A 42,195-nucleotide genomic window follows, 5' to 3' on the forward strand; every position below is an offset into this window, starting at 1 on the left:
AGCAGCATTGGGCCAGGCAAACACAAGAATCAGGACGATCAAGAGCGCGCGCATGGCCCCCTACCCTCCCTGCTCTCCGAGCAATCGCCGCGCCATGTCCAGCGCGGCAACAAAGCTCGTGAGCCGGGCCTTGCCAGTGCCCACCAGGTCATAGCCTGTGCCGTGGTCCGGCGAGGTGCGGATGATCGGCAGGCCGAGGGTCACGTTCACGCCGCCCCAGAAGTCGAGCATCTTGACCGGGATCAGCGCCTGGTCGTGGTAGAGGCACAGGGCGGCGTCGTAGCGGCGGCGGATGTCGGCGGGAAACAGGCTGTCGGCGGGCCAGGGGCCGGTGGCGTCGACGCCCAGGTCGCGCAGCGCCCGCACGGCGGGTTCGACGATCTCGATCTCCTCGCGCCCCAGCGAGCCGCTCTCGCCGGCGTGCGGATTGAGCGCAGCGACGGCGAGTCTCGGGGCTTCCACGCCGAAATCCCGACGCAGCGACTGGGCGGTGACCAGGCCGGCGTTGACGATCTTCTGCACCGATAGCTGGGTCGGCACGTTGGCCAGCGCCTCGTGCACGGTGACCAGGCTGACCCGCAAGTCGCCGGCGATCAGCATCATGACCGGACCGCGCGCGCCGTCGTAGCTGGCCGCCGCGGTGAGCTCGCCGAGGAATTCGGTGTGGCCGGGGAAGCGGAAGCCCGCCGCATAGAGCGGCGCTTTGGAGATCGGCGCAGTGACCAGGGCGCGGACGGCGTTAGACAGCGCCAGGCCCACAGCGGTCTCGATCCAACGGATGACGGCGGGGCCGGCGGCGGCCGACGGCTGCCCCGCCACCACCGGCGCGCGCAGCGGCAGATCGATGACCGGCAGATAGTCCGGGAACAGCTTCGAGACCGACTCAGATGCGGTCACACGGCGCACGATCGACGCGCCATGGGCCGAGGCCGAGGCCAGGGATTGGTAGTCGCCGACGACTACGAAGTCCGGTCCGGTGCGCCGCAGCTCACTCCACGCCTTCACGACGATCTCCGGGCCGATGCCCGCGGGATCTCCCAGTGTAAGGGCGATGGGTCCGTTCTTCACCGCGTCTCTATCGTCGCCGAATTCCGAAGGTCTCGCATGTAACGCCTGGAGATCATGCTTAGCTGCTGACCGAACAGACGATTCTCGATTTGCGCGCGATCAGCGTCTTCTACACCACTCGCCCGTTTTCCGCAGACCACGACCAGGTGCAACCCTGCATTGGTACGGATCGGCTGGGACAGTTGGCCGGTCGGCAGGGTCTGGGCCGCGTCGCGGAACTGCGGCGCGAGGTCGGCGACCTCGGCTTCCCCCAGATCACCGGCCACCACGCCTGGGACCTTGGCGGCCGCCGCCTCCAGATCGGCGCAACTGGTGGTCGCTGTGCGGACTCTCTCGAGCTTGACGCGAGCGGCTTCGAGATCGCCGGCGCTCGCCTGTGCGCCCAGGGCGACGGCGGCCTGCTTCATGTTGACAAGCGTGCCGCCGGAGCCAGCGCGCTTGTCGCGCAGGAAGACGAGGTAGACCCCGTCACGCACCGGGATCGGCTGCGACAATTGGCCAGGACGCATCTGGTCAAGCGCGGCCTGGACTTCTGGCGCGAGCTCGCCCTGCGAGACCCAGCCGGCGTCGCCGCCCGCCGCCGCCGACGGCGCCGCGGAGAACTGACGGGCCACGGCGGGGAAGGGCGCGCCCTTCTGAAGCTCAGAGACCAGTTGGGCGCCGCCGCTCATCGCAGCGTCCATGCCGCCGACGCGGGAAGCGTCGATGAGCACTTCGCTGATCTGGTACTGCGGCTTACTGGCGGCGGCGACGATGCGCTGCTGGGCGGCCTTGATCTGGTCGTCGCCGATGCGCAGGCGGGTGCCGTAGCGGCCGCGGATCCAGCGCTGCCAGCTCACCTGCGCGCGGAGTTGTCCGCGCAGCGTCTCGGCGCTGACGCCGCGGGCGGCCAAGGCGGCCAGGAATTGCTCCTTGCTGGTGTTGTTCTGCTTGGCCAGGTCGGCGAGCTCCAGCTCCAGCTCTTCGTCGGTGGCGATCAGGGAGATCTTCTGGTCGCGCTCGACGCGGCGAAGTTCCTGAAGCTGAAGATGCTGGTCGACCAGGGACACCAGCGCCTCCTGCTGGAGCTGGGGCAGGGATTCGGCCGTCGGCTGCACGCCGCTGGAGACGATCAGCAGGCGCATGCGCTGGCCTAGGTCGTAGGTCGAGATGATGTCGTCGTTGACCACAGCGGCCACCGACTCCGACAGCGCCGACGGCGCGGGCGCCTTCGCCGGCGCTGCGGCCTGGGCGACGACGACGCCGGGCGCGGCGCTGGCCAACAAGGCTGCAGCCAGGGTCCAGCCGCGCATCGCGCGACCGCCGACAATACGCACGCGCGTCATGGGTATGGAGAATCCTCGGGAGCGGCTGCGCGAGCCGGTGCGGTTAACGGGCATCTATAGGTCCGCCCAATGTGGCGAGCGTTAGGCGTATGCCGACCGAGTCTGAAGGTCCCAGTCGGCCGATGACGGTGTCTTCACGACGATAGATGACTTCGAAGCGCGTACAGTCGTCGCGGTAGACTATCCCGAGGTCACGAACCACCCACGCGTTTTGCACCAGGTCGCGGTTGCCGGACACCGACACCCCCCAATGCTTGGTCAGGAAGACTTCGCCGCCGAGATCGAGGTTCTCGCGCTTGGCGCCATTGATGTCTCGATCGTCGCGCAGATACCGGACATAGCCGTAGCCATACTTCGAACTCAGGTTCGCGCCGGCCTCGGCGCGGCGCACGTCGAGGGTGTCGCTGTCGAAACGGGCGCGGGCGAACAACGCCAGGCCCTGGATCGGTTGGGCGTCGCCGGCGACGATCCAATCCGATGACTTGGTTTGCAGGCCGGTGCGCGAGGAGAACACTTCGCTGTCCTCGTCGCGGAAACTGCGGCCGATCAGAAGACTGGCGCGACGTCCGTCGTCCCACAGCACCGAGGCGCGGGCGCCGGCGTTCAGCCGCACGCCGTCCTCATAGAGGTCGAAGCCCGGAAACTTGTTGGCGCGGAACAGGTTCGATTCGTCGAACTCGAAGGCCAGGCTGTCCTCGTCCAGGTCGATCGGCGCGCCCGCCGCCGTGCGGCCGACGATGATCCGGCGCGCGGACGGCGACAGGGCGATCTGGGCGATCGGCTCCAGCACCACTGTGGCGTCCGAGAGGCGGCGGAAGAACGGCCAGGTGATGTCGGCGCCGGCCACCGCCAGGCCGCGCGACACCGACGACGATGTCCTGACGCCGGACGGCAAGTCGCCCAGGCTGTAGCCGTCGAGGCGAACATTGGCGAACGGCTCGACCCGCAGGCCGCCCGTGCTGGTGAAGCTTGAGCGCCAGTCGGCCGCGGCGGTGACGCGACGACTGTCGACGCCGGCGGTGCGCGCGGGGAATGCGTCAAGCGGCGACTGCTCGCGGGTCAGCACCGCGGCCCCGCCGCTCAGCCGCAGCCTGCCGCCGGCGACTGGGCCTTCGGGTTCCCAACGCGCCTCGATCAGGGGCGCGACGGTGGGGAAGGTGCGTTCGTTGTCGCCAGGGCGCAGGCCCTGGATGCTCATCACCGCGCCCGACGCGTAGGAGCGTTCGTCCTGACGCACCGCGTAGACCTGGGAGATCAGCCGGCGATCGTCGGCGATGTAGGGGCCGCGGGTCTCGTAGACGTCGCCCACCTCGTACTTGTCGAAGATCAGGTCCTCGGACGCCCGCTCCGCAGTGAAGCCCCAGCGCCACTTCTCGTCGATGCGGAAGGCGCCGCGGGCGAGCACGTAGCTGCGCGAGGTCTCGTCGCCGAAGCGGTTGGCGGCGCCGTCGAAGTCCGCCTCGTGCGTGTAGCCGAACCGCGCGTCGACCTCGCCGGAGTAGAACCGCTTGCGGGCGCGCAGGTTGAGGAACGGATTGACCTTGGTGTTGATCTGCGGGCTGAGCGTCACGTCCGAATAGGGCGAGATGACCAGCAGATAGGGTTGCTCATACGACAGGCCGCGGCGGTCGGAGGCGCCGATGCGTGGCGCCAGGAACCCCGATTTGCGCTTGGCCTGAGGGTCCGCGTGCCAAAACACCGGCAGGAAAAGCACCGGTGCGCCGAACACCTTGATCACAGCGTTGCGGTAGTAGACGAGTTGCCGGCCCTTATCCTGGACCACCTTCTCGGCCTGAATCGACCAGGTCGGCGTGCGCGGCGAGCCGTCTTCGGCGCAGATCTCGCAGGGCGTGTAGATCGCGCGGTTCAGTTCCTGGATCTGATCGGAGCGGCGCACAGCCGTGGCCCCGGCCATCTTGATGTTCTGGCCCAGCCGCGCGGAGAATCCGATGGCGACGCCGGCGCGCATCTGATCGTCGAGCACAAGCTCGTCGGCGAACTCGCTGGTGCCGTCCGGATTGAGCACCTGGACGTTGCCCCGCGCGGTGATGGCGCTGCGGCCTTCCTCATAGAACAGCTCGTCGGCGCGCAGCGTGCGCCCGCCGTAGCGGACCTCGACGCCTCCGCGCGCGGTGACCGTCTTGGCCGCGCCGTCGCGCACCACCAGATCGGCCTCCATGTAGAGTTCGCCCGGCGCGAGGCCGTCGGCGGACGGCGCAGACGGGGCGACAGGGGTTTGCGCCTGGGCCGCGCCGGCGCACAGCACCGCGACGGCCGCGCCCGCGAGCAGGCCGCGCCTGGCCGAGGCTGACGGCGTACGCCGACCTGAACTCATATGCCGTGAATCCCCTCTCGGCGGTACGTGGCGGATGGATAGACCGCTCCGCGTACGATTCAACCGTCTTCGGTGTAGCAGAGCAGTGTGAACCCCGACAGCAGCGCCACGACCGGCGGCGCCCAGGCCGCCGCGAACAGCGGCAGGATGTCGGCTTTCGCCAGCGCACCCGAGAACTGATTGAAGAAGAACACCGCGAATCCTAACGCCACGCCGGCGCCCGCCAACCCCGCCAGGCCCCCCAGCCGTGACAGCCGCAGCGAGAAGGCGGCGGCCAGGATCAGCATGGCCGCCAGCAGCATCGGGCTGGCCAGCAGTTGCTGGAAGCGCAGCCGGTAGCCGCTCGCGCTGAAGCCGGCCTGCTCGGTCAGCTTGATGGCCTTGGGCAGCCGCCAGAATCCGATCGCTTCGGGCGAGGCGAACCGCTCCATCGCCGCCTCGGCGTCAAGGCTGGAGCGGATCGAAAGGCTGTCGGAGCGGACCGAGCTTTCCCCGGCGCCGGCCTCGCGCACGTCGGTCAGCTTCCAGAAGCCCGGCATCAGCCGCGCCTCGCCGGCCTCGAGCCGGCGCTTGAACTCCGGAATCCCGTTGGCGTTCTTCTGGTAGATGAACAGCGACACGCCACGCAGACGCACCATGCCGCCCACGGTGTCGCGGGACTTGGCGTGGATGACGATCTGGTTGCGCTCGTCGCCCTGGCGCAGCCACGCGGCCTTGGGGGCTCCGGCCGGCGTGTTGTCCAGCAGCTCGGCGCGAGTGGTCTCGAAGCGCGCGCTGAGCATGGCTGCTGCGGGGTTCAGCACGGCCACGGTGAGCACGCCCACCAGGAACGCTCCCGCCGCCGCCGGCAGGATGAAGCGCCAGGCCGAGATGCCGGCGGCGCGCATGGCGACCAGCTCGCTGCGCCGGTTGAGGCCCACGTAGGCGCTGATCCCGCCGAACAGGAATACGAACGGCAGCAGCATCAGGATCAGGGCGGGCGCGCGCAGCAGGGTGAGGATAAACAGCCGGCCGACGCCGACGTCCGCGCTGAGCCCCACCGAGCGCGACAGGTCGACAAATTGGACCAGCAGGATCACCGCTGAGACCACGGCCAGCGCCGCGCCGACGCCGGTCATCACCCGGCCGACCACATAGGATTCGAGCCTGCCCGCGCCGATCACGCCGAGGCTCCGGCAAGGGCCATGGGCGGCGAACGGCGGACGCCCGAGACGTGCTGGTGGAACACCCCGCGCAGGGCCAGCGCCGTAGCGATCAGCGGAATCGCATACTGCAGGATGTTCACCCAGGCGGAGGATTCGCTGGCCGCCTGGGCGATGAAGCCGAGGATGCGCATAGTCGCGGCGGCTCCCGCAGTGATGGCGATGCGGCGATTGTAGCCGAGCCGACTGAAGGTCCCGCCGATGATCGCCGACAGCGCCAGGGCAACCACGGCGATGTTGTAGAGCGGGCTCGCCAGTCGCGCATGACCCTCGGCCCACAGACGCTCGCGGTTGCGGCTCTCCCAGTCCTGCTGCAGGTCGGGGAACATCAGCTCGTGGAGGTACCGGTCTGACGGCTTGTAGTGGATGATGTCGTCGTTGTCGGCCAGCGGACCCAGGTCGAAGATGTACTCGTCGAAGGTCAGGAAATTCAGCACGCCGGCCTTGTTGAACTCCTGGTTGGAGCCCTTCTGCATCACCAGCACCGGACGCCCCCCGCGGGTGGCGACCCGGCCGCGGTCGGCGGTGTAGGTGGTCTCGCCGCCATCGGCCTTTGTCTGGTGGATGAACAGGTTGTGGATGGTCCCGTCGCCGTCGACGGTCTGGGCGTAGACGGCGAGGCCCGGCGCAGGCTCGGTGAATTCGCCCTCGCGCACCAGGGTGGCGGCGAGGTCGGTTCGCACCTCGAACAGCGTCTGACGCATCTCGCGCGCCGCCAGCGGCTGGATGAACAGGTTCAGCAGCAGCGCTAGGAACGCCACCGTGGCGCCCAGCTTGAGCGCGGGCGCGATCACCCGCCACCGGCTCATGCCGCCGGCGAAACAGACGACGATCTCCTGTTCGACGTGCAGCCGGTTCAGCGACACCAGCGAAGCCACGAACAGCGCGATCGGCAGGATCATGTTGATCAGCTGCGGCATGGCCAGCACGGTGATCTTGACGAACACCAGCGCGCTCTGGCGCTGGTTGACGATCAGATCCAGCGCCGACAGGCTCTGACTGAGCATGGCGACAGCCGTCAGCGCGGCCGTCGCCAGGAGGGTCGGGCCGAGAAGCTGGCGAAGCAGATAGCGGTCGATCAGACGCATGGATGAAATTAGGGGTGCGACGGGGATGATTTGGGCGCGCGCCCTCCGCCGACCTGTTCTAAATCATGCGTCGCCGCGCCAGACAACCGCCGGGCCAGCGGGTTCGCGACGCGACGCCGCGTCACGCGCGCCGCGGCCGCAAGCTTTGAGAGAGTGTGGATGGAAATTGAATTCGTCGCCGCCGACGCCGGCGCGCCTGACCGAACCGCTTCGGCGATCGTGGTATTCGAGGGCGGGACACTCGCCGGCGCCGCCGGCCGCGCCGACCAGGCGAGCGGCGGCCAGATCGGGCGCGCGCTGGCCGCCGGCCGCTTCATCGGCGCCAAGGGGCAGATCCTCGACCTGCTCGCGCCTGCGGGCCTGAACGTCCAGCGGCTGCTGCTGGTGGGCGCCGGCAAGGCCGAAACCTTCGACGACCTGGCTGTGGAACATGTCGCGGCTTCGGCGTTCAATGCGGTGAAGGGCTCGGGCCTCACCACGCTTCGTCTGGAACTGCCGGACCCGGCGGCGGCGCGCGCGGCGCGCGCCGGCTTCGCCGTACAGCTCGCGTCCTATCGGTTCGACCGCTATCGCACCACGGAGTCCGCCGACAAGAAACCTTCGGTGACCCATGCCCAGGTGGTCAGCGACGACGCAGCGGCAGCGCAAACGGCCTTCGAGCCGATGTCGGCGCTGGCGGACGCGATCGCGTTCAGCCGCGACCTGGTCTCCGAGCCGGCCAACATCCTCTACCCCGAAGAGTTCGCTAGGCGCGTCAAGGCGTTGGAGAGCCTGGGCCTGGAGGTCGAGATCCTTGGCGAGGCGCAGATGGCCGAGCTCGGTATGGGCTCGCTGCTGGGCGTGGGCCAGGGCAGCGTGCGCGAGAGCCAGCTCGCGGTGATCCGCTGGAACGGCGCCGCCGACAAGGACGCCCAGCCGGTGGCCTTCATTGGCAAGGGCGTGTGCTTCGACACCGGCGGCATTTCCATCAAGCCGGCCGACGGCATGGAGGACATGAAGTGGGACATGGGCGGCGCGGCCGCGGTGGCCGGCCTCATGCACGCCCTGGCCGGCCGCAAGGCGAAGGTCAACGCCGTAGGCCTGCTGGGCCTCGTCGAGAACATGCCGGATGGGAACGCCCAGCGACCTGGCGACGTGGTCACCTCGCTATCGGGACAGACCATCGAGGTGATCAACACCGACGCCGAAGGCCGGCTCGTGCTGGCCGACGTGCTCTGGTACTGCCAGGACCGCTTCAAACCGCGGTTCATGATCGACCTGGCGACCCTGACCGGGGCGATCATCATCGCGCTCGGCCACGATTACGCGGGCCTGTTCTGTAACAATGATGCGCTGGCCGCAGAGCTGCTCGGCGCGTCGGGCGCGGAAGGTGAGGGGCTTTGGCGCATGCCTCTGCCGGCGTCTTACGAAAAGCAGATCGACAGCATGATCGCCGACATGAAGAACGTCGGCGGTCGGCCCGCCGGCTCGATCACCGCGGCGTTGTTCCTGCAGAAGTTCGTTCGCAACTTGCCGTGGGCCCACCTCGACATCGCCTCGACCGCCTGGAAGAAGCCTTCCACCGTCCCGACCATTCCCGACGGGGCGAGCGGCTTCGGCGTGCGCCTGCTGAACCGGCTGGTCGCGGACCGCTACGAGGGCTGAGGCGCAGGCGCATGACCGAGGTCTGGTTCTATCACCTGGAACGGACCAGCCTCGATCAGGCCTTGCCGGAACTGCTGGAGAAGACCCTGGCGCGGGGCTGGCGCGCGGTGGTGCGGGCGCGAGAGCCGGCGCGGATCGACCACCTCGACGGCTGGCTGTGGAGCTACCGCGACGACAGCTTCCTGCCGCATGGGCCGGTGCAGGAACCGAACGCAGAACGCCAGCCGATCGCGCTCACCACCGGCTTCGACAACCCCAACGCCGCCGACGCCCTGTTCCTGATCGATGGCGCAGAGCCGGGAGAGCTTGCCGGCTACGTCCGCTGCGTGGTCCTGTTCGACGGGGTTGACGAGGCGGCGCTGGCGACGGCTCGCGCGCAATGGAGCCAGGTCAAGTCCATGGGGTTGAGCCTCTCCTACTGGAAGCAGCAGGGGCGGGGGTGGGAGAAGCAGGCATGAGACGAATCATCGTGGCAGGATGCACGGCGGGCCTGCTGGCCCTGGCGGGTTGCGCGGCGCCCTTGCCTGAGGCCCCGCCTGTCGCGCTGGCTCCGCCGCCGTCGCCTGCACCTGTGCGCGACGAATGCGGCGCTCAGGCTCTGCAGAGCCTGGTCGGCCGGCCGCGCACGGAGATACCGGTGCCAGTGCTGCCGGCGCTGCAGCGGGTGGCGTGCACGAGCTGTGCGGTGACCCACGACTATAATCCGCGCCGCCTCAACTTCTTCTTCGAGGCTGACAGCGGGCTGATCGCCGAGATCAAGTGCGGTTGAAGCGCCGACTTTAAGCCTCGCGCAGACCTTCCCGTAGGGATACGCCTCCCGGTTCGCGCGCTGTCATCGGCGTCGGAGGGGAGGCGACCGTCATGAGTTCACGCAGCGTCGTAGCCCTGCACGCCAGTCCGCGCGACGACATCGGCGACCTGGTGACGCGCAGGCCCCTGCCTGGCGCAGGCCTGGATCAGCTCGACCCGTTCCTGTTCCTCAACCACCACGGCCCCCAGACCTATCCTCCGGGCAACGCCGGCCTGCCGTTCGGGCCGCATCCGCACCGCGGGTTCGAGACCGTGACCCTGATCCTCGAGGGCGAGCTCGCCCACCACGACAGCGGCGGGCATGAAAGCGTGATCCGCGCCGGCGGCGTGCAATGGATGACCGCCGGGCGCGGCGTGGTCCACGCCGAACTGTCGCCGGCCGCGTTCAAGGCCAAGGGCGGCGCGCTGGAGATCCTGCAGCTATGGGTCAACCTGCCGGCGCGGCTGAAGATGACCACGCCGCGCTACATCGGCCTGCAGCGCGCGGCGATTCCGGTCGTCCAGCTGGATGAAGGACGCAGCCGTCTGCACCTGATCTCCGGGGCTCTGGAGGGGCGGCAGGGACCGATCAGCTCGCTGACCGGGGTGTTCATGTCGACGGTGGATCTGCGCGCCGGCGCGCGCACCTGGCTGCCCGCCCCGTCAGGGCGCACGGTGTTCCTCTATGTGGTGCGCGGGACGGTCAGCGTGGCCGGGGCGCCGGTCGCGGCCCACCACCTCGTCGAGCTTAGCGACGGCGACAGCGTCGAGGTGTCGGCGGAGGCCCCGGCGGTGCTGATGTTCGCCCACGCCGACCCGATCGGCGAGCCGGTGGTCTCCTATGGCCCGTTCGTCATGAACACCGAGGACGAGATCCGAGAGGCCATCGCCGACTATCAGGCCGGCCGCTTCGGCGACCTGCCAGGGTAGGCGGTCAGGCGTCGCTCTTCAACGCCTCGAAGGCTTCCTGGGCTTCGATCCATTCGTGTTCGGCGGCGTCGACCTGGGCCTGGGCCTGGGCGCGGCGGCGGCCGAGCTCGGCGGCTTTGGCCGGGTTGTCGGTGAACACAGCAGGATCGCTGAGCGCGGCGTCGATCTCCGCCAGCGCCTTGGCGGCGCGTCCGAGCGTGGCCTCGGCGGCTTCGGCGCGACGACGCGCCGTGCCGGTGGGGACCTTCGGCTTGCGGACCACGATGGGCGCGGCGGCAGGCGCCGCCTCGGCTGGCGCGGACTTCGTCTGCGAGTTGTTTCGCGCGGCGATGCGCGCTCGGTCCAGCACGAAGCGGGCGTAATCGTCCATGTCGCCGTCGAACGGCGCGATGGAGCCGTCGGCCGCAAGCCACAGCCGGTCGGCGACCAGCTCCATCAGCGAGCGGTCGTGGGTGATCAGAATCACCGCGCCCTCGTACTCGTTCAGCGCGTCAAGCAGGGCGCGGCGTGAATCGATGTCCAGGTGGTTGGTTGGCTCATCGAGGATCAGCAGGTGCGGGGCTTCCATCGCCACCAAGTTCAGCAACAGCCTGGCCCGCTCGCCGCCCGACAGGTTGGCGACGGTGGTCTCGACCTTCGACTGGCCGAGGCCGAATTGCGCCAGGCGCGAACGGCGCGCCGCCTCGCTGGCCTCGGGCAGGGCGCGGCGGATGATCTCCAACGGCGTGTCGCTGGGGTCCAGCGCCTCGATCTGATGCTGGTGGAACCAGCCGACGCGCATGCGCCGATCGCGGTGCATGTGGCCGGTTTCCGGCTTCAGCGCGCCGGCGACCATCTTGGCGAAGGTCGACTTGCCCGCGCCGTTGACGCCCAGCAGCCCGATGCGGTCGTCGACGTCGAGCCGCAGGTTCAGGTGCTTCAGGATCGGCGGGCCGCCATAGCCCACGTCGACGCCCTCCATGCGGATCAGCGGCGGCGCCAGCGGGCGCTCGGCGGAGGGCAGGGTGAAGGGCGCGGTGCGCTCCTCGATGGTCATAGTGACCGGCGGCAGCTTGGCCAGCATCTTCAGGCGCGACTGGGCCTGGGTCGCCTTTGACGCCTTGGCGCGGAAGCGGTCGACGAATGACTGCATGTGCGCGCGTTTCGCCTCGATCTTGCTGCGCATGGCGTCTGCCAGGCGAGCCTTCTCGGCGCGTTGGTTCTCGAAGGAGTCGTAACCGCCGGTGTAAATCTCCAGCTTGCCGTCGAAGAGGTGCAGGATGTGGTCGACGGAGTTGTTCAGCAGCTCCCGGTCGTGGCTGACGATGATGGCGGTGTGCGGGTACTTGCGCAGCCGCGCCTCCAGCCAGAGCGCGCCCTCCAGGTCGAGGTAGTTGGTCGGCTCGTCCAGCAGCAGCAGGTCGGGCTCGGCGAACAGGGCCGCGGCCAGCGCCACGCGCATCCGCCAGCCACCGGAGAATTCCGACATCGGCCGCGCCAGGTCGGCGTCGCTGAAGCCCAGACCGGAGAGGATCTCGGCGGCGCGGGACGGCGCGCGGTCGGCGTCGATCTCGATCAACTGGGCATAGACCTCGCCCAGATTCTCCGGCGAGGCGGTTTCGAGCTCGGCCATCAGGGCGGCGCGGCGCACGTCGGCGGCCAGCACCGTCTCCAGCAGCGGCACGGGCGTCGCCGGATGTTCCTGGTCGACCGCGCCGATGCGGGCGGCCTTGGGCAGGCTGATCTCGCCAGAGCCAAGCACCAGCTCGCCCTGGATCAGCTTGAACAGCGTGGTCTTGCCAACGCCGTTGCGGCCCACCAGGCCCACCTTGGCGTCCTTGGGCAGGTTGACGGAGGCGCCGTCGAAGAAGCGGCGGCCCCAGGCGTCGAACACGAGGTCTTGGATCTTGAGCATGGCGGAGTCTTCGGGCCGGATGACAGGCGAGGGCGTCGGCCCACGCATCAGGGGCGGCTTTGGACCGGTCCAGGCTCCACGGGCGTCATCCTCGGGCTTGTCCCGAGGATCCATGAGCGCCGCGCTGCAAGGTGTCCGCTGCGCCGCCGTGGGCGCCTGGGTCCTTCAGGTGTGCATGGATCCTCGGGACAAGCCCGAGGATGACGATCATTGGAGGCGCGCTGGAGCTTCCATCGGAAGCGCCGGGCCGGTCGTCGTCCGCTTATGCGAGCCGCTTCCTACCAGAAGCCGGCCCGCCTCGCCAGACACCCTCGCCAGCGCGGCTTGGCGCGGCTGCAAGGCGCGGCTATAAGCCCCGCCTCCCCGAACAGACGAAACCGTGAAGAGACCCATGACCGAACGCACCTTCTCGATCATCAAGCCGGACGCCACGGCCCGTAACCTCACCGGCAAGATCAATGCGGTGATCGAGGACGCCGGCCTGCGCATCGTCGCTCAGCGCCGGATCCGCATGACCCGGACCCAGGCCGAAAAGTTCTACGAGGTCCACAAGGAGCGCCCGTTCTACGGCGAACTGGTCGACTTCATGACCTCGGGTCCGGTGGTCGTGCAGGTGCTGGAAGGCGACGGCGCGGTCGCGAAATACCGTGAAGTCATGGGCGCGACGAACCCCGAGCAGGCCGCCGCGGGCACGATCCGCAAGCTGTTCGCGGTCAATGTGGGCGAGAACTCGGTGCACGGCTCCGACAGCGCCGACAACGCCAAGCTGGAGATCGCTCAGTTCTTCACCGACGCCGACATCGCCGGCTAACGACGGCGCTCCCTTCCCCCCTCAAAGGGGAAGGGAACTTCAGCCGGCGGCGAGCTGGCCGCAGACGAAGGCTTGTTCGCCGGCTTCCAGGAGGCCCGCGAGGACGTCGGCGGCGTCCTGAGGCGCGAGCACCAGCACCAGGCCGACGCCGCAGTTGAAGGTTCGGCGCATCTCGTGGGTGTCGACTCCGCCCGTGGCCTGCAGCCATTCGAACACCGGTGGCAAAGCCCACGCGTTCCAGTCGAACTGCGCGGCCAGGCCTTCGGCGATCACCCGTGGCGGGTTTTCGATCAGACCGCCGCCGGTGATATGCACCACCGCCTTGACCCGGCCGGCTTTGATCTGCGGCAGCATGCTCTTCACGTAGATGCGGGTGGGCGCCATCAGCGCGTCGGCGAGGCTCTGGCCGGGCGCGAAGGGAGCAGGCGCGTCCCAGCCCAGTCCGGACCGCTCGACGATGCGGCGGATCAGCGAATAGCCATTGGAGTGGGGTCCCGAACTCGCGACGCCGATCAGCAGGTCGCCGGCCTGCTGGTCGTCCATACGCGGCAGCACCGCGCCACGCTCCACCGCGCCCACCGAGAAGCCCGCGAGGTCGTAGTCGCCCTCGGCGTACATTCCGGGCATCTCGGCGGTTTCACCGCCGACTAGGGCGCAGCCGGCCTGGCGGCAGCCTTCGGCGATGCCGGCTACAACCCTCACGGCGGACTCCACGTCGAGCTTTCCCGTGGCGAAATAGTCTAGGAACAACAATGGCTCCGCACCCTGAGCCAGCAGATCGTTGACGCACATGGCGACCAGATCCACGCCGACGCCGTCCGGCCGATCGGCCTCGATGGCGATCTTCAGCTTTGTGCCGACGCCGTCGGTGGTGGTCACCAGCAAGGGGTCGATGAAGCCCGCCGCCTTGAGGTCGAACAGGGCGCCGAAACCGCCCAGCGCGGCGTCCGCGCCGGGCCGGCGGGTGGCCTTGGCCAAGGGCTTGATGCGCTCCACCAGCTCGGCGCCCGCGTCGATGTCGACGCCGGCCTGGGCGTAGGTGAGGCCGTTGGGCCGCTCAGTCATGATGCTCAAGCCTTGAAGAATTTGACGAACGCACGCAGCGCGGACTTGCAGACTCGGCCTCGCGCGGGGCTATAGCTAGCCGATGACGCCGATCACGACCACCGCCGACCTCGCGGCGTTTTGCGACAAGCTCAAGGGCCAGGAATTCGTCGCCGTGGACACAGAGTTCATGCGCGAGACGACCTACTGGCCCAAGCTGTGCCTGATCCAGGCAGCGACGCCGACGGACGAGGCGGTCATCGACCCCCTGGCCGAAGGCCTGGACCTGGAGCCGTTCCTGGAGATTCTGCGCAACGAGAGCATCCTCAAGGTGTTCCACGCCGCACGCCAGGACGTGGAGATCTTCTACAATCTGAAGGCCACGCCCAAGCCCCTGTTCGACACCCAGGTGGCGGGCATGGCGGCGGGCTTCGGTGAGCAGATCGCCTACGACGCCCTGGTGCGCCAACTGCTGAAGATCGAGCTCGACAAGAGCAGCCGCTTCACCGACTGGGCGCGCCGGCCGCTGTCGGAGGCGCAGCTCACCTACGCGCTGGCGGACGTGACCCACCTGGCCGCGCTCTATCCGATGCTGCGCGCGCGGCTGGAGAAGGAAGGCCGTTTCGCCTGGGTGGCCGACGAGATGGTCGGGCTGACGGACGCGTCCAACTATGACGTGGAGCCGGAGAACGCCTGGCGTCGGCTCAAGCCCCGCCGCACCACCGCCAAGTACCTGGCCGTCTATCGCGGCGTCGCCGCCTGGCGCGAGCGCATGGCCCAGCAGCGCGATCAACCGCGCGGGCGCATCCTCAAGGATGAGGCGATCGACGAGATCGCCACCCAGGCGCCCACGGATGCGGACGGCCTCGACCGCCTGCGTTCGGTGCCCAAGGGCTTTTCAGGCTCGCGCTTCGGACCCGACCTGCTGGCCGCGATCCGGACGGCGCTGAAGGATCCGGAGGGCTACGCCCCGGTGATCGAACGCAGCAAGACTCCGCCGTCGCCAGCGGCCGGCGCTGTGGTCGAATTGCTCAAGGTGCTGCTGAAGGCGCGAGCCGAGGACGCCGGCGTGGCGTCCAAGCTGATCGCCACGGTCTCGGACCTGGAGTTGATCGCCAACGACGACAACGCCGCGACACCGGCGCTCACCGGCTGGCGGCGTCAGGCGTTCGGCGAGGACGCGCTGAAGCTGAAGCGAGGCGAGCTCGCCCTGGTTCTGGATGGGACGCGGGTGCGTGTGGTCGAGGTTCGCCGCGCGCCTAAAGCCGGCTAGACCGTCGCAGCAGCCGCGGCAGCGTGGGCTTCCAGCGCGCGCGCCTTGCCGCGACGCGACAGCGAAGCGGCGAGAGCGAAGTAGAGTGCGGCCGTGCCCAGGATGAACGGCGCCAGCGCGGCCAGTCCTATGCCGAGCGACTGGTCGCCGAACTGCTTGGCGTGGTCGCTGACCAGGCCCACCAGCAGCGGGCCGCCGCTCAGGCCCAGCATGCTCTGCACGAACATCAGGATCGCCGAGGAGATCGCCCGTTGCGCCGGCGGCACGCTGTTCTGCACCACCGCGAAGATCGCCGGCTGGTAGGCCGAGTTCACGAAGAACGGCAGGCTCATACACACCATCGACAGCGGCCAGCCGGGTGTCCACAGGGCGAACAGGAAGAATGGCAGGCTGATCAGGAACGAGACACCTGGCACCAGACCGTAGATGCGCGGGTTGCGCGGTCCCCATTTGTCGACCATCCACCCGGCGAGGATGGTGCCTGCGACGCCCGCGACGCCGGTGGCGACGCTGTAATAGGCGGCGATCTGCGTCATCTCCATGCCCTTGGCGCGCATCAGGTAGGACGGCGCCCAGCCGACCACGGCGTTGCCGACGAACGACGAGCCAGCGGCGGCGAATGCGGCCAGCAACAGCGTTCGATCGCTGAAGAAGTACTTCAGCGCGGTCATCAGCGGCGGCGCCTTGGCGTGCTCGGTCTGGCCAGCGGCCAGCGGATCCATCGCGCCGCGCTTGGGCTCGCGGACCACAACCAGCAACAGGATCGCCAGCAGCACGCCTGGCAGGCCGACTGCGAAGAAGGCCATCCGCCAACCGTGGACGGCGGCCACGTATCCGCCGGCGGCCGATCCCAGGATGACGCCGAGCGGAATCCCCAGGATGTAGATGGCCAGCGCTTTGCCGCGCCGTTCGGGCGGGAAATAGTCGGAGATCAGCGAAAAGGACGGCGGTCCGCCGCCGGCCTCGCCGATCGCCACGCCAGTGCGAAACAGCGCCAGCTGCACGAAGTTTGTGGCCATGCCGCAGGCGGCGGTGAACAGGCTCCAGAGCGTGCACGCCGCCGCAATGATCCACACGCGACGCGCGCGATCCGCCAACCACGCCAACGGCACGCCCAGCGTCGTGTAGAAGACCGCGAAGGCGAAACCGCTCAGCAGGCCGATGGCGGTGTCCGAGAGTCCGAGCTCCAGGCGGATCGGTTCGGCCAGGATCGCCAGGATCTTACGATCCAAGTAGTTGAACGTGTAGATCAGCGTCAGGATCGCCACGACGACGTAGCTGTAGGCCAGGGCTTTGCGGCTCTGCGGCTGCGACACGCGGGTACTCCGTGGCGAATCCTGATCGCCGATCGAGGCTTAACCTAGCGGCTCATACGGCCGCCATGAAGGAATAGACGAAGGGCGGCGCCGCCTTCAGCCTAGCTGAGGCTTCAGACGCAGGATCTGCGCCAGGGTGGCGGCCCGCTTGGCGATCTGCTCGCCAAGCAGGATATCGGCCCAGCCGGGTTCGGCGGAGAGCACCAGGCGGTCGCCTTCGATGGTCAGGCGCGACTGCTCCAACAGCTTGGGATTGCGGCCCATCAGGTCGCTGGCCAGCCTGACGCCTGCGCCCAGCGCGCGGGCGCGCTGGCGACGTTCGGCGCTCAACACCCGACCGACGATCTCGGGATGCGGCGGCGTGCTGGCGGCGGTGTGGCGAGCGAAGGCGGCGCAGGCTAGGAAGGCGCGCTCCGGATGGCTGAGGCCAGCCAGCGGCGCGCGCAGCACCTGGTCGAACACCACGTCGGCGCGATGGTCGGGGTGCAGGCGTGCGCCCAGATCGGCGAGCCTGGCGGCGGCGCCCAGCATGACGGCGTCGCGACCGCCGAACAGCGGCTCCAGCGCCGCGAACGCCGGCCGCAGCCAGGCCTCGACCGGCGCGCCCAGGGCTGGCGTCAGGCCGCGCGCCGCGGTCAGCGCTTCGCAACCTTCCAGCAGGGGATCGCGGGTGCGTTCGGCCGGGCTCATGGTCTCGAACAGCAGGCCTTCCCGCAGGCCGTAGGCGGAGATCATCACGCGCTCGATCTGCAGTCGCTCGATCAGCGCCTCAAGCACCAGCGCCGAGTAGGGAAGGGTGTCGAAACGCTTCTTGGACATCCCCTCGATGCGCTCCAGCGAGCGCTGCGACTGGCGCGAGACGAAGCGGGCGACGTCGAGGGCGTCGGCGCGGCTCATCTCGTACTGGTGGGCGACACGCAACGGATAGTCGGCGATCACCATGTGCAGCAGGGCGAGGTTGCGCCAGGCGCCGCCGACGGCGTGGAACTCGCGGGTCACGAACCGATCGGCCACGGGCTTCAGCCGTTGATCGACGACCCGTCGCGCGGCGTCGATGTCCAGCGGCTTGGGCGCGCCCAGGGCGAATGGACCGAGCGCCAGGCTGACGCCGTCGCCGGGGCCCCCGGCGTTCAGGCGGACGAGTTCCAGGCTGGAGCCGCCCATGTCGCCGACCACGCCGGTGGCGTCGGGCTCGCCGGCGATGACGCCCAGGGCGGCGAACCGCGCTTCGTCCTCGCCGGACAGCAGGCGGATGGAGAGGCCCGTCTCCTCCTCGACGCGACGCAGGAAAGCCGGACCGTCTCGCGCCTCGCGCACCGCCGCGGTCGCCACAGCGAACACAGAGCCGGGCTCCCAGCCCTCCAGCACGGCGCGGAAGCGTCGGAGCGCCGCCAGGGCCGCCTCGACGCCGTCAGGCGATAGCTTGCCGGTGCGGGGAAGTTCGCGCCCCAAGCCGGCCAGCGACTTCTCGTTGAACACCGTCCAGACGGTGCGTCCCTCCAGGCGATAGATCACCAGGCGTACGGAATTGGAGCCGACATCGATCACCGCCGCCTGACGGCCCGTCGCGAGGCTGTCAGGCGCAGGGTTCTCGGGCTGGAGGCGTATCGCCGCCGCGCTATCCGCGCGTGGCCACATGATCGATCGCGCGCGGCATGTCCTTAACCTTCTGACCTCGTCCTGAGAGGCTCGGATTGGTCATGAAGTACTCGTGCGCCGAAAAGGCGCCCGGATGGTCCCAGGACGGATCCCGCGTATAGCGACCGGCGCCGTCGAGCGTCCAGCTCTGCGCTTCGTCTTTCAGGTTGGCGACCATGATCTGCTGCAGCACCTGCTGGTGCACGGTCGGGTTCTCGATGGGCGTCAGGCACTCGACGCGGCGGTCGAGATTGCGCGGCATCCAGTCGGCCGAGGAGATGTACACCTTGGTGTCCGCCGAAGGCATCGGCGCGCCGTTGGCGAAGGCGACGATGCGGGCGTGCTCCAGGAAGCGGCCGACAATGCTCTTCACCCGGATGTTGTCGGACAGACCCGGCACGCCCGGGCGCAGGCAGCAGACGCCGCGGATCACCAGGTCGATGCTGACGCCGGCCTGACTGGCGGCATAGAGGGCGTCGATGATCACCGGGTCGACCAGGGCGTTGAGCTTGGCCCAGATCGCCGCGGGCTTGCCGGCCCGCGCGTTCTCAGCCTCGCGCAGGATCAGGCTCAGCAGGTCCTGCTTCATGGTGATCGGCGAGAACGACAGCTTCTCCAGCCGTTCGGGGCGCGCGTAGCCGGTGATGAAGTTGAACAGCCGCGTGGAATCGCGGCTCAGCACCGGATCGGTGGTGAACAGCGACAGGTCGGTATAGATGCGCGCCGTCACCTGGTGATAGTTGCCGGTGCCGAAGTGGCAGTAGGTGCGCAAGCCCTCGCCCTCGCGGCGGACCACCACCGAGAGCTTGGCGTGGGTCTTGTACTCCACGAAGCCGAAGACCACGTGGACGCCGGCCCGTTCCAGGTCGCGGGCCCAGCGCATGTTGGCCTCTTCGTCGAAGCGCGCCTTGATCTCCACCAGGGCGGTGACGTTCTTGCCGGACTCCGCGGCCGCGATCAGGGCGGCGATGATCGGGCTGTCCTTCGATGTGCGATAGAGGGTCTGCTTGATCGCCAGCACATTGGGGTCGCTGGCCGCCTGGCGCAGGAATTGGACCACCACGTCAAAGCTCTCGAACGGGTGGTGGACCAGGATGTCCTTCTCGCGGATCGCGGCGAAGCAGTCGCCGGCGTGGTCGCGGATCCGTTCGGGGAAGCGCGCCTCGAACGGCTTGAAGGTCAGATCGGGGCGGTCCGCCGGGATCAGTTGCGACAGCTCGTCCAGGCCCAGCAGCCCGTCGATGAGGATCACGTCCTCGGGGTTGGCCTTCAGCGCGCCGCAGATGAAGTCGCGCAGCTCCTGCGGCATGGCGGTCTCGATCTCGACGCGCACCACCGAGCCCATGCGACGCTGTTTGATCAGCGCCTCGAACTCGCGGACCAGGTCTTCGGCCTCTTCCTCCATCTCCACGTCGCTGTCGCGGATCAGGCGGAACACACCCTGGGCCTCGACGTCGCAGCCGGGGAACAGATGGTCGAGGAACAGGGCGACCATGTTCTCGAGCGACAGGTAGCGGCGCTCCGTGGAGCCCGCCTGTGCGGGAATTTCCCAGAAGCGGGCGACCTGGGCGGGGATCGGCATCATCGCGTACAGCAGCCGTGAATCGGTGGCCCGCTTCAGCTTCAGCACCAGCGAGAACGCAAGGTTCGGGATGAACGGGAACGGGTGCGCCGGGTCGATCGCCAGCGGCGTGAGCACCGGAAACAGGCGTGTCAGGAACTGCTCTTCAAGCGCCGCCCGCTCGGCGGGGGTGACATCGTCTGGCGCGACCAAATGCAGGCCCTGGCTGCTCAGCTCGGTGCAGAGCTGGCCCCAGCGGATCTGCTGATCGGCCATCAGGTCGGCGGCGGCGGCGTTGATCTTCAGGAGTTGCTCGGCCGGCGCCAGGCCGTCCTGGCTGAGCACGCGCACGCCCTCGCGCACCTGCGCCTTCAGGCCGGCGACGCGGACCATGTAGAATTCGTCGAGGTTGTTGGCCGAGATCGCCAGGAACCTCAGCCGCTCCAGCAGGGGGTGGCGCGGATTGTGGCTCTCTTCCAGCACGCGCCGGTTGAACGACAACCACGACAGTTCGCGGTTGAAGAACCGCTCGGTGCTGTCAGCCAGCGTCTGGTCCCACCCGAGCTGGAGTCTCGCGCCCTCATTGGCGGGGCGAGGGGGAGTGGGCGCGGCATAGGTCATCGAAAAAGGCGCTCCGCCTGGAAGATCCGGACGCATTCTGGCCGGAGGAACTGCATTGGCCCTAAGTGTTCACGGAAAAAGGTCAAGATTCTGATTATCGCCCTCAAGCACCGATCTGGCGAGGGCGCGCGAAACGGGTCGTCCGGCCGCGTCGGCCGCTTCGTCAAGGCGCATGACGATTTCGCGGGCGTACGGGATCGACCGCTCCATCCGCCGCAGCAGATAGGGATAGACATCCTTGGTCGGGCGAATGCTCCGCTGACGGAAGAATTTTCTCAACACCGCCTCAAGGATCTCGTCGTCGGGTTCCTGGATCTCGGCCACCGGCAGCGCGTTGAGCCGGGAACGCAGGTCGGGGACCTCGGCCGGCCAGGCCGCTGGCGGCGTACGCGCGGTGAGCAACAGGCTGGCGCCCTCGCGCGCCGCCATGTTGATCAGGTGAAACAGGGCCTCGGCGGGCGCGCCGCGGTCGACGTCCTCGATCAGCGCGGGCCGGCCGGCCGCCGCCGCGAGATCGGGCGTCAGCCGCTCGAGCATCGCCGCACCGGTTTCGGCGGCCCAGACACGGGCGAGATGGGTCTTGCCGACGCCTTCAGGCCCGACCAGCACCAGACAACCGCCGTGCCAGTTCGGCCACGTGGCGAGCGTCGCCAGGGCCTGGGCGTTCGCCGCGCCAGCCTGGAAGTCGTCACGGTTATAGGCGGCGGGGCGCTCGAGGCTCAGCCGTAGCTGTCGCACCATGAGGCGGGTCCGAGGCTGAAAAGGAGACCGGTGGGATTCCAGCGTGTTGGTGCCGGATATTGCAGGCGAATAGAAGGCGCTGCGGCGCGCCTAGTCCACGACGCCGGTGGACGGCCGGTCGCGCGCCGCCATCAGCGACCAGCCTTCGGGCTTCAGCAACTCCAGCGGAGAGAACCTGACCTTGTAGTTCATCTTGGCGCTGCCGCGCACCCAGTAGCCCAGATAGACGTAGGGCAGGCTGGTCAGGCAGGCCTGAATGACGTGGTCGAGGATCACGAACGAGCCCAGGCTGCGGCGCGCCATGCCGGGATCATAGAAGCTGTAGACCAGCGACAGACCGTCGCTCATCAGGTCGACCAGGGCGCAGGCCACCAGATCGCCCGGCCCGCCGTCACGCGAACGCACGCGATACTCCATCAGGTGGGTGCGCACAGCGGTGTCTTCGACCATCGCCACGAAGTCCGGCCAGGTCATCTCGGCCATGCCGCCGTCGGCGTGGCGTGCGCCCAGATAGCGGCGCAGCAGGTCGAACTGCTCCATCGTCGCCTCGGCCTCGACCAGATGGCGTTCGAGGTCCTCGTTGCGCGCCAGGGTGCGGCGCTCGGAGCGCGAGAACACATAGTCGGAAGCCGGGATGCGCGCCGAGACGCACGACTGGCAGGACTCGCAGGCCGGCCGATAGGCGATGTTCTGAGAACGCCGGAAACCGACCTGGGTCAGGGAGTCGTTGACCACCGCGCCGTCCGACAGCGGCAGATGTGCGAACACTTTGCGCTCGAAGCGTCCAGGCAGGTACGGGCACGCGGAAGGCGCGGTCAGAAAGAACCTGAGCTGTCGGGTCGGGAAATGCTGCGTCACGGACTTGCGGTCGCTCTCAAACCACTGCGCACGAGCTTGATTAGGCGTCATGCCAAGCGCTCGCGCAAGCGGGTAACGTCACAGTCCGTGATCGGGCGGCAGGACGGGCGCTTCGCGTAACAAGACGATGGCGATGCGACGGTTGCCGGGCAGGGTCGGATCGTCCGGATACAGAGGCTCGGAGTTCGCCTTTCCCGAGACTTGGTACACGCGGTCCGAGTCGACGCCGGAGGCCTGCAGCACACGGCGCGAGGCGTCGGCGCGCGAGGCGGAAAGCTGCCAGTCGCCGTCGGGTCTGGCGCCGCCCGTGCTGGCTGATGTGTGACCGTAGATGCTGATCCTGTTGGGCAGCTGGTTGATCACCTTGGAGATCGCCCGCAGCAGCAGCTTGGCCCGGTCGTTGGGCTGGGCCGCGCCTTCGTTGAACATCGAGCGGCCTTCCTGATCGACCAACTGGATGCGCAGACCCTCGGGCGTCTGGTCGACGATCAGGTTCTTCGACAGTTCGGCCAGCTCCGGCATGTCCTGCAGCGCCTGGCGCAGCGACTGGGCGGCGGAGGCGAAAGCGGCCTGTTCCTGTTTCTGCAGCGCCTCTTGAGCCGCGTCGGCGCTGGAGGCCTCGCTCTTGGCGGCGTCGGTGCTTTTGCCGTCGTCAGGGTTCTGCGATTCGGGCGCCAGCTCCTCGATCACCGAGCGCGAACCGGAGCCCTTGGCCCCGTCGTCGCCGAGTGCGGTGCCACCGAGGATGCCGCCGGAGCCGGATGTGGTTTCGGAAACGCTGGCCGGCGCGAAGTAGTCTGCGATGCCGCGCTTTTGCTCGGGACTTGTGGTGTTGATCAGCCACATCAGCAGGAAGAAGGCCATCATCGCGGTCACGAAGTCGGCGTAGGCGACCTTCCACGCGCCGCCGTGGTGGCCGTGTCCGCCACCCTTCTTGATCTTCTTGATGACGATAGGCGCGTCGCCGACCGACATGGTTGACCCCGGTTAAGCCTGCTGATGGGCGACCCTGGTCGCGCGCCCGTTAAGATGGTGTTGCAAGGGCCTGTCTGGCTGCCCGAAAAAACACCTGTGGACGCTTAGTCGCGGCGTTCGGGATTGGACGCCATGTAGCCGCGATGGGCGCTCCAGAGCACCGCCAGGCCGATGGTGAACGGCGAGGTCAGCAGCGCAGTGGCGACTATGAGGTCCGAAAGCATGGGTCCGCTCGCGTTTGAATGGCGTGAGGCGACGCTAGAGCGCTGGCGATAAACAGATTCTTTACGACGATCGGGCGCGACGCCCGGTCGCATGCGCCGCACCCGTTCAGGCGCCGAGCAGACGGGCCGCGGTAGGGGCGAAATAGGTGATCACACCGGCGCATCCGGCGCGCTTGAACGCGCCCAGGCTTTCCAGGATCGCGCGCTCCTCGTCCAGCCAGCCGTTGCGGGCGGCGGCCATCAGCATCGCGTACTCGCCGGAGACCTGGAACGCGAAGGTCGGCATGGAAAACGCGTCCACGACCCGCTGAACGATGTCGAGATAGGGCATCCCCGGCTTGACCATCACCATGTCGGCGCCCTCGGCGATGTCGAGCGCCACTTCGCGCAGGGCCTCGTCGCTGTTGGCGGCGTCCATCTGGTAGGTCTTCTTGTCAGGCGGATTGTCCACCGAGCCGGTCCCGAGCTTCCCCGAGCCAATCGCCTCGCGGTAAGGGCCATAGAAGGCCGAGGCGAACTTGGCGGCGTAGGACATGATCATCACGTCCTGATGCCCCGCCGCCTCCAGCGCCTGACGCAGCGCGCCGCAGCGGCCGTCCATCATGTCGGAGGGCGCCAGGATGTCGCAGCCGGCCTCAGCCTGCATCAGCCCCTGGGCGACCAGTTGCTCGATCGTCGGGTCGTTGACGATACGGCCGCCTTCCAGCAGCCCGTCGTGGCCGTGGTCGGTGAACGGGTCCAGGGCCACGTCGCACATCACGCCGACCTCGGGGGCCGCGTCCTTCATCGCCTTGACCGCGCGCGCCACCAGGCCGTCCGGATCGAGCGCCAGGGAGCCCGCGGCGTCCTTGCCAGCCCCGTCGATGTGCGGGAACACCGCGATCGCCGGGATGCCCAGAGCGCGCGCCTGGCGGGCCGCGTCGGCGCATCCCTTGACCGACAGGCGCGACACGCCGGGCATGGAGCTGACCGGGACGTCGCCTTCGCCGTCATGGACGACCATCGACCAGATCAGGTCTGCAGGGGTCAGCACGCTCTCGCGCACCAGGCGACGGATCCAGTCGGCCTGGCGCAGGCGGCGCAGCCGAAGGGCGGGATAGGCGGCGAGCGGGCTCATGACTGCGCTGTGACCGATCGGACGGTCGCAGGCAAGCGGATCGTCGCCTGTTGCGATTATCGGCGAAAGACGTCTTCAGTCTCTCGCGACTCGCCAGCCCGACAGGACCGCGCGAGCTGCGAAAAGGCGGACGTTAGGGAACATGGATTTCACGCTCAACGAGGATCAGCGCGCCATTCAGGACGCCGCGCGCGATTTCGCTGCCGGCGAGATGGCGCCCCACGCCGCGCGCTGGGACGAGGAGAAGCACTTTCCGGTCGATGTGCTGCGCAGCGCCGCGGCTCTGGGTTTCGCCGGGCTCTACGTCAAGGAGGACGTCGGCGGTTCCGGCCTGACACGCCTCGACGCCTCGCTCGTGTTCGAGCAGCTGTCACAGGGCGACGTGGCGACAGCGGCCTTTCTGTCGATCCACAACATGGTCTCCTGGATGGTCGACCGGTTCGGCGCCGACGCGCTGCGCCAACGCTTCCTGCCCAGACTGACGACCATGGAGCTGGTCGGCAGCTACTGCCTGACGGAGCCCGGCGCCGGGTCCGACGCCGCGTCGCTTTCGACCAGCGCCCGGCGCGATGGCGACGACTATGTGCTGAACGGCGCCAAGGCGTTCATCTCCGGCGGCGGGGTCTCGGACGTCTATCTGGTGATGGCGCGCACGGGCGGCGCGGGCGCAAGCGGCGTCTCGGCCTTCCTGGTGGAGAACGGCACGCCGGGCCTGACGTTCGGGGCCCAGGAACGCAAAATGGGCTGGAACGCCCAGCCCACCGCCCAGGTGAACTTCGACGATGTCCGCGTGCCGGCCGCCAACATGGTCGGCGGGGAGGGCGAGGGGTTTCGCATTGCCATGGCCGGGCTGGACGGCGGACGGGTGAACATCGCCTCCTGCTCGCTGGGCGGCGCCCAGGCCGCGCTCGACCTGTCGATCGCCCAGCTCAACACGCGCAAACAGTTCGGCCGCGCGCTGAAGGAATTCCAGGCGCTGCAGTTCCGGCTGGCCGACATGGCCACCGAGCTCGAGGCCGCGCGCCTGATGGTGCGTCGCGCCGCCGCCGCCATGGACGCCCGCGATCCGGCCGCCACCCAGTATTGCGCCATGGCCAAGCGCTTCGCCACCGACGCCGGCTTCGAGGTCGCCAATCAAGCGCTGCAATTGCACGGCGGATACGGCTATCTGCGTGACCTGCCGCTGGAACGCATCGTGCGCGATCTTCGGGTGCACCAGATCCTAGAGGGGACCAACGAGATTATGCGGGTGATCATTTCGCGCGAGCTGCTGCGTCAATGAGCGAACCCGAAGTGCTGGTGCGTGTCGAAGGGCGCGTCGGCCGACTGACCTTGAACCGCCCGCAGGCGCTGCACGCGCTGACGCTGACCATGTGCCAGGCGATGACCGACGCGCTGCTGGCGTGGCGTTCGGATCCTGCTGTCTCTCTGGTGCTTCTGGACCACTCCGGCGAGCGCGGCTTCTGCGCCGGCGGGGACATCCGCATGCTGGCCGAAAGCGGGGCCGGGAACGGCCGCGCGGCGCGGGCCTTCTTTTTCACCGAATACCGGCTCGATCACCTGCTGTTCGAGTACGAGAAGCCGGTCGTGGCGATCCTCGACGGGGTGACGATGGGCGGCGGCGTCGGCCTGTCGCTGCCGGCGCGCTACCGGGTGGCCACGGAACGTACGAACTTCGCCATGCCGGAAACCGGCATCGGCCTGTTCCCGGACGTCGGCGGCGGCTGGCACCTGCCGCACATGCCCGACCAGATGGGCTTGTGGCTGGCGCTCACCGGATCGCGGGTCAAGGCGGCCGATTGCGAACTGCTGGGCATCGCCACCCACTTCGTCGACAGCGACCGGATCGCCGAGTTGAAGGCCGCGATCATCGCCGACCCGGATGCGATCGAGACGACCCTGAAGCGGTTTCAAGGTGACGCCGGGTCGCCGCCGCTGGCGGAACACCAGGATCAGATCGCCAGGATCTTCACCGGCGACAGCGTCGAGGGCATCGTGGCGGCTCTGGAGGCCGACGGTTCGGACTGGGCCAAGGCGCAGTCCGCCGCGCTGGCGTCGAAATCGCCGCAGACCTTGAAGGTCACCCTGCGCCAGATGGCCGAGGGCGCGCGTGCGCCGTCGTTCGCCGACAACATGCGCATGGAGTATCGGATCGCCGCGCGGGTCGTGCAGCGCCACGACTTCATCGAAGGCGTGCGCGCGGTGATCGTCGACAAGGACAATAAACCGCGATGGGAGCCGACAAGCTTGGCCGGCGTTACGCCTGCCATGCTCGACGCGATCTTCGCGCCGTTGCCGCCGGACGAGGAATGGTCCCCGCTGGCGTGAGGCCGACGCGGCGCCGGCCATGGCGCCCGCCGATTTGGGGAGGTGTTCATGGCGCGTGATCTGCTTTTGGCGGCTGTCGCCGTCCTGGCCTTGACGGCGGGGGCGGCGAACGCCCAGAACGCCGCGGCCCCGCCCGCCTACGTCGCCGCGGCAGTCGCCGACAAGTCTCGCCCCGCGACCGATTCGGCCCGAGACGCCGATCGACGGCCGATGGACATGCTGGCGTTCGCCGAGGTTGCGCCTGGCCAGACGGTCGGCGACTTGCTGCCCGGCGGCGGCTATTTCACGCGGATCTTCGCCAAGACGGTCGGCAGCGCCGGCAAGGTCTATGCGATCATCACGCCAGCCCAGGCCGAGGCCGCGACACCGCCCGCAATCCGAGCGGTCGCCGCCGACCCCGCCTACGGCAACATCGAAGTCGTGACGACGCCATTCGAGACCCTGGTGTTGCCGACCAAGGCAGACGTGATCTGGACCTCGCAGAATTACCATGACCTGCACGGGACGCGTCCGGGGCGTCCGCCCACTGACGTCGCCAAGGTCAACAAGGCGGTGTTCGACGCTTTGAAGCCCGGCGGTCTGTTCATCGTCCTGGACCACGCGGCCAGCCCTGGCGCGCCGCTCGAGGTCGTCGACACCCTGCACCGGATCGATCCGCAGGTGGTCAAAAGCGAGGTGATCGCCGCAGGATTCACCTTCGACGGCGAGAGCCCGATGCTGCGCAACTCCGCCGACGATCACACCCTGCCGGTGTTCGACCCGAAGATACGCGGCCACACCGATCAGTTCGTCTACCGGTTCCGCAAGCCGAAATAGCCCGTGCGCCAGCGCCTGCGCGGCCTCACGCCGCGCGGGCGCAAGGCGTGGTATTGTGGACAACGGCCATGGGTGGTGCGAAAAGCCCGCGGACGAAAATGCGCCTCTTTTTGTGGGGCCGTCGCGCAACGCCTGCCGGCTTGCGCACGGACGGGGTTCAAGGCTGATGGATTACACTCAGGCGTTCGAGCAAGCGCTGGACCGGATACGCGGCGAGGGCCGCTATCGGGTGTTCGCCGACCTGAAGCGTCATCGCGGTTCCTATCCGCGCGCCACCTGGACGCGCGGCGACGGCTCGGTGCGCGACGTGGTGGTGTGGTGCTCGAATGATTACCTGGGCCAGGGCGAGAACCCTGTGGTCACCGAGGCGATGAAGCGCGCCATCGACGAGGCGGGCGCGGGTTCGGGCGGAACACGCAACATCTCCGGCACGACGCACTACCACGTGGAACTGGAGGCCGAGCTCGCCGACCTGCACGGCAAGCAGGCCGCGCTGCTGTTCACCTCGGGCTACGTGTCGAACGACGCGTCGCTGTCGACGCTGTACCGGATCCTGCCCGGGCTGGAGGTGTTCTCCGACGCCAACAACCACAACTCGATGATCTCGGGCATCCGCAACGGCGGCGGTCCGCGCCACGTGTTTCGGCACAATGACCTGGAGCACCTCGAAGACCTGTTGGCCGCGGCGCCCGAGGGCGCGCCGAAGCTGATCGCCTTCGAGAGCGTCTATTCGATGGACGGCGACATCGCGCCGATGGCGGCGATCGTGGCCCTGGCCAAGAAGTACGGCGCCATGACCTATCTGGACGAGGTCCACGCCGTCGGCATGTACGGGCCGCGCGGCGCCGGCGTCGCCGAGCGCGACGGGGTGATGGACCAGATCGACATCGTCGAGGGCACGCTGGCCAAGGCGTTCGGCGTCATGGGCGGCTACATCGCCGCCGACGCGGTGATCGTCGACGCGATCCGATCGTATGCGCACGGGTTCATCTTCACGACCTCGCTTCCGCCGGCCCTGGCCGCCGGCGCGCTGGCCTCGATCCGTTGGCTGAAGGCGCATGACGAGGTGCGTGTGGCCCATCAGGCGCGCGCGGCTCAGCTCAAGGCGCGTCTCGCCAAGGTCGGCCTGCCGGTGATGGCCTCGCAAAGCCATATCGTGCCGGTGCTGGTGGGCGACGCCATCCACACCAAGGTGATCTCCGACATCCTGCTCGAGGATCACGGGATTTATGTGCAGCCGATCAACTACCCGACGGTGCCGCGCGGAACCGAACGGCTGCGCTTCACGCCGTCGCCGGCGCACACCGAGGCGATGATCGAAGATCTCGCCTGCGCGCTCGAAGCGCTCTGGGTCCGCTGCAACATCGCTCGCGTCGGCGGCGTCGCGGCCTAGGCGCCGCGCCGACGCACGCCGCGTCCCAGGCCGATCTGCTTGGCGAACTCGCTGCGCCGCGCTGCGTAAGCCGGCGCGACCATCGGATAATCGGGCGCGAGGCCCCAGCGCCGGCGATAGTCGTCCGGGCTCATGTCGAATCGCGAGCGCAGATAGCGCTTCAGCATCTTCAGCTTCTTGCCGTCCTCCAGGCAGACGATGAATTCGTGCTGGACGGACTTGCTGATCGGAACCGCGGGCTTCGGCCGTTCCTCTGGGATCGGCGCTTCGGTCTGGCCCAGGCCCTGCAAAGCCTGGTGGACAGTGCGGATCAGTGGAGCGACGCCGTCAGGCGCCACCTGGTTGCGGGTGACGTAGGCGGCGACCACATCGGCGGCCAGCCGCATGAACGACTCGTCCGAAATCGTCTCCGGACCGGATGTCATGCTCATAGGCTCACCTCACCAAAAACGCGGCGCAAACGGACGGGTGGGCGTCGTCGATCACCTCCACCCCCGGCGGAAGCGACAACGATCATGATGCGGCATTGTTCCCGCGACCGTTGGATCGCGGCGCGCTTAAGGGTAAAGAGCGCGCGAACCTCAGCCGAAAGGTCCGCCCGTGACCCTGCACGTCAAAGCCCAATCCTCGGAACAACCCTCGAACGACGCCTTCTTCTCGCAAGGGGTCGCCCAGTCCGACCCGGCCGTGGCCCAGGTTCTGGCCGGCGAACTGCAGCGCCAGCAGGAGCAGATCGAACTGATCGCTTCGGAGAACATCGTCTCGCGCGCGGTGCTCGATGCGCAGGGCTCGGTGCTCACCAACAAGTACGCCGAAGGCTATCCGGGCAAGCGCTACTACGGCGGCTGCGAGATCGTCGACATCGTCGAGACCCTGGCCATCGATCGGGCCAAGCAACTGTTCGGCTGTGAGTACGCCAACGTCCAGCCGCACTCCGGCAGTCAGGCGAATCAGGCGGTGTTCATGGCGACCATGTCGCCGGGCGACACCTTCATGGGCATGAATCTGGACCACGGCGGACACCTGACGCATGGCAAGAGCGTCAACCAGTCGGGCAAGTGGTTCCGGCCGGTGGCCTATGGGGTGCGTCCGCAGGATCACCTGATCGACTACGACCAGGCCGAAGAGACCGCCATGGCCGAACGGCCGAAGGTGATCATCGCCGGCGCCACGGCCTATTCGCGTGAGTTCGACTTCGCCCGGTTCCGCCAGATCGCAGACAAGTGCGGCGCCATCCTGATGGCCGACGTCGCCCACTATGCGGGCCTGATCGTCGCGGGCGAATATCCGAACCCGTTCCCGCACGCGCACATCGTCACCACCACGACGCACAAGACCCTGCGCGGGCCGCGCGGCGCGATGATCCTGACCAACGACAAGAAGCTGGCCCGGAAGATCGATTCGGCCGTGTTCCCCGGCCTGCAAGGCGGACCGCTGATGCACGCCATCGCCGGCAAGGCCGTCGCCTTCGGCGAGGCGCTGCGGCCCGAGTTCAAGGCCTACGCCCAGGCGGTGAAGGCCAACGCCAAGGCCCTGGCCGAGAGCCTGCAGCGCGCCGGGTTCAAGATCGTCTCCAACGGCACCGACAGCCACCTGATGCTTGTCGACCTGACGCCGAAGGGGGTCAGCGGCGCCGACGCGGAGGTGGCCCTGGAGCGCGCGGGCATCACCACCAACAAGAACAACATCCCCAACGACCCGCTGCCGCCTATGCAGACCTCCGGCCTACGGGTCGGCACGCCGGCCGGCACCACGCGCGGTTTCGGCCCGGAGGAATTCCGCCAAGTCGGCCAGTGGATCGGCGAGGTCCTGGACGGAGTCGCGGCCGGCGGCGACAACGCCGCGGTCGAGGCTCGGGTGCACGGCGAGGTTGTGGCGGTCACCAAACGCTTCCCCATCTATGGCTAATAGGGGAAGGTACTCCTAATAGGGGACTGTGGACGCGGAGGGGCCACATCATGCGATGCCCATTCTGCGGACACGCCGAGAGCCAGGTGAAGGACAGCCGTCCGTCGGAAGACGGCGCCTCGATCCGCCGTCGTCGCCTGTGCCCGGAGTGCGGCGGCCGGTTCACCACCTTCGAGCGCGTGCAACTGCGCGAGCTGACGATCGTCAAGCGCAGCGGTCGCCGCACGCCGTTCGATCGCGAGAAGCTGGTCCGCTCGATCTCTATCGCCACGCGCAAGCGTCCCGTCGATCCCGAACGCGTGGAGCGGATGGTCAACGCCATCACCCGCCAGCTTGAGAGCCAGGGCGAAACCGAGCTGCCGTCCAGCGTCGTCGGCGAACTGGTGATGAAATCGCTCAAGGCGCTCGATGACGTCGCCTACGTCCGCTACGCCAGCGTCTATCGCGATTTCCGCGAGACCGAGGATTTCGCGCGGTTCCTCGGTCAAGAAGGGCTCAACGATGGCCCCGAGGATGAGCGCTAGATCGCCGGACGGCCAACAAAGGGTCGTTGAGCGTTGAACCAATCCGTAAGCCACATCACTTTGAAGCTTGCGACGTCGCTGGACGGGCGCATCGCCACGGCGTCTGGCGAGAGTCGCTGGATAACCGGCGCCCAGGCCCGCGAAGTCGTCCACCAGCTGCGCAGCGAGCACGACGCGGTTCTGGTCGGCGTCGAGACGGCGCTGGCCGACGATCCCGACCTGACCGTGCGCCTGGCCGGATGGAGCGGCCGCGCGCCCGCCCGCGTGGTGCTCGACAGCCGCCAGCGATTGCCCGATGGCTGCCGGCTGGTGTCCACGGCGCGTCAGATCCGCACCTACGTGGTCTCCACCACGCCGCCGCAGCCGAGGCTGGTCGCGGCGGGCGTCCGAGTGCTGCAGGTCGATGCGCTGGGCGAGGAACGGCCTGATCTCCATGCTGTAGCAGCGGCGCTGGGCGGCGAGGGACTGAAGCGCTTGTTTGTCGAAGGCGGCGGGCAGGTGGCCGCCAGCTTCCTGCGCTGCGGGCTTGTCGACGCGCTGGAGTGGTTCCGCGCCCCGATGACCCTAGGCGGAGAGGGCCGGCCGGCGGTCGGCGCGCTGGCGCTGACGTCGCTGGCCGATGCGCCGCGCTTTCGCAGGGTTGACGCCGTCGCCCTGGGCGACGACCTGTGGGAACGTTACGAGAGGATCTGAATGTTCACCGGCATCGTCACCGACGTGGGACGCGTGCGCGCCGTGCGCGACACCGACCGCGACCGTAGGTTCGAGATCGAAACCGCCTTCGAGGTGGCCGGCATCGACATCGGCGCCTCGATCAGTCACGCCGGATGCTGCCTGACGGTGGTCGACAAAGGCGACACCTGGTTCGCCGTCGAGGTGTCCGGAGAGACGCTGAGCGCAAGCACCCTGGGAGACTGGACGGAGGGCCGCCCGGTCAATCTGGAACGTGCGGCCAAGGTCGGCGACGAGCTGGGCGGCCACATCGTCTCAGGCCATGTGGACGGCGTGGGCGAGGTGTTGTCGGTGATCGCCGAGGGCGGATCGCGACGCGTGCGCATCCGCGTTCCACGGCCGTTGCACCGCTATATCGCGTCGAAAGGCTCGATCGCCGTCGAAGGCGTGTCGCTGACCGTCAACGAGGTCGAGGACGATGTCTTTGGCGTCAACCTGATTCCGCATACCTGGGAAGTGACGACGCTCGACGCGCTTGCGCCGGGCGTGCGGGTGAACCTCGAGATCGACATGTTGGCCCGCTATCTCGCCCGCTGGCGCGAAACGGCCTAAAGCGTCGCTCGCGCGCGAAGGACCCGAAAGCATGATCGAAGAAAAAATCCGCATCCTCATCGTCGAGGCGCGCTTCTATTCCGACCTGGCCGACGAGCTGCTTAAATCGGCGGTCGATGTGATCACCGCCCATGACGCCGAGTATGAAGTGATCAGCGTGCCGGGCGCACTCGAGATCCCGGGCGCGATCGCCATCGCCGAGGAGGGCGGTCACCGTCCGGCCGGCTTCGCCTACGACGGCTATGTGGCCTTGGGCACGGTAATCCGCGGCGAGACCTATCACTTCGAGATCGTCTCCAACGAATCGGCCCGCGGGTTGATGGAGCTGGCGACCGGCCGGCGCCTGGCGATCGGCAACGGCATCCTGACCGTCGAGGACGAGGCGCAGGCCTGGGCCAGGGCACGCGCCAGCGAGGGCGACAAGGGCGGCGGCGCAGCGCGCGCGGCCCTGGAGATGGTCGCCCTGAAGCGCCGCCTGCTCGGCCAGACCCGATGAACGGCCTGCCGCGACAGGCCCGCTCCGTCGCCAGGCTCGCCGCGGTCCAGGCGCTCTATCAGATGGAGGCCGCCGGCGCGGGCGCCGAGACGGTGATCCGCGAATTCTCCGAGCATCGCTTCGACCGCGACATCGAAGGCGAGGCCATGGCCGGGGCTGACGAAGGATTCTTCGCCGAGCTGGTGCGCGGTGTCGTCGAGAGTCAGTCGGCGGTGGACTCCTCCATCGTCAAACGGCTGGCGCAGAACTGGCGGCTGGAGCGGCTGGACGCCACGGTGCGCGCGATCCTGCGGGCCGGCGCCTTCGAGCTGGCGCATCGTCTGGACGTTCCCACCGAGGTGGTGATCGACGAGTACGTCGAACTGGCCAAGTCGTTCTTCGAGGGCTCCGAGCCTGGGTTCGTCAATGGCGCCCTGGACGCGGTGGCGCAGGATGTCCGCCGCTAGCGAGCGTCCCGACGCGGAATTCGGCGAGATCGCGCGCCTGTTCCGCCCGCTGACCCGCGGCGCGCCCGAGGCCTTCGAGCTGCTCGACGACGCCGCAGCTATTCCCTCGCGCATCGGCTTCGACCTGGTGATCACCAAGGACGCTGTGGTCGAAGGCGTCCACACGCCGGTGGGCGAGGACCCGGCGCTGATCGCGCGCAAGCTGCTGCGCGCCAACCTGTCGGACCTGGCGGCGAAGGCGGCCGAGCCGTTCGGCTACTTCCTCGCGATCGCCTGGCCGAAAGACTACGCAGCGCAGGGGCGAGCGCGCTTCGCCGCGGGCCTGGACCTGGACGGCGCGGCCTTCGATCTGAAGCTGCTGGGCGGCGACACGGTGTCGAGCGCGGGGCCGCTCACCGCCAGCGTGACCATGCTGGGCTGGGTCGCGAACGGGACCATGGTGCGCCGCGCTGGCGCGAAAGCCGGCGACCAGGTGCTGGTGAGCGGCACGATTGGCGACGGTTGGCTGGGGCTGGCTGCGGCGCGGGGCGAGATCGCCGACCCTGACGGTTACCTGGTCGGGCGCTACAGGTTGCCGCAACCGCGCCTGGATCTGCGCCCGCTGTTGCTGGCCCGCGCCAGCGCAGCGGCCGACGTTTCCGACGGGCTGGTGGCTGACGCCGGCCACATCGCCACGGCCAGCGGGCTTGGCGTGCGCCTGGACCTCGATCGCATCCCGCTGTCGCCGCAGGCCGCGTCGTGGCTAGCCGCCCAGCCTGACCGCGCGCGCGGACTGATCGAGCTGGCGACGGGCGGCGACGACTACGAGGTCGTTTGTACGGCCGCACCCCACCAGGCCGAAGGAATGGGCCTGACCCAGATCGGCGAGATGATCGCAGGCACGGGCGTGACGACCTTCGTCGATGGACGGCCGGTTGACGCCGGTCCCGGCGGCTGGCGGCACGGCTGAGTGCGCTGGCGCAAGGTTGCGGAAACCATATGCGGTTTAGCTCCGCAGGATGTTCAGACGCACGCTCCTCGCCGCCGCGCTCGCCTGCGCCACGTCGCCCGCTCTCGCGAGCGAGAAGAAGGAAGCCAAGGTCGAGGTCGGCCAGTACGTCGACCTGTCGCCCGTGGCCCTGCCGATCGTGGTGCGGGGCCAACTGGTCAACTACGTCTTCGTCTATGTGAGGATCAACCTGACCACCGGGGCCAATTCGGTGAAGCTGCGCGAGAAGGAACCGTACTTTCGCGACGCCCTGGTGCGCGCCGGCCATCGCACGCCGTTCACCAAGGCCGACGACTACATGGTGGTCGACGTAGGCCGGCTGACATCGACGCTGCAACGCGAGGCCGTAGCCATCGCCGGGCCCGGCATGGTGCGATCGGTGGTGGTCACGTCGCAGGCGCCGAAGCGACGCACCGGCGTGCCGACGCCGCGCGCGGCGCCCGGACAGTCATGAAAACTGCAATTCCTATGGGGCGTTGCGCCTGCAAGCCAACTTTGGCAGGGTCTGCGCCGTATTGGGATCGGGCCTGACAAAGGCCTGGACTGGGAGTGAATTGAGGGGCCGTCTAAAGCCGGTAGCCGCGTAGAACGGCGATTGGCCCCTCCGTGGAAACGCTAAAGGGGCGCTTTAAACATGAGTCTAACGCTTACGCTGGTGATCGTCGCCGGCTTCCTGGCGGTGCTTTACGGCATCCTCCAGACCGCGAGTTTGTTGCGGGCATCACCCGGCAACGCGCGCATGCAGGAGATCGCGGCGGCCATCCAGGAAGGCGCGCAGGCCTATCTGCGGCGCCAATACACCGCCATCGCCATCGTCGGCGTCGTGGTGCTGATCGCGGTCGCCATCCTGATCGGCCCGTTGGCCGCCGTGGGCTTCGCGATCGGCGCGATCCTGTCGGGTGCGGCGGGCTTCGCTGGGATGCTGATCTCGGTGCGGGCCAATGTGCGCACCGCCCAGGCCGCCAGCGAAAGCCTTGAGCGCGGCCTGTCGCTCGCGTTCCGTTCGGGCGCGGTGACCGGCATGCTGGTGGCGGGCTTCGCCCTAATCGGTGTCGCCGGCTACTACGGCGTGTTGACCGGCCCGCTCGGCCTGGAGAACACCAGCCGTGACGTGGTCGACAGCCTGGTGGCGCTGGGCTTCGGCGCATCGCTGATCTCGATCTTCGCCCGTCTGGGCGGCGGCATCTTCACCAAGGGTGCCGACGTCGGCGGCGACATGGTCGGCAAGGTCGAGGCGGGCATTCCCGAAGACGACCCGCGCAACGCGGCCACCATCGCCGACAACGTGGGCGACAACGTCGGCGACTGCGCCGGCATGGCCGCCGACCTGTTCGAGACCTACGCGGTGACCACGGTCGCCACCATGGTGCTGGCCGCGATCTTCTTCCGCGGCCTGCCGGAAGTCGGCAACATGATGCTGCTGCCGCTGGCGATTTGCGGCGTTTGCATCATCACCTCGATCATCGGCACTTTCTTCGTACGCCTGGGCAAGTCCAAGAACATCATGGGCGCGCTCTATCAGGGCCTGATCGTCACCGGCGTGCTGTCGGTCGCGGCGCTCTATTTCGTCATCACCAAGCTGGTCACCGCGCCGATGACGGTGAACGGCGTCAGCTTCGACGCCATGAGCCTGTTCTGGTGCGGCGTCACCGGTCTGATCGTCACCGCGGCGATCGTGGTGATCACCGAGTACTACACCGGCACAGGGTTCCGGCCTGTGAAGTCGGTCGCCAAGGCCTCTGTGTCGGGGCACGGCACCAACGTCATCCAGGGCCTGGCGATGTCGCTGGAGTCCACCGCTCTGCCGGCGCTGACGATCATCGTCGGCATCATCGTCACCTATAACCTCGCGGGCCTGTTCGGCATCGCCATCGCCACTACCGCCATGCTGTCGCTGGCCGGCTTTATCGTCGCTCTCGACGCCTTTGGCCCGGTCACCGACAACGCCGGCGGCATCGCCGAGATGGCCGGCCTGCCGGCCGACGTTCGCGTCGCCACCGACGCGCTCGACGCGGTTGGCAACACCACCAAGGCGGTCACCAAGGGTTACGCGATCGGTTCGGCGGGCCTGGGCGCCCTGGTGCTGTTCGCGGCCTACACCGAGGATCTGAAGTACTTCTCCACGACGACGGACGTGAACTCGTTCTTCTACGGCCTGGGCCACGTCGCCTTCGACCTGTCGAACCCCTACGTGGTGGTCGGCCTGCTGTTCGGCGGCCTGTTGCCCTTCCTGTTCGGCGGCATGTCGATGACCGCCGTGGGCCGCGCCGCCGAAAGCGTCGTGGAAGAGGTGCGTCGCCAGTTCCGCGAGAACCCGGGCATCATGACGGGCGAGGTGAAGCCCGAGTACGGCCGCGCCGTGGACATCCTCACCAAGGCCGCGATCAAGGAGATGATCGTCCCCTCGCTGCTGCCGGTGTTCTCGCCGATCGTGCTGTTCTTCGTGATCACCGCCATCGCCGGCAAGGTGAACGGCTTCGCCTCCCTGGGCGCGATGCTCATGGGCGTGATCGTCACCGGCCTGTTCGTCGCCATCTCGATGACCTCGGGCGGCGGCGCCTGGGACAACGCCAAGAAGCTGATCGAAGAGGGGCACTACGGCGGCAAGGGATCCGAAGCCCACAAGGCGGCGGTGACCGGCGACACGGTCGGCGATCCCTATAAGGACACCGCGGGCCCCGCGGTGAACCCGATGATCAAGATCACCAACATCGTCGCCCTGCTGCTGCTGGCGATGCTGGCGCACGGCGTCATCGGCTGATCCGGCCGCCGCAAGGCCGAACACACAAGCGCCCCGCGGAGCGATCCGCGGGGCGTCTTTCGTTTCGTCTGGGTGGCGGTGCGTTTAGCGGTTGTCGCCAGGGCGGGTGCCCGGGACGCCGTCGTCGTCGTCGCGCGGCAGCATGCCGCCGGCGCCTACGTTGCCCAGCAACTGCTCCAGGATGGTCATCTCGCGGCCGCGGGTCGGCGTCTCGCGGCCGTTGAAGGCGATGACCTTGCCGTCCTTCAGAGTGAAATTGTCGACCGCCTCCACCGCCTCGCTGTCTTTGTTGAAGGTGATGGCGGTGATGTTGCGGGCGGTGACCTGCGGGCGGCGGAACGCGACCCGAGCCTTGGTCTGATTGATGTAGTACCAGACGTTCGGATCGAAGGTGGACTGGATCGATGGCGACCCCAGCTTGGTGCGCACGGTGGATTTGGTGTCGGTCCCGGCCTTCACGTCCTTCGGATTGGCGTCGATCGCCTGGAAGCCGGAATAGCTGGTGATCGGCGCGCACGCCGTCGCAGCAAGCAGGCTGGCGGCGAGCACGGCGTAGGCGGCGCGTCGAAACATCGGACAGGGGACCCGGTTCATTTACTGTGAGACTTTGACCTATCGCCCGCCGCCGCTTAGTTCAATGCCGCCTTAGCCCTGGGCTCGGGCGAAAACGAGGCTCAAACCGCCGCATGCTCCTGGAACGCTTCTTCCGGCCTAGGTCGGCGACCGCCGCCGGCCGTGCGCTGTACGCCGCCGCCGTGGCGCGTTCGCGCAATCCCGCGCTCTATGGGGCCCTGGCCGCACCCGACACCGTCGAGGGCCGGTTCGAGATCTACACCCTGCACGTGGTGCTGCTGCTGGATCGCCTCCGCGGGCAGGGGGCCGCGGCCTCCGACGTCTCCCAGGCGCTGTTCGACACCTATGTGAAGGCGCTGGACCATGCTTTGCGCGAGATGGGAGTCGGCGACCTGTCGGTGGGCAAGAAGATGCGCCGGCTGGGCGAAGCCTTCTACGGTCGGGTGAAGTCATACGCCGCGGCGTTCGAGATCCTGCCGGATGTAGAGCCGTTGCGCGCACTGCTCGTCCGCACCGTCTACGCCGAGGCCGAGGATGCGCCGGTGGATGCGCTGATCGCCCACGTGCTCGCCGAGCGCGATGCGCTGCTCGCGCGGCCGACCGAATCGCTGATCGCCGGCGATGCTGGCTGGGCCGCCCCGTGACCGCCGCCTGGTCGGGGATGATGCGCCTGGGCGAGCTGTCGCAGGGTCCGCGCACCGTGGTCCTCGAACCCGACGCCGAGCAGCGTGCGCAGATCGCCCGCCAGATCGACGTGGTCAGCCTGCCAGCCCTGCGCGTCGAGCTGGAGGTCCGCCCCTGGCTGGACGGCGCCGAGATCATCGGCCGCTTCCAGGCGCAGGTGGAGCAGACCTGCGGGGTCACCCTGGAGGATTTCGAACAGCCGCTGTCTGGGGCCTTCGAGGTCCAGGTGGTGCCAGCCGGCAGCCCGCACGCGCCGGACGAGGATTCCGAGATGGAGCTGGACCTCGAGGCGCCGGATCCGCCGGACGTCCTGGCCGGCGACGCCATCGACCTGGCGGCCTATGTGTTCGAGCACCTCGCGCTGGAGGTGGATCCGTTTCCGCGAAAGCCGGGCGTGAACTTCGAGTTCGACGCCGGACCGGAAGACGACTCGCCCTTCGCTGTGCTCAAACGGCTGCAGGATCCAAAGGGATAGGCCTATCTATTTGGAAAATCATGGTTCGCGGGCGAGCTTGCATCGAGCCGGTCGCATTGTATCGTCCCGCAGGACAGGCGGCGAGGTCGCTGAGGGGGGATTTTGGGCGACGTCTTGAGCCAATCCCTGGTGATATCGGTCGACGCCATGGGCGGAGACCACGGTCCGCCGGTGACGGCGCCGGCAGTGGCCCGCGCGGCCACTTCGATGGGCCCCCATGTCCGCTTCCTGCTGCACGGAGACGAAGCGCGGCTGAAGGCCGAGCTTGCTCGGCTGCCTACATTGGCCGCCCGTTGCGAAGTGCGTCACGCCGACCGCGTCATCGCCATGGACGAGAAGCCTGCCCAGGCCCTGCGCCGCGGCAAAGGCACCTCGATGTGGAACGCCGTCGAGGCAGTGAAAACAGGCGAGGCCACGGCCGCGGTCTCTGCCGGCAACACCGGCGCGCTGATGGCGATCTCAAAGCTGATCCTGCGGATGAGCGCCGACCTCGACCGCCCGCCGCTGGTCGTCGGCTGGCCCAGCGTGCGTGGGGTGACCACCTTCTTGGACGTGGGCGCCAACGTCGACTGCGACGCCGAGCGGCTGGTGGAGTTCGCGATCCTAGGCGAGGCCTACCACCGCGCTGCGCACGGCGTGGCGCGCCCGACCATCGGCCTGCTGAACGTCGGCTCCGAGGAGATGAAGGGCCACGGCGAGGTCCGCGAGGCCCATCGCATCCTGCGCGAGGGCCGGCTGGACATGAACTACCACGGCTTCGTGGAGGGCGACGACCTGACCCGCGGCGTGGTCGATGTGATCGTCACTGACGGGTTCACCGGCAACGTGGCCTTGAAGACCGCCGAGGGCGCGGCGCGGTTCATCAAGGACGAGCTGCGCGCGGCGCTGACCTCGGGCGTCATGGCGAGTGCGGGCGCGTTCCTGGCGCAGGGCGCCCTGCGCAGACTGAGCGAGCGGCTCAATCCGCCGCCGGCCGCGCCGCTGCTGGGCCTCAACGGCATCGTCGTGAAGTGCCACGGCGGCGCGAGCGAGCGCGACTTCGCCCTGGCGCTGCGGGTCGCAGCCGATCTGGCGCAAAGCGACTTCGCGGCCGAGATCGAAAGGAATATGGGAAAGCTCCCGGCCGCCATGGCTGAGTCCCATCCTGCGCCCGGCGATGGAGCCAGTACTTGAACACTGTAACGCGTAGCGTGGTCACCGGCGTGGGTGGCTATCTTCCCGATGAGGTGGTCACCAACGACGACCTCGCCAAGTTCGTCGACACCACCGACGACTGGATCGTCGAGCGCACTGGCATCCACGCCCGCCATCGCGCGGCGCCAGAGCAGGCGGTCTCCGACCTGGCGCTGGTGGCGGCCCAGCGGGCCCTGGCGGCGGCGGGGCGCACCGCTGCGGAGGTCGACCTGATTGTCGTCGGCACCACCACGCCCGATCTGACCTTTCCCGCCACCGCCACCATCGTGCAGCGCAAACTGGGCGCGCCGATCGGCGTCGCCTTCGATGTGCAGGCGGTATGCTCGGGCTTCGTCTATGCGCTCTCGGTGGCCGACGGCTTCGTGGCGCGGGGCCGCAGTCGCTGCGCCCTGGTGATTGGGGCCGAGACCATGACCCGGCTGATGGACTGGACGGACCGCGGCACCTGCGTGTTGTTCGGCGATGGCGCCGGCGCGGTGGTGCTGGAGCCCGGCGAAGGCAAGGGCGACACCAACGATCGAGGCCTGCTGGGATTTGCCTTGCGCGCTGACGGGACCAAGCAGGATCTGCTCTACGTCGACGGCGGCGTGTCGACGAGCGGCGACATCGGCAAGCTGCGAATGCAGGGCAACCAGGTGTTCCGCCACGCGGTGGTGAATATCTCCGAGGCCGTGCTGGCCGCCGCCGCCGACGCTGGCGTGGATGTTGCCGACGTCGACTGGTTCATCCCCCACCAGGCGAACCAGCGGATCCTGGAGGGTGTGGCCAAGCGCCTGGGCATCGATCCCGCCAAGGTGGTGTCCACAGTGGCCACCCACGCCAACACCTCGGCCGCCTCGATTCCGCTGGCCATGGACCAGGCGATCGCCGACGGCCGGATCAAGCCAGGACAACTCTTGCTGCTCGAGGCGATGGGCGGTGGGCTGACCTGGGGCGCGTGCGTGGTCCGCCTTTAGGCGACCGGCCAATGCGCAGCTAGAAGTCTTTGACCTGATGCGACATTCACGTCAGAAAGAGGCGGACGAGAGTCCGGGGCAGGGGCGAGAATGAAGGGCGCGACAGTAACGCGGGCCGACCTGTGCGAGGCGGTCCATGAAGAAGTGGGCCTTACCCGCCAGGATTGCGGTGAACTGGTCGAGCGGGTGCTCGAACTGATGACCCAGGCCCTGGAAAAGGGCGAACAGGTCAAGCTTTCCGGATTCGGCGTATTCCAGGTCCGCGCCAAGCGCGCGCGCATGGGCCGCAATCCCAAGACCGGCGAGCCGGCGGCGATCGAACCCCGGCGCGTGATCGGCTTCCGCGCCTCCCAGGTCATGAAGGCGCGGGTCGACCGCGCCCTGTTGCGGTGAGGGCGCTCTAGCGCGTGGCCAAGGGCCCGGACGCCTTTCGGACGATATCCGAGGCTGCCGAAGAGCTGAACGTGCCCCAGCACGTGCTGCGATTCTGGGAGACCAAGTTCTCATTCATCCGCCCGATGAAGCGGGCCGGCGGCCGACGCTTCTACCGGCCGCAGGACGTCGCCATCCTGCGCGGCGTGCGCCGTCTGCTCTATGAGGACGGCTACACCATCAAGGGCGTGCAGCGGCTGCACCGCGAGGAGGGGCTGAAGCGCCTCGCCGCCGCCGGGCAGGGTGAGGCCGCGCCCTTGGCGTCTGCTGAAATGATTCTCGACCTTGAGGCCACGCCTGGCGAGGCGTTGGACGCCGGCTCGCGCGCACGCCTGAGCGAGGCGCTGGGGGCGCTGGAAGCGGCGCAGGCCAGGCTCGACGCCCTGCTGCGGCGCTGAGGCTGAGGACGCCCGCCCGTTTTAGCATTGCCGCGTTTTGCGCCCCTGCCTATAAGGGCCGGCCTCGCACAGAGGTGTCGGAGCG

General features: G+C 68.3%; 41 protein-coding genes. 25 read left to right on the forward strand and 16 right to left on the reverse strand.

The features are described from left to right. Window positions 1-60 precede the first annotated feature (60 nt). Genes pdxA through lptF form a run of 5 tightly spaced genes read right to left on the reverse strand, consistent with a single transcriptional unit; the run spans window position 61 to window position 7,018 of the window. Window positions 61-1,068: a 4-hydroxythreonine-4-phosphate dehydrogenase PdxA gene (pdxA, locus tag Q8R27_RS00155; RefSeq protein ID WP_305697104.1), complete on the reverse strand. Its 1,008-nt coding sequence runs from the start codon at window positions 1,066-1,068 to the stop codon at window positions 61-63. Then, a complete protein-coding gene (locus tag Q8R27_RS00160; protein WP_305697105.1) occupies window positions 1,065-2,393 on the reverse strand; it encodes a peptidylprolyl isomerase in 1,329 nt (442 codons plus the stop codon). Before Q8R27_RS00160 ends, pdxA begins: the two co-directional genes overlap by 4 nt. A gap of 43 nt (window positions 2,394-2,436) precedes the next feature. Next, on the reverse strand, window positions 2,437-4,728 hold the full coding sequence (locus Q8R27_RS00165; protein ID WP_305697106.1) for an LPS-assembly protein LptD: 2,292 nt from the start codon (window positions 4,726-4,728) through the stop codon (window positions 2,437-2,439). Between the two features lie 59 nt (window positions 4,729-4,787). Then, complete coding sequence (gene lptG / locus Q8R27_RS00170; RefSeq protein WP_305697107.1) at window positions 4,788-5,891, reverse strand: LPS export ABC transporter permease LptG; 1,104 nt, start codon at window positions 5,889-5,891, stop codon at window positions 4,788-4,790. Continuing rightward, entirely contained in the window at window positions 5,888-7,018 is a 1,131-nt protein-coding gene (gene lptF / locus Q8R27_RS00175) for an LPS export ABC transporter permease LptF (RefSeq protein ID WP_305697108.1), read from the reverse strand. Before lptF ends, lptG begins: the two co-directional genes overlap by 4 nt. Window positions 7,019-7,177: 159 nt before the next feature. Between lptF and Q8R27_RS00180 the strand changes: the two genes are divergently transcribed. The 4 genes from Q8R27_RS00180 to Q8R27_RS00195 all read left to right on the forward strand — a co-directional run bounded on the left by Q8R27_RS00180 (window position 7,178) and on the right by Q8R27_RS00195 (window position 10,381). Continuing rightward, window positions 7,178-8,662 (forward strand): leucyl aminopeptidase, encoded by a 1,485-nt coding sequence (locus Q8R27_RS00180; protein ID WP_305697109.1) that lies wholly within the window; start codon window positions 7,178-7,180, stop codon window positions 8,660-8,662. 11 nt (window positions 8,663-8,673) lie between these two features. Beyond that, entirely contained in the window at window positions 8,674-9,120 is a 447-nt protein-coding gene (locus tag Q8R27_RS00185; RefSeq protein ID WP_305697110.1) for a DNA polymerase III subunit chi, read from the forward strand. Continuing rightward, window positions 9,117-9,431: an I78 family peptidase inhibitor gene (locus Q8R27_RS00190; protein WP_305697111.1), complete on the forward strand. Its 315-nt coding sequence runs from the start codon at window positions 9,117-9,119 to the stop codon at window positions 9,429-9,431. The genes Q8R27_RS00185 and Q8R27_RS00190 overlap by 4 nt, the downstream gene beginning before the upstream one ends. 92 nt (window positions 9,432-9,523) lie before the next feature. Continuing rightward, window positions 9,524-10,381, forward strand: coding sequence for a pirin family protein (locus tag Q8R27_RS00195; protein ID WP_305697112.1), 858 nt, complete (start codon window positions 9,524-9,526; stop codon window positions 10,379-10,381). Between the two features lie 4 nt (window positions 10,382-10,385). On the opposite strand, the gene Q8R27_RS00200 is transcribed toward Q8R27_RS00195, so the two are convergent. Beyond that, window positions 10,386-12,275, reverse strand: coding sequence for an ABC-F family ATP-binding cassette domain-containing protein (locus Q8R27_RS00200; RefSeq protein WP_305697113.1), 1,890 nt, complete (start codon window positions 12,273-12,275; stop codon window positions 10,386-10,388). Window positions 12,276-12,666: 391 nt separating this feature from the next. On the opposite strand from Q8R27_RS00200, the gene ndk reads away from it, so the two are divergent. After that, window positions 12,667-13,086: a nucleoside-diphosphate kinase gene (ndk, locus tag Q8R27_RS00205; protein ID WP_305595385.1), complete on the forward strand. Its 420-nt coding sequence runs from the start codon at window positions 12,667-12,669 to the stop codon at window positions 13,084-13,086. A gap of 39 nt (window positions 13,087-13,125) precedes the next feature. Here the strand turns inward: ndk and purM are convergent, their stop codons facing one another. Beyond that, window positions 13,126-14,151: a phosphoribosylformylglycinamidine cyclo-ligase gene (gene purM, locus Q8R27_RS00210; RefSeq protein ID WP_305697114.1), complete on the reverse strand. Its 1,026-nt coding sequence runs from the start codon at window positions 14,149-14,151 to the stop codon at window positions 13,126-13,128. An 82-nt stretch (window positions 14,152-14,233) separates the two neighbouring features. Here purM and rnd point away from each other — a divergent pair, with 82 nt between their 5' ends. Beyond that, window positions 14,234-15,403, forward strand: coding sequence for a ribonuclease D (rnd, locus tag Q8R27_RS00215; RefSeq protein WP_305697115.1), 1,170 nt, complete (start codon window positions 14,234-14,236; stop codon window positions 15,401-15,403). On the opposite strand, the gene Q8R27_RS00220 is transcribed toward rnd, so the two are convergent. From Q8R27_RS00220 to hemB, 7 genes are all read right to left on the reverse strand, one after another. Beyond that, window positions 15,400-16,719, reverse strand: a complete 1,320-nt coding sequence (locus Q8R27_RS00220) for an MFS transporter (protein ID WP_305697116.1) — start codon at window positions 16,717-16,719, stop codon at window positions 15,400-15,402. The genes rnd and Q8R27_RS00220 overlap by 4 nt on opposite strands. A 96-nt stretch (window positions 16,720-16,815) precedes the next feature. Next, window positions 16,816-18,357, reverse strand: coding sequence for a Ppx/GppA phosphatase family protein (locus Q8R27_RS00225; RefSeq protein WP_305697117.1), 1,542 nt, complete (start codon window positions 18,355-18,357; stop codon window positions 16,816-16,818). Beyond that, window positions 18,338-20,539, reverse strand: a complete 2,202-nt coding sequence (locus Q8R27_RS00230) for an RNA degradosome polyphosphate kinase (RefSeq protein ID WP_305697118.1) — start codon at window positions 20,537-20,539, stop codon at window positions 18,338-18,340. The genes Q8R27_RS00225 and Q8R27_RS00230 overlap by 20 nt, the downstream gene beginning before the upstream one ends. Window positions 20,540-20,608: 69 nt before the next feature. Then, the gene (locus Q8R27_RS00235) at window positions 20,609-21,280 is read right to left on the reverse strand and encodes an AAA family ATPase (RefSeq protein WP_305697119.1); all 672 of its coding nucleotides are present in this window, start codon (window positions 21,278-21,280) and stop codon (window positions 20,609-20,611) included. Between the two features lie 90 nt (window positions 21,281-21,370). Then, window positions 21,371-22,138 (reverse strand): arginyltransferase, encoded by a 768-nt coding sequence (locus Q8R27_RS00240; protein WP_305697120.1) that lies wholly within the window; start codon window positions 22,136-22,138, stop codon window positions 21,371-21,373. Window positions 22,139-22,216: 78 nt separating this feature from the next. After that, window positions 22,217-23,113, reverse strand: a complete 897-nt coding sequence (locus tag Q8R27_RS00245) for a flagellar motor protein MotB (protein WP_305697121.1) — start codon at window positions 23,111-23,113, stop codon at window positions 22,217-22,219. 330 nt (window positions 23,114-23,443) lie between these two features. Next, window positions 23,444-24,454 carry a porphobilinogen synthase gene (hemB, locus tag Q8R27_RS00250; RefSeq protein WP_305697122.1) on the reverse strand — a complete coding sequence of 337 codons (1,011 nt, stop codon included), beginning with the start codon at window positions 24,452-24,454 and terminating at the stop codon, window positions 23,444-23,446. A 142-nt stretch (window positions 24,455-24,596) separates the two neighbouring features. On the opposite strand from hemB, the gene Q8R27_RS00255 reads away from it, so the two are divergent. The 4 genes from Q8R27_RS00255 (at window position 24,597) to hemA (ending at window position 28,991) form a co-directional block, all read left to right on the forward strand. Further along, a complete protein-coding gene (locus Q8R27_RS00255; protein WP_305697123.1) occupies window positions 24,597-25,736 on the forward strand; it encodes an isobutyryl-CoA dehydrogenase in 1,140 nt (379 codons plus the stop codon). Then, a complete protein-coding gene (locus tag Q8R27_RS00260) occupies window positions 25,733-26,782 on the forward strand; it encodes an enoyl-CoA hydratase/isomerase family protein (protein WP_305697124.1) in 1,050 nt (349 codons plus the stop codon). The genes Q8R27_RS00255 and Q8R27_RS00260 overlap by 4 nt, the downstream gene beginning before the upstream one ends. A gap of 48 nt (window positions 26,783-26,830) precedes the next feature. After that, complete coding sequence (locus Q8R27_RS00265; protein ID WP_305697125.1) at window positions 26,831-27,598, forward strand: class I SAM-dependent methyltransferase; 768 nt, start codon at window positions 26,831-26,833, stop codon at window positions 27,596-27,598. A gap of 166 nt (window positions 27,599-27,764) precedes the next feature. Beyond that, window positions 27,765-28,991: a 5-aminolevulinate synthase gene (gene hemA / locus Q8R27_RS00270; protein ID WP_305697126.1), complete on the forward strand. Its 1,227-nt coding sequence runs from the start codon at window positions 27,765-27,767 to the stop codon at window positions 28,989-28,991. On the opposite strand, the gene Q8R27_RS00275 is transcribed toward hemA, so the two are convergent. Then, window positions 28,988-29,422 (reverse strand): MucR family transcriptional regulator, encoded by a 435-nt coding sequence (locus tag Q8R27_RS00275; RefSeq protein WP_305697127.1) that lies wholly within the window; start codon window positions 29,420-29,422, stop codon window positions 28,988-28,990. The two genes, hemA and Q8R27_RS00275, sit on opposite strands and share 4 nt — an antisense overlap. 169 nt (window positions 29,423-29,591) lie before the next feature. On the opposite strand from Q8R27_RS00275, the gene glyA reads away from it, so the two are divergent. The 9 genes from glyA (at window position 29,592) to Q8R27_RS00320 (ending at window position 37,398) form a co-directional block, all read left to right on the forward strand. Further along, entirely contained in the window at window positions 29,592-30,899 is a 1,308-nt protein-coding gene (glyA, locus tag Q8R27_RS00280; RefSeq protein WP_371134624.1) for a serine hydroxymethyltransferase, read from the forward strand. Window positions 30,900-30,949: 50 nt separating this feature from the next. Next, on the forward strand, window positions 30,950-31,423 hold the full coding sequence (gene nrdR / locus Q8R27_RS00285) for a transcriptional regulator NrdR (RefSeq protein WP_305697128.1): 474 nt from the start codon (window positions 30,950-30,952) through the stop codon (window positions 31,421-31,423). Window positions 31,424-31,456: 33 nt separating this feature from the next. Next, window positions 31,457-32,116, forward strand: coding sequence for a RibD family protein (locus Q8R27_RS00290; protein ID WP_305697129.1), 660 nt, complete (start codon window positions 31,457-31,459; stop codon window positions 32,114-32,116). After that, complete coding sequence (locus Q8R27_RS00295) at window positions 32,117-32,707, forward strand: riboflavin synthase (RefSeq protein ID WP_305697130.1); 591 nt, start codon at window positions 32,117-32,119, stop codon at window positions 32,705-32,707. Between the two features lie 31 nt (window positions 32,708-32,738). Further along, on the forward strand, window positions 32,739-33,203 hold the full coding sequence (gene ribH, locus Q8R27_RS00300; RefSeq protein WP_305597102.1) for a 6,7-dimethyl-8-ribityllumazine synthase: 465 nt from the start codon (window positions 32,739-32,741) through the stop codon (window positions 33,201-33,203). Next, window positions 33,200-33,649, forward strand: coding sequence for a transcription antitermination factor NusB (nusB, locus tag Q8R27_RS00305; RefSeq protein ID WP_305697131.1), 450 nt, complete (start codon window positions 33,200-33,202; stop codon window positions 33,647-33,649). The genes ribH and nusB overlap by 4 nt, the downstream gene beginning before the upstream one ends. Beyond that, window positions 33,609-34,598, forward strand: a complete 990-nt coding sequence (gene thiL / locus Q8R27_RS00310) for a thiamine-phosphate kinase (RefSeq protein WP_371134625.1) — start codon at window positions 33,609-33,611, stop codon at window positions 34,596-34,598. The genes nusB and thiL overlap by 41 nt, the downstream gene beginning before the upstream one ends. A gap of 49 nt (window positions 34,599-34,647) precedes the next feature. Further along, window positions 34,648-35,091, forward strand: a complete 444-nt coding sequence (locus Q8R27_RS00315) for a hypothetical protein (RefSeq protein WP_305697133.1) — start codon at window positions 34,648-34,650, stop codon at window positions 35,089-35,091. Window positions 35,092-35,271: 180 nt separating this feature from the next. Next, the gene (locus Q8R27_RS00320; RefSeq protein WP_305697134.1) at window positions 35,272-37,398 is read left to right on the forward strand and encodes a sodium-translocating pyrophosphatase; all 2,127 of its coding nucleotides are present in this window, start codon (window positions 35,272-35,274) and stop codon (window positions 37,396-37,398) included. A gap of 84 nt (window positions 37,399-37,482) precedes the next feature. Here the strand turns inward: Q8R27_RS00320 and Q8R27_RS00325 are convergent, their stop codons facing one another. Beyond that, window positions 37,483-37,971 carry an outer membrane protein assembly factor BamE gene (locus Q8R27_RS00325; RefSeq protein ID WP_305697135.1) on the reverse strand — a complete coding sequence of 163 codons (489 nt, stop codon included), beginning with the start codon at window positions 37,969-37,971 and terminating at the stop codon, window positions 37,483-37,485. A 113-nt stretch (window positions 37,972-38,084) separates the two neighbouring features. Between Q8R27_RS00325 and Q8R27_RS00330 the strand changes: the two genes are divergently transcribed. The 6 genes from Q8R27_RS00330 to Q8R27_RS00355 all read left to right on the forward strand — a co-directional run bounded on the left by Q8R27_RS00330 (window position 38,085) and on the right by Q8R27_RS00355 (window position 42,110). Next, window positions 38,085-38,615 (forward strand): ubiquinol-cytochrome C chaperone family protein, encoded by a 531-nt coding sequence (locus Q8R27_RS00330; RefSeq protein ID WP_305697136.1) that lies wholly within the window; start codon window positions 38,085-38,087, stop codon window positions 38,613-38,615. Beyond that, window positions 38,612-39,130, forward strand: coding sequence for a DUF177 domain-containing protein (locus tag Q8R27_RS00335; RefSeq protein ID WP_305697137.1), 519 nt, complete (start codon window positions 38,612-38,614; stop codon window positions 39,128-39,130). The genes Q8R27_RS00330 and Q8R27_RS00335 overlap by 4 nt, the downstream gene beginning before the upstream one ends. Window positions 39,131-39,244: 114 nt before the next feature. Continuing rightward, window positions 39,245-40,303 (forward strand): phosphate acyltransferase PlsX, encoded by a 1,059-nt coding sequence (gene plsX, locus Q8R27_RS00340; RefSeq protein WP_305697138.1) that lies wholly within the window; start codon window positions 39,245-39,247, stop codon window positions 40,301-40,303. Continuing rightward, window positions 40,300-41,280: a beta-ketoacyl-ACP synthase III gene (locus tag Q8R27_RS00345; RefSeq protein WP_305697139.1), complete on the forward strand. Its 981-nt coding sequence runs from the start codon at window positions 40,300-40,302 to the stop codon at window positions 41,278-41,280. The genes plsX and Q8R27_RS00345 overlap by 4 nt, the downstream gene beginning before the upstream one ends. A 90-nt stretch (window positions 41,281-41,370) precedes the next feature. Continuing rightward, complete coding sequence (locus Q8R27_RS00350; protein WP_305597118.1) at window positions 41,371-41,673, forward strand: integration host factor subunit alpha; 303 nt, start codon at window positions 41,371-41,373, stop codon at window positions 41,671-41,673. A 14-nt stretch (window positions 41,674-41,687) separates the two neighbouring features. Then, the gene (locus Q8R27_RS00355; protein WP_305697140.1) at window positions 41,688-42,110 is read left to right on the forward strand and encodes a MerR family transcriptional regulator; all 423 of its coding nucleotides are present in this window, start codon (window positions 41,688-41,690) and stop codon (window positions 42,108-42,110) included. Window positions 42,111-42,195: the final 85 nt, after the last annotated feature.

It is taken from the genome of Phenylobacterium sp., assembly GCF_030697305.1.
Classification (GTDB): domain Bacteria; phylum Pseudomonadota; class Alphaproteobacteria; order Caulobacterales; family Caulobacteraceae; genus Phenylobacterium.

What these genes read in the sequence shown, in the direction of transcription:
- Q8R27_RS00160 (WP_305697105.1), bottom strand. Translation starts at nt 2,393, where the DNA reads ATGACGCGCGTGCGTATTGTCGGCGGTCGCGCGATGCGCGGCTGGACC.
- Q8R27_RS00165 (WP_305697106.1), bottom strand. Translation starts at nt 4,728, where the DNA reads ATGAGTTCAGGTCGGCGTACGCCGTCAGCCTCGGCCAGGCGCGGCCTG.
- lptF (WP_305697108.1), bottom strand. Translation starts at nt 7,018, where the DNA reads ATGCGTCTGATCGACCGCTATCTGCTTCGCCAGCTTCTCGGCCCGACC.
- Q8R27_RS00180 (WP_305697109.1), top strand. Translation starts at nt 7,178, where the DNA reads ATGGAAATTGAATTCGTCGCCGCCGACGCCGGCGCGCCTGACCGAACC.
- Q8R27_RS00185 (WP_305697110.1), top strand. Translation starts at nt 8,674, where the DNA reads ATGACCGAGGTCTGGTTCTATCACCTGGAACGGACCAGCCTCGATCAG.
- Q8R27_RS00190 (WP_305697111.1), top strand. Translation starts at nt 9,117, where the DNA reads ATGAGACGAATCATCGTGGCAGGATGCACGGCGGGCCTGCTGGCCCTG.
- Q8R27_RS00195 (WP_305697112.1), top strand. Translation starts at nt 9,524, where the DNA reads ATGAGTTCACGCAGCGTCGTAGCCCTGCACGCCAGTCCGCGCGACGAC.
- Q8R27_RS00200 (WP_305697113.1), bottom strand. Translation starts at nt 12,275, where the DNA reads ATGCTCAAGATCCAAGACCTCGTGTTCGACGCCTGGGGCCGCCGCTTC.
- ndk (WP_305595385.1), top strand. Translation starts at nt 12,667, where the DNA reads ATGACCGAACGCACCTTCTCGATCATCAAGCCGGACGCCACGGCCCGT.
- purM (WP_305697114.1), bottom strand. Translation starts at nt 14,151, where the DNA reads ATGACTGAGCGGCCCAACGGCCTCACCTACGCCCAGGCCGGCGTCGAC.
- rnd (WP_305697115.1), top strand. Translation starts at nt 14,234, where the DNA reads ATGACGCCGATCACGACCACCGCCGACCTCGCGGCGTTTTGCGACAAG.
- Q8R27_RS00225 (WP_305697117.1), bottom strand. Translation starts at nt 18,357, where the DNA reads ATGTGGCCACGCGCGGATAGCGCGGCGGCGATACGCCTCCAGCCCGAG.
- Q8R27_RS00230 (WP_305697118.1), bottom strand. Translation starts at nt 20,539, where the DNA reads ATGACCTATGCCGCGCCCACTCCCCCTCGCCCCGCCAATGAGGGCGCG.
- Q8R27_RS00235 (WP_305697119.1), bottom strand. Translation starts at nt 21,280, where the DNA reads ATGGTGCGACAGCTACGGCTGAGCCTCGAGCGCCCCGCCGCCTATAAC.
- Q8R27_RS00245 (WP_305697121.1), bottom strand. Translation starts at nt 23,113, where the DNA reads ATGTCGGTCGGCGACGCGCCTATCGTCATCAAGAAGATCAAGAAGGGT.
- hemB (WP_305697122.1), bottom strand. Translation starts at nt 24,454, where the DNA reads ATGAGCCCGCTCGCCGCCTATCCCGCCCTTCGGCTGCGCCGCCTGCGC.
- Q8R27_RS00255 (WP_305697123.1), top strand. Translation starts at nt 24,597, where the DNA reads ATGGATTTCACGCTCAACGAGGATCAGCGCGCCATTCAGGACGCCGCG.
- Q8R27_RS00260 (WP_305697124.1), top strand. Translation starts at nt 25,733, where the DNA reads ATGAGCGAACCCGAAGTGCTGGTGCGTGTCGAAGGGCGCGTCGGCCGA.
- Q8R27_RS00265 (WP_305697125.1), top strand. Translation starts at nt 26,831, where the DNA reads ATGGCGCGTGATCTGCTTTTGGCGGCTGTCGCCGTCCTGGCCTTGACG.
- hemA (WP_305697126.1), top strand. Translation starts at nt 27,765, where the DNA reads ATGGATTACACTCAGGCGTTCGAGCAAGCGCTGGACCGGATACGCGGC.
- Q8R27_RS00275 (WP_305697127.1), bottom strand. Translation starts at nt 29,422, where the DNA reads ATGAGCATGACATCCGGTCCGGAGACGATTTCGGACGAGTCGTTCATG.
- nrdR (WP_305697128.1), top strand. Translation starts at nt 30,950, where the DNA reads ATGCGATGCCCATTCTGCGGACACGCCGAGAGCCAGGTGAAGGACAGC.
- Q8R27_RS00295 (WP_305697130.1), top strand. Translation starts at nt 32,117, where the DNA reads ATGTTCACCGGCATCGTCACCGACGTGGGACGCGTGCGCGCCGTGCGC.
- ribH (WP_305597102.1), top strand. Translation starts at nt 32,739, where the DNA reads ATGATCGAAGAAAAAATCCGCATCCTCATCGTCGAGGCGCGCTTCTAT.
- nusB (WP_305697131.1), top strand. Translation starts at nt 33,200, where the DNA reads ATGAACGGCCTGCCGCGACAGGCCCGCTCCGTCGCCAGGCTCGCCGCG.
- thiL (WP_371134625.1), top strand. Translation starts at nt 33,609, where the DNA reads ATGGCGCCCTGGACGCGGTGGCGCAGGATGTCCGCCGCTAGCGAGCGT.
- Q8R27_RS00315 (WP_305697133.1), top strand. Translation starts at nt 34,648, where the DNA reads ATGTTCAGACGCACGCTCCTCGCCGCCGCGCTCGCCTGCGCCACGTCG.
- Q8R27_RS00320 (WP_305697134.1), top strand. Translation starts at nt 35,272, where the DNA reads ATGAGTCTAACGCTTACGCTGGTGATCGTCGCCGGCTTCCTGGCGGTG.
- Q8R27_RS00325 (WP_305697135.1), bottom strand. Translation starts at nt 37,971, where the DNA reads ATGTTTCGACGCGCCGCCTACGCCGTGCTCGCCGCCAGCCTGCTTGCT.
- Q8R27_RS00330 (WP_305697136.1), top strand. Translation starts at nt 38,085, where the DNA reads ATGCTCCTGGAACGCTTCTTCCGGCCTAGGTCGGCGACCGCCGCCGGC.
- Q8R27_RS00350 (WP_305597118.1), top strand. Translation starts at nt 41,371, where the DNA reads ATGAAGGGCGCGACAGTAACGCGGGCCGACCTGTGCGAGGCGGTCCAT.